This window comes from Vibrio aestuarianus (assembly GCF_028858425.1).
Classification (GTDB): domain Bacteria; phylum Pseudomonadota; class Gammaproteobacteria; order Enterobacterales; family Vibrionaceae; genus Vibrio; species Vibrio aestuarianus.
Window position 1 is genome coordinate 922,741 of the sequence record NZ_JAKNYQ010000002.1, and the last position, 57,671, is coordinate 980,411.

The following is a 57,671-nucleotide window of genomic DNA, read 5'->3' on the forward strand; positions in this document are numbered from 1 at the left end:
CTCTTTACCCAATGAGCCTGCAATTCCAATCACGGGAATACCTTGTAGCGTGGCTCGTTTAGCAATACCAAACGGGGTCTTGCCTTGCAGGGTTTGGTTATCCATCTGACCCTCGCCAGTAATAACGAGATCCGTGCCTTGCAGCACTTGGTCTGCGTTTAAGGTGTCTAAAACCATCTCAATACCTTGCTTGATTTGGATATCAAATAGCAGTGATAAACCAAGAGATGCGCCACCAGCAGCGCCAAAGCCAGGTGTAGTTCGATTGTCTTTTCCAGTGAGATTGCTGCTGATCTTTCCAAAATGATTCAACGCGTCATCAAGCTGTTCAATCAGTTCCGAAGAAGCCCCTTTTTGAGCACCGAAGATATAGCTAGCGCCGTTTGCGCCAACTAATGGATTGTTGACATCACAAGCGATCACAAACTCGACCTGTTGGCATCGAGGATGGATATTGCTTAAGTCGATGCGAGAAAGGTTAGAAAGAGCAGTTCCACCCAAGGCAATCTCATTGCCTTGCTCGTCCAACAACTTGCCACCCAATGCTTGGACCATACCAGCCCCACCGTCATTGGTGGCACTGCCTCCAAGACCAAGCAGGACTTTATTTACACCTTTCTCAAGTGCCTCTTTGATCAACTCACCAGTACCATAGGTAGTTGCAAGGGCAGGATCGCGTTCTTGTGGCGAAACTAGGTCTAATCCCGATGCTGCAGCTATCTCTATCAATGCCGTCTTACCGTCATCAAGCAGTGCCCAATGTGCATCGACGGTTTCACCCTGTGGGTTCATCACTTGGGTAGTTTGCATAATGCCATCTAACCCTTGCATCAATACATCGACCGTTCCCTCACCGCCGTCAGCCAGCGGTAGATGCACATACTCCGCTTCTGGGAATACTTGTGCAAAACCGGCTTCAACGCTTTGGCATACCTGCTTGGCACTAAGAGACTCTTTAAATGAATCGGGGGCAATTACAATCTTCATCTCAGTTCACCAACTCCGCCCAGTTGGAATCAGAGCGGAGGTTTCTACGGTTAAAAACTAGGATTAAAACTTCACTTGGAATGATTTAGCCTGACACGCATTAAGTGCACCAAAGCTCTGGCTAGAAACTTCGGTATCACGTACTCGCTCATCCAGACTGGTCTCTTGCCATGAAGTCACTGGTTGAGTGAAGGTAACACCATCTTCAACCTGTCCAGTTTCTGCTGGGTTGTAGACACGTAGGATCAGTGCATCTTCATCTTCTGCTTTCTTAAGTACGCTAAGCACCGCGCCTTTCTGCGTTTTAGTAAGAAGCGAGTAAGTTAACGGCTTGTCTTGCTCACCGACGTTTAGTTTCATAGCGTTGTACGGGATCTTGTTGTAACACTCGATTGGCGTTACATAGTCTCGTGCTTGAGCCATAACGTTGGCCTCGATATGGTTGCCAGCAAAACCAAGTAGGCTGAACTCACACACTAACTTGCCACGCGTTTGCGAATCTGGAGTTGGGATCTTGATGCCTGAAGGACGTCCCGGACGTAGCAACAGCTCCTCTTTACCCAGTACGCCGACACCACGTAGCAAAGTTAGGGCGAAAGTGTCACGCTCTTCATTGCTTTGGCTCGAAACCACTTCAAACTCACGCAGGCCATTAGTCATGAGCGCCAAACCACCAGTTTGATTCTCTACTGCGGCAAAGTTCATCAGTTGATAAACCGGTACTGGAGCTTCTTTCCAGCCTTCTTGCTCCCACACTTGCATCGCAGGGTCGTTGGTTGGACGTGTGATTAGGCCAAACTGGTTATCTGCCACCACATTTTCAGATACAAATGGCGTTGGAATTAGCACGCGCACACGGTGATCATCTGCTTGGTTATCTAGCTCCATACGAACTTCGATACGGCGTGAACCGGCTTTAAGTACCACTTGACAATCGACATCGACAAATCCGTTTCGTCCTGTGCGCTCTTCGCGCTCTTGCAGATTAGCTGGTACATCCATTCGTAGTTTGATGCTAGCAACAGATTGGAAGCCTTCATGTTTAATATCGGTTTCTACCTTGAACTCATCTGAGTAAAGCAGCCACTCCTTGCGAGATGGAGAGTAGTCGTACTCATCGCCATCATCTGAACCATCTTCAATTCGCAGCACTTGGTCATAAGTCATCTCAGTCTCTTTATCCAAGATGGTTAAGGTACCGTTGTCATTCACTTTAATGGTGTAGAATTCGTTCTCTAGCAGGTAGTCTTTCTGATCGACAATTTTTTGAGTGCCTTTCTCGTTGCCTTGGATATGCAAAGTGGTAAAGCCCATCGCAGGTACAGATTGTTTAATCTGAATATCGTACTCAATAAACGGGTCATAGTTACCATAATGAACGATTTGGCGGTCAATTTTGCCTGGGTCGATCACTCGCTGATCTTGGATGAAGTACTCAACTGGGTTGCCGTTATCATCAAAGATATTGAACTGCTCTGCACGGATAGTGATGGTGGTGTTTATCACCTCTTCACGTTCGTATGGCGATAGGTTGAAGAAGGCTAATTTGTCGCAGCCTTCACGAGCTGGCATATGGTCAACGATTTTACGCTTGTAGAAGGTGATCAGATTGCTCGCCATATCGTCGGCCAGGATGTAGCGGTTAAGAATCTCAGCGTGCACCTTGTCTGAACAGCAGCAACCGATAGAGTCGTGGGCATGGTTCTTCATGCTCTCTTTCCACATCTTCTCAATCAGACCGTGGTGGTATTCAAAGCCTAGTGACCAAGCGATAGAAGCTAGCGGTTCTAGGATATTGACAATCTTGTTCTCTACCTGAGCATGGATCAGCTTTATATCCATCCGAGTTGACGAAATCGTACGGTGTACACGCATGTATTTGCCGTCGTTAAATTCGCCTTTTACGGTATCTAGTTGATCGCGCTCTTGCTTGATGCGGTCGAATACCTCTTCAAAGCGACTCATCACAAACTCACGTTCCGGGTAAACCTCACGCAGCTTGTCCATCACCTCGAAGATGTCTTGTTGGATTGGCATCTGATCGTGACCATTTGGTAGCAGAATGTCTTTGGTCACTGACGGCTTTTCTAACACTGGGAAGTATTTGTCTAGGCGAGCACGCAGCCCTTCTTCATCTTGAGGTAGGTACTTACCAATCGCATAACCAAGAGGCAGTACTTGTGCCGAAACTTCTGATCCATCATTGGATTGCCATAAGAACTCAGTTTTGTTCGTACCGTGACGCTCAGAGCAACCGCGCCAGAACATGGCAGTGTCAATATCAAAGCCGTTATAGATCATTGGCAATTGTGAGCTCATTGAGAACGAGTCTGGCAGGTAGCCAATTTTCATTGGCTCGCCTAACTCTAGACAATCACGTAGGCCGTACAACATATTACGAACGATTGACTCACCACCAACCTGCATAGTGTCGGTTTGAGAGTACCAAGGACCAACAATAAGTTTGCCCGCCTGAACTAGGTCGCGTACTCGCTCTTTGTTCTCAGGCTTGATAGCAAAGTAGTCTTCAAGGACCGCTGTCTGGCCATCGAGTACATAGTATTTGTATTCTGGATCGCTCTCCAGACGTTGCATGATCTCTTCCATGTTGTTCACCAAAAGAATACGAGACTCTTCAGTGGTGAAGTACCATTCACGATCCCAGTGCATGTGTGGGGTAATATGAACGCGTGATTTAGTCATTGTTTTGTACCTGTAAAGACTGTGCTATACGACTTAAATGAGTAATGGCTTTTGAGTAAACGCTGAGTTATCCAAATAACTTTGAAGCAATAGAGCCAAACAACCCTTTCTTCTCTTCAACTACTGGTGCAGGTTCTTCTGCTATCTCTTCAACTTGCTCTTCCTCATCGCTAAGAAGTGCAAAAATTTCTTCTACAGTAGTCGCGCTAAGTACCGCTTCACGAACTTCATCATCAATCAAAGTGCTTGTCAGCTCGGTCAGCAGTTGCATGTGTGTAGAACCCGCTTCAGCATTAGGAATAGCAATTAAGAAGATCAGATTTACATCCTCTTCTTCATCAATGCCCTGCCATTTCAAATCTTGTTTTAGGGTTGCGACAGCAAATGCTGCTTCTTTCACTGCGTCGGTTTTGCCATGTGGAACGGCAAGGCCTTCACCTAGCGCCGTTGCACCATGTTCTTCACGGGCAAACACCGCTTTTAAGTATTCTTCTTTGTCGTGCAACTTGCCCTGTTGGTCGAGTTGTTCAGCGAGTGCCTTAATTGCAGCATCACGACTCTCGAACGTCGTTTGTAGATTAATCAGTGATGAGTTGGTAAGCGTTGTAAGGTTCATAGTTTTAGCCCCGTATTCACGTTCTTTTGGGTTATCTGTTTACGTGCCAACAATAATACCAATCGAATACAAATAAACCGTGATCCAGATCTCGATAACATCACAACATGTATTAATCTGGAGTTAAAAAATAATATTTGTATTCTTTCTATTTGTTAAATTGCGTGAAATTCGTATTATCCAAGTCAAAGGTCACATACGAAGACCTGTTAGAACGGTTCTACAGGTTAATAAGCAAGAGACTATCTAGGATATGACGACAAGATTACCCATGTACCGACAAATCGCTGATGCCATTAGAGATAAGATTAGCACCGGCATCTACAAGGTTGGTGAGGCACTACCCACAGAGGCACAACTGCGTGAAGAGTTCTCTGTCAGCCGAGTAACTATACGCCAAGCCCTTAAGCTTCTAATTGAACAAGAAGAGCTAGAGAGCATTCAAGGTAGTGGCACCTATGTAAAAGAGAGCAAAATAAACTACAACATCTACCAGCAGAGCAGCTTTGCTGAAAAGTGGGCTCATTTGCAGGGAGTAACACACAGCGATGTCTTATCCTTTGAGGTGCAAGCAGCCTCACTAACGATGGCCGAGCACTTGGAAGTCAACGAAGGCGAGCACGTTTTCTACATCAAGAGGGTGCGATTCCTAGACGAGACCGCCATTACGGTTGAAGAGACTTGGATGCCAACGACTATGTTCCCAGACCTCAGCTACCAAGTGATGCAAGGTTCGAAATATGACTACATCGAAAAGCAAAAGAAGATGGTTATAGATAGAAGTGAGCAAGAAATCATGCCCGCACTTCCACCAAGTGACGTGGCGGCATTACTTGGTATCGACCCTACAGAACCCGTTATAGAAAAGCGCACTCGCGGATACCTAGAAAATGGCACCATCTTCGAGTACAGCCGAAACTATTTCACGACCAACAACTATAAATTTACCCTCACCGCAAAGCGCCAAAGGAAGAATACAAGCTATTCTATTTAAGTAAGGGGTTTATTATTAAATGTCGTCGTGTATTTAATTCATATTATATTTCAACACCATAGCGTCATAATACAATTTTGTATTGCTTTTATATCAACAAAAAGAAAAACAAATTAAAGATAAATAATACAACTTGTGAGAATTATCACAGATAGTTAAAACAAATTAGGTGAGAATATAATCATTGAGTGACCTATTTATCGCTCAAATGACGAGAGACGACGCAAAGGAAGATCAGATGAAAATCTTAGCGATTACAGCATGTACGGCCGGTGTAGCGCACACCTACATGGCGGCTAAAAATTTAGAAAAGAAAGCAGCCGCGCGCGGTTGGGAAATAAAAGTCGAGAAGCAAGGTGCGAATGGCCTTGATGGAAAACTAACCGCACAAGATGTCGCGGAAGCCGATGGCATTATCTACGCTGTTGACGTAGGCGTAATTGAAGCTGAGCGCTTCGAGGGCTTAACGTCTGTGCAAGGTAAGGTTAAAGATGGCATCAAAGCCGCTGATGAAATGCTTGATGCACTCGAAGAGAAGGTCAAAGCGGGTGGCTCAAAAGCGAAAGCAACCACGACAGCCAACAAGTTTGCCGAGAAGGAAGAGAGCAACGACAATATGATCGTTAGCTTCTTGAAACTTTGGTACAAGGGCGCTCTTTCAGGCGTATCTCACATCATTCCTCTTGTTATTATCGGTGGTCTTTGTGTAGGTCTTCTAAACCTATTCTTCGGCTACGATTACACCCACCTTTATGATGAAGCGATACTGGTTGAATACACGGGCAAAACATACGCAGACCTAGGCATTATTAACGCTGCTGAAGGATTAGCTAACAGCGAAATTGGTGCGATTAAGAAAGAAGTTTATGCCGCTATTGCCCAACCTGAGGCCAAAGCGCAGTTTGAGTCTTCGTTCCAAGGTATTATTCACTTCTTATACTACAGCACGTTAAAAGCCTTTAACCCACTGTTAATCTGTGTGCTTGCAGCATTTACAGCTTACGGTATGGTTGGTAAACCTGGTCTAGCTCCTGGTTTCGTCGGTGGTTTCGTCGCTGTTGGTGGCGGATTCGGTAATATCTCTATCGTGACTGGCGGCTTCCTAGGTGGCTTAGTAGCAGGTGCAGCAGCAGCCTTATTTGTTATGCTTGTCCGCCAGATCAAAGTACCGAAAGTACTAGAATCAGTGAAGATGATCATCATCACACCTCTACTAGCCGGCATTGCAACACTGATCTTTATGTATGCAGGCCCTGGTAAGTTCTTTGCGATGCTTAACAGTGGTTTGGTCGATTGGCTAACATCAATGGGGACGAATAACCTACTTATCCTAGGTTTCATCCTCGGTGCTATGGCTTGTTTCGATATGGGCGGCCCTGTAAACAAAGCGGCTTACCTATTCTGTATCGGGGTCGGTACTAGTGGCGACTTCGCTGGTGACGCATCAATCTTCTACGCTGCCTTTACTGCTGCGAAATGTATCCCAGGTATGTCACTAGGTATTATGTCTGTGGTATTCAAACGTTTCTTCGACGAAGAAGATCGCTTGGCAGGTCCTTCAACCGCTATTTTAGGTTTCTGTGGTATCACTGAAGGCGCTATCCCTTATGCTGTAAAAGATCCAATGCGTATCATCCCCGCTCATATGATTGGTGGTGGTGTAGCGGCTGCATTAATTCTTTCTTCTAAGATTACTATTGGTACCGTAGCTGGCGGTGCAGTGTTCATGCTGCCTGTTATTGGTAATCCCTCTGCCTGGCTTACTTACTTCGTCATTGGTGTCGCCGTTTCAATGGTATTGACCATCGGACTAAAAGTAATGGGAAAGAAGAAGCTAGCTGAAGCGAAAGTTTAGTTCCCCTTAACTCAAGATGCTCCAAAACTCCAAGTCGCCCCCCCTCGCTTGGAGTTTTTTTGTATTACCTGCTAGCTCTTTAGCAACCTTATCTTGTATTCAGTGCTTTAATTCGTATCATTAAGCCTCTAGGGGAAAGCACAAGTTGTTGTCACCCATCTCTTTTGTATTACTTTCGAGGTTTACATGGCAAGACTGCCCCTCTACCGAAAAATAGCTGGCGCCATTCGAGAAAAAATCAGCAGTAAGATTTACAAGGTGGGTGAGGCGCTCCCAACAGAAGCTCAACTATGCGAAGAGTTTTCTGCCAGCCGAGTAACTGTTCGCCAGGCACTTAAACTCCTGATCGAAAATGAAGAACTAGAGAGCATTCAAGGTAGCGGCACTTACGTTAAAGAGAACAAGGTTAACTACGATATCTACCAACAAAGTAGCTTTGCGGAAAAGTGGGCTCATTTAGGTGGGATAACCCATAGCGATGTGATTGCCTTCGAAATTCAATCAGCCTCATTAACACTAGCAGAGCACTTAGACATCAACGAAGGTGCTCGAATTTTCTACGTAAAGCGAGTTCGTTTTGTCGATGACAACCCAATCACCGTTGAAGAGACATGGATGCCAGTCGAAATGTTTCCTGATATAACCTATCAAGTGATGCGAGGATCGAAATATGATTATATCGAGAACCAGAAAAAACTGGTGATAGATAGAAGTGAACAGGAAATCGTTCCAATCCTACCATCTGACGATGTTGCTGAGTTACTAGGCATTAGCCCTGCCGACCCGATCATTGAAAAACGTACTCGCAGTTACTTACACGATGACACAGTATTTGAATACAGTCGCAACTACTTTAAATCCAGTGACTATAAGTTCACTCTAGTCGCAAAAAGACGAAAATCTACCCGTTAACCTGTGGGCGTTTTGAGTAAAATTGTAGAACGCTCGAACTGACTATTCAGATTACTATTTATAGGACAAATTCTCATTAACAATATATGTATGAGTAAAAACACTAACGCGGAATGTGACAGAACCTTGCCAGTTGCACTACTAAATTAGGGTATAACGGATTACTAAAGGTACAGAAAAGCCTTTATACTTTATGTGTCATCGACTGCTCCACACAAAGGGAGCTATTTAGTCATCATTAAGCTTTTGCTCATTTTCTTAACGACGTTCATAAACACAGCAGCTTCTTCTGCGCTCACGCATTGAGTCATCACCTGGAATACTTCGCCTTCAATCTTGTGAACTTTTTCTATCAACGTCTTTCCAGATGACGTGAGTTGCAATACCCGACTGCGGCCATCTGTTGGGTGGAGGGCTCGAACTATCCATTCTTGATCAATCAGTTCTTTCACAACACGGGCAATTTGTGCTTTGTCCACTTGTAGCTGCATGCTCACGTCGTTAGCTGTACAGTTATTGGTCAACTCTATCGTGTGTAAAACCCTTACGTGAACAGAACTAATCTCCAACTTTCCGGTCTTTACCGCATGTTTCATACTGTATTTAAAGGTGCGCATTAATTGCCATACGGCATCACGCATTTCAATATTTTTGTCCATTGTAAACTCATGTAAATATAGTTGATCAGGTCATCTAAATTGCTATGATTTCCACCGCAAATAGTGAGAGAAGGCGACCAAGAGTTATTCACTGTTTGTGCTACCTAGCAGGTAGGAAGTATTACAGCAATAGAGCTACTTGAGTAGGAAAATTTGATGCCAGACAATAATTGGAAGAAAAATTTAAGCAAAGCCCGTTACGTTATGGATGCTTTGCTGTTGGTTGGGTTTGTTTTAGTCTGTATTCCTCAGACGACTGGACTCGCAATTCATGAATGGGGGAGCCTGCTATTTATCATTCCCTTGGTTATTCATATATTGTTGCATTGGGATTGGATAAAAACCTTACCACAGAACTTTGCCCGACGACTCAATGCCAAATCACGGTTCAATGCCATTTGGGATTTTATCTTCTATCTCGCAATGCTCATGGTCACAATAAGTGGCTTTTTGGTCTCCGTTGTGATGTTTCCACAGCTCAATATTCCCCTTGAAATCACACCGTTCTGGTCAGAAATCCACCATACCCTAAGTAATCTCTTGCTCCCTATGCTAGGTATTCACTTGGCGCTGCACTGGGATTGGATCACAGCGATGACCAAAAAAATGTTCAAGCGTCAGTCGGCGTCAAAAGCTCATATGTAAAGGAAAAAGTATAATGAATTACTTAACTTACCGTTGGAAATCTCGCAGCGCGGTAATTTTCGCAGTCTCATTGGGAGTATGCGCGCTGTTGTGGAGCTTGTCATTGACCGATTGGGCTTCAGCCATCAACGCCAACCCACAACCTTCTCATGAGGAGTCTGAACCAGTCTCGGGTATCAAGCTATTGTTCATGCCTATGTTCAAAGTCACCATGCTAACCTTAATACCCGCCCTTCTCTGCTTATTGATATTAAAAACAAGCACTTTTATTGCGAGCAAGTTGAATAAAAACGCGGCTCCAACGCGTCTCTCTTCATCAACAGAATTAGTTTGTAGTAAGCGAGTTGAAGAGACGAGAGATGTAGCCACTTTTTATTTCCCCAACAGTACAATGCAGTACGTAGCTGGACAATTTGTGATGGTCACTATCAACATTGATGGCACTAACCACCGCCGCGCATATTCATTGTCCTCAACACCCTCACGCACAGGCGAAATTTCGATTACCGTAAAACGGGTTAATGGTGGTTTAGTGTCTAACTATTTGCTTGATAACTTACGCTCGGGCATGCCGTTAGAACTATCAAAACCCATGGGGCAATTTAACTTGCAAGCATGTAAATCAACCCACAAGGTTGTTATGATAAGTGCAGGATGTGGTATTACTCCGATCATGTCTATGACTCGCTATTTGCTCGATAACAATCCTGATGTTCACATTGAATTCATCCATTTTGCCAAAAGTACACAAGACTTAATTTTTCGTGATGAGATCAAGCAATTTTCTCTCACTCACTCAAATTTTACAGCGGTCACGGTTCTTTCTGAAGAAAAAGCAAATGGTTATGAATATGGACTATTGTCCGATGAGATGTTAAGTCAGCACTTGCCAGATTTAACTGGCCGTACTGTATTTACATGTGGCCCAACACCTTTCATGGCTTTACTCAAAGAGTGCTTACAAGATCGAAATTTCAATATGCAGTATTTTCATCAAGAGAGCTTTGGGGAGTCACCTGTGGCTCAAGATTCACATCAACAGCGTCAACAGTATCGTGTCTCGCTATTACACTCGAACCAAACTGTTGAAATTGACCATACCAACACCTTACTCGACGCTATTGAAGCCGCTAACGTTACTATAATCACAGAGTGCCGCTCCGGCGTATGCGGGGCATGTAAATGCAAAGTGACCAAAGGAAGCGTAAAACCAAACAGTACCCTAACATTGTCCGAAGATGAGCTAGCACAGGGCTACGTTTTAGCGTGCAGCGCTCAACCAACGAGCGATGTGGTGCTTGAGTTGCCTTAAATGTAAATCCCATTGGTGTTTTTAAAATTTAGAAAATCAAACACCACAGTAATTCACTCAGAGCAAGTTTCAATAACTTAACCAGCTTAACCAATACTTTATTCGCGTGAATCAGCCAAGAATAAAGCCGTAACCAATAATCGGAAGACGAATATGCAGAAAAAGAAATCGACCCCAAAAAAGAAGTCTCCACCTAAACTATTTAAAGTCATTGCCTCAACACAGATCACCGCCAATATGCAGCGCATCACACTACAAGGGAAAGCAGTGGCACACTTCCCTGAAAAATGTGCAGGACAATACGTCAAACTGTTGTTTACTGCCGATGGTGGAACAGAGATTGATGTTGCCGCCATGAATGACGGGCAACGTCCTGTGATGCGAACCTTCACCATACGTGATATATCACACCAAGAGCAAACCATTGACATCGATTTTGTACGCCACGTTACCAGTGATCTTCAATGCGGTTTTGCCGGAAGATGGGCAATGAATACTAAGGTTGGAGATACAATTTACATCGCTGGCCCCGGCGCTACCCCTGACATTAAGACTGACGTTGATTGGTTCTTTATGGCTGCTGATATGACAGCCTTACCTGCTCTATCAGCACAGATCCTTTCATTACCAGAAGAGGCGAAAGGCTACGCCGTCATTAAGGTTATTGCAGAATCTGACATTCAACCGATAAAAGCACCAAATAATCTACAAGTTATTTGGCTGACTGAGCAAGAATCTTTAGCGGAGAAAGTACGAGGGTTAACTTGGCTGGAGGGTGAAGTATCAGTATGGGTGGCATGTGAGTTCGATTATATGCGCTCATTGCGTACCTACTTTAGAAATGATAAAGCAGTTGAGCGCGACAACATTTACATCAGTAGCTACTGGAAACAGGGCATCTCTGAAGATGGTCATAAAACCATTAAGCAAAAAGACGCTCGAGAGAGCGAACTGTAAATACTTTGTGTGACCAGGTAGCTAGAGCTCTGGTCATCAAATAGTTAGTAAAATTGCGTAAATTGAAGTCAGGTACAATCTTGTTCTGGCTCATTAAGGGGCATATGAGTTAACTTGATTCAGAGTGACTTACAAAATCACCAATGCTTGTAGTGTGGTATGCTGTGTAATCCTCTTACCCATCTTTACACTGACATAACGATGAATATTTTTTCCACGAGATTTCGTTAAGTTACGAGCGGGAGTATGGAATGCATACTCTAAAGCAGAAGTCGTAATTGCTGAGGGCGTTGGTAAGCTTGTCATGAAATTGCCTCTTCACGAAAATGTCGTAAACTTACTAAAGTTTAGACCATGAAGAGGCAATATCAATTTATGGGTGTGATAATTATCAATTTATGGATGTAATTATCATTTTATGGTTGTATCAACATTTCCAAAGTATCAGAAGTTTACTCTTTACCGAACAAGTTGTTCTCTTGCTCTCTTACGCGAATAAATGTTGTTCTCTTCGTTAGCTCTTTAAGCTTTGCTGCGCCTACATATGTACATGTTGAACGTACGCCACCTAACACATCTGAAATCGTATCGTGCACACTGCCACGATATGGCAATAGTACGGTTTTTCCTTCAGCCGCACGGTATTTTGCAACACCACCCGAGTGCTTCGCCATCGCTGACTGTGAAGACATGCCGTAGAACTTCATGTAGCTTACGCCATCTTTTTCAATAACTTCACCGCCAGATTGCTCATGCCCTGCTAGCATACCGCCAAGCATAACGAAATCAGCACCGCCACCGAACGCTTTCGATACATCACCGGCGCAAGTACAACCACCGTCGCCAATAATGCAGCCACCTAAACCATGAGCTGCATCAGCACATTCAATGATCGCAGACAACTGTGGGTAGCCAACACCGGTCTTCACGCGAGTAGTACACACAGAACCAGGGCCAATTCCTACTTTAACAATATCTGCACCGGCAAGGATCAGTTCTTCAACCATATCCCCAGTTACAACATTACCTGCTGAGATCACTTTATCTGGGAATTGAGCACGAACACGTTGTACATAATCTACCAAGTGTTCTGAGTAACCGTTGGCAATATCGATACAGATGAAAATAAGGTCATCACTTAATGCCATGATGTCTTTAGTTTTTTGGAAATCATTATCCGAGGTTCCTGTTGATACCATCACATGCTTAAGCGTGGCTTGATCAGCACCTTTGACAAACTCAGCCCAGTCCTCAACAGAATAGTGTTTATGAACCGCTGTCATTACATCGTGTTCAGCCAACGCTTTTGCCATAGCAAAGCTACCAACAGAGTCCATGTTCGCAGCAATCACGGGCACGCCAGACCATTGACGCCCACTATGCTTGAATGTAAAATCGCGGGTTAAATTTACTTGAGAACGGCTTTTTAGTGTTGAACGCTTAGGGCGAAACAGTACATCTTTGAAACCTAACTTAAGTTCTTGTTCGATACGCATTGTGCATTTCCTTGATTCATAAACTGTGTGTCACTTTCGCAAAGTGCGTAGTAATCATGTTGGCAGACGAGATTACTGGCTTTCGGACACAAAAAAACCGGAGCGTTGGCAGACGCTCCGGTTTTCAGCATTATAGGTTGGGATTTCTTCTCGGCAAGTCTGATATTTTATTTTTTTTTTATGGTACTATATCGAAACTTTCATATCCGGTAGATTTGAATACTCCCTAGCAAAAACCATAAAATATATCCCCTTATTTTTCATAAAGTTAAATAAAAAACTCACTCCACCATCGAATCCCACCAGCTAAGCAATCGATTACCAAACAGTATTCAACTAAAAATATGTGACCAATATCACCCCAAAATGGGATTTTAATAGACACTTTTAACGTTATTTTTTTCAAAAAATAGTATAAAAATTTAAAGCCCAGTCTAGAAAACGTACTAACACCCACCCATCCATTAATAACCCCCCATAAAACGCATTACTCATTCAACAAGGTTATAGTTAGTCAATGATTAACTTTCAATGACGCTAGTGCTTCTGCTGTTGCATCTTGTATCGAGAGAAAAAGAGAGTTGATTTTCCCTGTTGGTGTGCGCATAGGATTTAGTGTAATGCTCTGATACATAAATTCTGCTTGCTGGGTTACAGGGCGAACATTGCGACATTTAAATAAATAGGGGCGTTGCTGCCACGTGATAAAACTGCGACAACCAAGGTCATATACCGGTTTTGTTTTTAGCTTGAACCACTCACAGGGGATCTCTGGAAATAATTCAAATATCGATTTACCAATAGCATCATGAGACTGTACACCGCTGTGGTGTGTCATAAAGCCATTCCAGACTTGTACTTGATAATCTCGATCTATGACCACTAAGCCCATATCGACATTCTGTACCATGTCCACCATCCAGTGGAATTGCTCAAATTCAGCAGGAAGATTCATCGCTAAAAGTCCTCCATAAGATAAGCGAGTTTGTTGTCTAGCAGTGGAAGCGACTCATCGACAAACATAAATAGTAAATCACAACGAATTGATGTCTGATCAATATTATAACTGACTTCAAATGTCATGGTCTTCTTAAACGTTCCCGCGGTAGATTGGATGATTGAATCAATGGAGATATGCTGCCCAAGCAGTACTGGAGAGCTTTGAAAGAATCGCACCTCTGATTGTTCGCCCAGTCCATTTAAGAAGGAACCAACCAATATATTTGACACATCCATTAGCAATTCTAGCTCTTCAAGTTCTTCACTATCAGCAGGCACTTTCATTAATTTTTTGAGATCAGACACACTAGAATCACTAAGCAAAACTAATGCCTCCCCAGCAATACCTTCGCCACTAAACCCCTGACAAACTCCTGATACCTGGTCATTCTCTGCTAAGTCACGTAATGCCATGTGCAGTTCGCTGACTTCAAAAATATTGACGTTTGGTAACGGTAAATGGACAAAAACGTCAAAATGTCGAGCTAATGCATCTGCGGCTCGCCCAATCGAAACGTTAGCCACTTCCATATAGATATCTCGGCGCTTCAGTATCGGTAGATCGATAGAGACAGGGGTTACCATACGTGGTTGTGTTGCTGGCTTTACGAGCTCTCTCAATACATCATTTAGGGCGTATTTATCGATTGGCTTTTGGATAAAAGCGCGAGCGCCTAATGCCATAACTCGCTCTTTGGCTTTAGGCTGAATATCACCAGAAACAACTACGACAGGCGTTGTCATGCCTCTGCGCTGCATTTCCTCAAGCGTGCCGTAGCCATCAAGTTCCGGCATTGTTAAATCTAGGAACATTAATTTGAAGTCATGTTCTTCAAGATTCTTGATTCCATCTAAGCCATGTATTGCGAAGGTGATATCAGCGTTAAGAGACGCTGGAAGTGAACGCGCCATCTGCTTACGTGCTAATGCAGAGTCATCACAGATGAGTACGGGGAAAGACATGTAATCACCTTAATGTCTATTAATTCAATAAATAGAGTGTATACCTAAACCTTAGGTATATGCGAGTTGCGCAAAAAATTAATTCAACATGGGGAGTATGTCGGTTAGAGCTTCAGGATAGAAACCGCCACATTAAAGTGACGGCCACAAAGTCAAAACGATGATGCGCAATACAACAGCAAAGACGATAAATGAAATGCCCAACCGGTACCATTTATATTCTGCGATAGTCATCGGTATGCGCCGATAGAACATCGTCACCACCCCCTTCCAATCATGGCTGCGCTTGCCATATTGAGTGATGCTGGTTAAAACAAAAATAATACCAAGCAGCAATATCCCTTTTTCCGCCCAGAACAATCCAACTTCCATTTAGCTTCCCTCACTCATTGGTAACTCACAATGATAATGAGTTTATACGTAAAACAACCAAAGCTCTGTTGGACAAAAGTCGAATAATGGCGATAAAAAAGGGCTTTACTGAAAAAGCCCTTGTTCTACATTGATACTCAAATCTTAAACAGTGACGATTATACCTGAGTAGAAAGCTTAGGTGTTGGCGTCTTTTTATCTCGATAGCTGAACCAAATATAAGTTACAACGATAGAGAAAAACATGTATGACAAAGCAAACACGATAGGAGACGTTATCAAATCAGCCGACACTCCCCACATTACACCCACAACAGTGACGGAAAGTTTGGCGAATAGGCCGCAAATTAATAGAAATAGCGCGAATTCTGGCACTCTAGTGCTTCTGAAGGCAAACCAGTAACAGGTGCCTACCGCTAAGGAAGATACATACAAACCGAGTAAAAAGGAGTGGAAGTGTTCCGCAGAAGCAACACCTGCAGATACAGACGCTATCAAAATTAATATCAGTTTCATGCTATAAACCTCTTTTTAATAAAAAAGCATCCATTCATTTTTGAAATCTCATTTTGCGTATATTTTCCTCTATTCACCAATAATATCAAGTTCAAACATTGAACAATTTTGCTTGTGACGGGCGATAAAATACAATTGTTAATCAATAGTTAACGATCAAATGCACGCGAAATTAGGTGTAACAATGCATTACATAGATAAAAGCATCAAAATGGAATAAATGGTAACAAACTATTAACCGTTGAGATTTTTTCGCTAAAATTAGAATTTTGTGAGACAAACACATAAATAACAAAGTACATAATCAATCATTGATGTGTTCAACTGATTTGCGTTTTTCAGCGGGAGCGTGGAGCCGTAAGCAGAGCCTTATTCAAAAATAACTTCAAGCAACTTTTGAGTAAAGCTCTCTACCCGAGTACTTTTCTTTACGGCTGTAGCTTCCTTTGCCTTTCTTCGCTTTTTCAACTCGCATTCTAAATAGCTGGCTTGTGACCACGGCTTTGAGCGCATTATCTTTAATTTGTCCACGGCCGAGCTCTGCGTCCGAAATTTGATTATCTTCAAAACATAACTGATTGGTTTTGCAACTCATTCGTTTGTTTTTTTTGTTTTTCATATTGCCTCCATTAAAGACAAAGAGTGAACGATAGTGGTGGCGATTTTGCTCTAAAAACCACCACTGTCAATCACAAATTTTGTTGCTGACGATTTGAATAATTGAGCCCATTTCAAGTACGGTTGCAGTAAAATGCCAAATAGAGCATAAAACATGACTATTTTTGGAAAGTTTTTCGAGATTTGTCTAGTTATGATTGACAAGATAAAAGTTTAAACTAGACTTTGCCGTAGCTAGAAAGCAGTTCGTTGTATACAAATACGTTTCGTTGGATTACTTGTAACTCCCCCGTCGTGTCGTACGCAATAGCAATCTACTTTTCCACGCTATCCGCGCCGTAATCGGCTGTAAAAATTTTTCATTAGGATATTAAAATGTCTAACACAGTTACTGGTACAGTAAAATGGTTCAACGAAACTAAAGGCTTCGGCTTCATTCAACAAGAAAACGGCCCAGACGTTTTCGCTCACTTCAGCGCAATCAAAGGTGACGGTTTCCGTACTCTTGCTGAAGGTCAAAAAGTTGAGTTTGAAGTATCTCAAGGTCAAAAAGGCCCTCAAGCTGACAACATCCGCCTAGTATAATTTCTTACTAAGTATTCTAATAGCCAGCATCTTGCTGGCTATTTTCGTTTTTGTCTCTCAGAAATCATTACCATGGCCCTCAAACCAACTATCTATAAATTTCGTATCTCGCTCACTGATATCAACCGTGATCACTATGATTCTCTCAATCTGACTATTGCTCAGCATCCTTCAGAAAATAACGAGCGCATGATCGCACGCATTTTAGCTTTTTGCCTCAATGCCACGCCAGAGTTGATGTTTACTAAAGGTTTATCATCCATCGAAGAACCCGACATCTGGCTAAAGTCTTTAGATGACCAAATCCAGTTATGGCTAGAAGTCGGTGAACCTGATGCCGATCGCGTCAAAAAAGCAACTCGCCTAGCCAAGCAAGTAAAAATCTATAGCTTCAACACTAAATCGAATGTTTGGTGGGAACAAAACAAAGGCAAATTTGGTTATCTCAACGTCGATGTTATTCGCTTTGAAGCAGAATCAATTGAAAAACTGGCATCAACTCTCACACGAGGAATGGAACTCTCTGTGATGATCAGCGGATCTTCCATTTTCGTCGATGGAGAAAACGGCTCACATGAAATTGTGTGGCAAGAATTACAAATTAAGAGCGCTTGATGGCGTCTATTGACGCTCATTATCTGTGATATCAAGGCTCTTTCGAGCCTTGAACATTATGGTGATTTACAAGTTAGCGTGAGGGCCAAAAACTTCATAGTGAATACGAGATTTATCAACACCTAGGCTTTCTAACTGCTCAACAATAAACTGCATAAATCCAATTGGTCCACAGACATAGAAATCCCCGTTGTGCAGCGGTAATGGCACATGCACTTTATCCAACTGCATGTGCCCATTTCCTTCAACCGATGAATCGCTATTTAGATACCAAATCTTTTGTTTCCAATCATTGGCCTCGATCAACTTTGCCGTCTCACTAATAAACGAGTGTTGCTCAGGGCTGTTGCAAGCATGTAAATAGGTTACGTCACGCTTTTTGACCTGAGCAAAGTGTTGCAACATCGCTTGCATTGGCGTCGCGCCAATTCCCGCAGAAATCAACACCACAGGTGCTTCACGTTCTACGTAGAAAAAGTCTCCCGCTGGCGCATACAATTTCACACAATCTCCCACACACAATTCATCGTGCAAATAATTCGATACAATACCAGCATGTTGCGTATCAAAGCCTTCTCGCTTGACTGAAATTCGGTAGTTCTTACCATTTGATTTTTGTGACAACGAATACTGGCGGATTTCCTTATATTGAGATGACTCCGGTTTCACTTCTATACCTATGTACTGCCCCGCTTGGTAATCCAATACGCTTTCTTTATCGGTAGGGGCAAAGATAAAACTCGTCACCAATTCCGATTCTTTTACTTTCTCTTGAACGATAAACTCGCGTGCATTTTCCCAACCACCTAACGCTTGTTTACGTTGTAAGTACAACTCGCCTTCCCGAGAAATAAATACTTGAGCTAAAAACAGGTAGGCAGCAGTCCAAGCTTCTTCAACTTCACTCGTAAAAGCTTCACTGGCAAGTTCTCGTAATGTTTCGATAAGGTGAAGACCAACAATTTGGTAATGATCGGGTTGAATGTTAAAGCTGGTGTGCTTGTGGGCAATTCGCTCAACTGCGCTGGTCAGCACTGCTAGGTTATCAATATTTTTTGCATAAGCGGCAATAGCTTCAAATAAAGCCACACCCTGGCGCCCGGTCTGTTGATGTGTCATGTTAAAAATATCTTTCAGCTCAGGATTATGTGAAAACATTCGCTCATAGAAATGTTTGGTTAAGGCCGGTCCTGTAGATTCAAGTAACGGTATGGTACTTTTTACAATGTTGATATGGTGGTCGTTGAGCATGACTGAAATTCTCCTCAGATTTTATTTTTTGTTATTTATAAGATGATGTTTTTCACTTTCATCTAATTGCACAACACGTGCCAAATCATATGTCATTGATTTTAATAAAAATAGCATCAAAAACCTTAAGTAAACAGGTCAATAAAACCCTTTCAAACAGGTCATATTGACACTACAATATCAGAAAAACATCACGAATATTATTTCTATGCAAGATATCTCTATCTCCACTCTAGTCGAAATGACGATTGGGTTAGCCAGTGGTTCAAATGATCACGATCGATTCAATCGCCTACTCGATGCGATCCGCAAAACCATCCAGTGTGACTGTGTGGTACTTCTTTCTCGCCAGGGGGAGTTACTGATTCCTCTTGCTATGCAAGGTCTGACTAGAGATACATTAGGTCGCCGATTTTTAATCGAAGAGCATCCTCGTTTCACACAAATCTGCCAAGCCAAATCGCCGATAAGGTTTGATGCGCACTCTCCGCTACCAGATCCTTTTGATGGCCTGTTAATGGAGCATGATGGCGATCTACCGATGCATTCTTGCATGGGCTTACCACTACTCTTTGGCGACGAATTGCTAGGAATTCTGACGCTCGATAGCCTGACACCAAATGTGTTTGACCACATACCAACAAGAAGCCTTGAAGTGTTATCGGCTATTGCCGCCTCGACACTAAAAATGGCACTGACTTTTTCACAATTAGAAGCCCAAGCTAAACAATCTCAACAACGCTTCGAAGAACTCAATGAAGAAGTATGGGACAGAGACGGCGGTGAAATCATCGGTTCTAGTACGGCGATGCAAATAATGAAAGCCGACCTCGAAGTGGTTGCTCCTTCCAATTTCAATATTTTGATTCACGGCGAAACAGGGGTTGGTAAAGAATTAGTGGCGCGTACCATTCATCATCTTTCATCTCGAAAACGTCAGCCTTTGATCTACGTAAACTGCGCCGCTATTCCTGAAAACTTAGTAGAAAGTGAACTATTTGGCCATGTAAAAGGCGCATTTACAGGTGCAGATCGACATCGTTTAGGCAAATTTGCCTTAGCTGATGGTGGTACCCTGTTTTTAGATGAGATCGGCGAACTTCCACTTACCGCGCAAAGCAAGATCCTAAGAGCGTTACAAAATAATGAGATTCAACCAGTCGGAAAAGATCACGTACAAACCATTGATGTACGAATATTGGCTGCGACAAACCGAGATCTAAAAGTAGAAGTCGAAGCTGGACGCTTTCGTGTTGACCTTTATCATAGGCTCAGTGTTTACCCAATCCATGTGCCATCTCTGCGCGAACGCGATGGTGATGTCACATTACTCGCCGGTTATTTCTTAGAGCAGGCTCGACGAAAACTTGGCATTGTACAACTTAAAATTGACCCGCTGGCTTTGGAGTCGCTGCTGCATTACTTCTGGCCGGGTAATGTCCGAGAGCTTGAGCATGTTATTAATCGTGCAGCACTAAAAGCTCGTGCTAAGAAAACTGCATCTAACCTAGTTACTGTAACCTGCCACGATATTGGTGAACTGGATAATGGCATCTCGTTCAACACTTCAAATGAACAAATATCGCAGACAGAAGAGGCCAACATTAACTGGCGCGTAGGCTTACGTGAAGCCACAGATGAATTCCAAAGAAAGGTAATCAGTGAAGCGTTAACCCGAGCCGATTTTAACTGGGCAGAAGCCGGAAGACAGCTACAAATCGACCGAGCTAATTTAACTCGACTCGCAAAAAGACTTGGTATCTCAGTGACCAAAACACATTCAATTAAACATTAAATAAAGCGAGTCATATGACTCGCTTCAATCGATACAATTATGGTGTGGTTAATTCACCAATGTATTAGCCGCGCCATTCAATTCACGAGGAAAAGCTTTTTCGTACTCTTGCATGAAGTCTTCACGGATCAACTGCTCAAGATGGTTAGCTCTTTCGGTTGGGCAGAAAATCATAAAGTGAACGACTTGTTCACCTGCAGCAGTGCTGCTGATCTGAATATGGGGCTCTGCATTGGGCAAATCCACACCCGCGTGTTTTTCGATCATATTATTGTAGCGCCGTGCAACATCAATAAAATGAGCAAAATGCGCTTCGATCCTCTCATGCATGATTGGCAGTAGCGGAAACAAGTTAGCGAAGTTTGGCACCACAATCGAGAAATTATGAAACACATAACGCTTCATAAAATTAAGATTTTTGACTGGGAAAGTAAAAAACATGCTATTAGGAAGAGTCGCTGTTTTGCCCGTATAGTGATATTGACCATGGTTAAGGTCAATTTCTTGAATCACCGTTGCCATTAAGTTGTGCTCGATCACCTCACCACTTAATTTTCCCACTTCAATCCAATCCCCAATACGAAATGAGCGAGAACTCGCACGCTGAATTGAGCCTGTAAAACAGAGAATAATCTCTTTCGATGCCACAACAATCGCAACTGCAATAGCGGTCACTGACAATGCAAATTCGTTGATCTCGGACTGCCATAACACAAACAAGATGACGATCGTCAAACCAAATATTCCATTCTTGGTTCGTGACATCCATTTACGTTGTTTCTCTGTAATGAAAGCGACATCACCTCGAATCTGTGATAGCACCAAACGACGAATCAAAATGATCAGCACCATTATTAACGTGGTGAATATCAATTTATGCGTGAGAAGAAAGTCCCAAACCGCGACTGCTTTCTCCATACTAATCCCCTTCATTACTGTATCGAACGACGACCATCTGTTGGCGTTATTTCGCTTATTATTGATTTACATTGTAACTGAATGAAAGGCTAAAAAGGATATGGGCACAATTAATATGCGCCCTGTCAAAGCTTTGTAATGGAATACCCCTCTTTAATGCTCGTTCGGAAACGCTAAAGAGGGTATGTTTTAATTTGGTTGACTGGTTAGTGCTGTTTTTTCCGCCAGTTTAACGATCACATTAACCGCCTTTTCCATCCCTTCTACGCTGATAAATTCATGGATACCGTGGAAATTATAGCCACCAGTAAAGATGTTCGGACATGGTAGTCCCATAAATGAGAGTCTTGCACCATCAGTACCGCCACGGATTGGTTTAATCAATGGTTCAATATCGCATTCAATCATCGCTTGTTTTGCAAGTTCAATCACTTGTGGATGAGGCTCGACCATCTCTTTCATGTTGAAATAGCTGTCCGTTAACACCAGTTCAACACGACCTTTTTCAAGACGAGCATTCAGTTCTGCTACTTTTTGTTGCATGAATGTTTTACGAGCATTCAAACCTTCACGGTCGAAGTCTCGAATAATATAACCCAACTCTGAACGAGCAACGCTCATCTCCGCTGATTTCAGATGGTAAAAACCTTGGTAACCTTCGGTTGTTTCTGGTGTTTCATCCATTGGCATCATCAACTGAAATTGCGCAGCAATGTTCATCGAATTGACCATTTTGTCTTTTGCAGTTCCCGGATGCACATTAATACCGTGACAAATCACATCAGCACTGGTTGCATTAAAGTTTTCGTATTCAAGCTCACCAACTGGTCCACCATCAATGGTGTAAGCCCATTGCGCCCCAAATTTTTCCACATTAAATAAATCAGCACCGCGACCAATTTCTTCGTCTGGTGTAAAACCAATACAAATATCACCATGAGCAATACTCGGATCCGCAATCAACACCTCTAACGCGGTCATAATTTCGGCAATACCGGCTTTATTGTCTGCGCCAAGCAGTGTGGTGCCATCGGTCGTAATTAAGTTATGACCATGCAATTGGTGCAAGTCTGGGTACTGAATAGGCGACAACACTTCATCACCTTTTCCAAGCGCAATATCGCCACCTTGATAATTTTCAACAAGTTGTGGTTTAACATTTTTTCCAGAAGCATCAGGAGCAGTGTCCATATGCGCAATAAAACCAATGGCAGGAACGGGATAATCCACGTTTGATTCTAACTTAGCCATCACATAACCGTGATCGTCTACGCTCACTTCAGTTAGACCTAAATCTATCAACTCATCACACAACTTATGAGCGAAAGGCTTCTGACCTGACGAGCTTGGACATTGTGAATTGGCAGGATTTGATTGTGTATCAAAAGAAACATAACGCAGAAAACGGTCGACAAGATTTTCCATAGCAAATACTCAAGAAGTGAAAACATCCGCGTATTTCAATAATGATATACGCAGTTAATTGCAGCCTATACTACGCGCTCATTTGAAACAGTATTTGCTATAAATCAGTTTTTTTACGATTACTGCGTTGTACAACACAGCCCAAATAACAGTTGATAAAAAATGCCCACCGAAGCAGGCATTCACATAACGAGAATGTATTTTTACAATAAAATGAACATACTGGCTAAACACGCACTCATTAAGTTTGCCAATGTGCCCGCAGCAACCGCTTTAATCCCTAAGTTTGCCACTTCTGCACGACGTTCCGGTGCAATCACACCGATGGAACCCAATTGAATCGCGATCGATCCTATGTTAGCAAACCCACACAATGCGAAAGTAACAATGACTTGCGTATGTTCGGACAACAAGGCCTTATGCTCAACAAAATCGATAAACGCGACAAATTCGTTCATCACCACTTTTTGACCAATATAAGAACCCGCCATTAATACTTCGTTACTTGGCACACCAATAACCCATGCTAACGGCGAAAATAGATAGCCAAATAACACTTGTAAGGTAATGCCGCTAAAGCCAAAGAGTTCACCGAAGCTTTCTAACCCTGTATTGACCATTGCAATGACACTCACAAAAGCGACCAGCATGGTTCCAACCGCTACTGCCACTTTCATTCCGTTCATTGCACCGCTTGCAAGAGCATCGATAACATTACTGTCTTGCGCTTTATCCATCTCTATATTCGATTGGTCAAGTGGAACATCACGCTCAGGAACAATGATTTTCGCCATCATCAAACTGCCAGGAGCAGCCATGAAACTTGCGGCGATTAGGTACTTAAGTTCAACCCCTAAACCCGCATACCCCCCCAACACGCTACCAGCAACCGATGCCATACCGCCAGCCATCACAGCAAACAATTCCGAACGGGTCATACGCGATAAAAATGGGCGAACGAGTAACGGGGATTCGCCTTGTGAAAGGAATATATTGCCTGTAGCAACTAAAGATTCCGCTTTGCTCGTACCTAAAAATTTTTGGATACCACCACCAATGAACTCGATGACTTTTTGCATGATACCAAGATAGTAAAGGGCTGAGATAAGAGCGCTGAAGAAAATGATAATGGGCAGAACACGAACCGCAAAAATAAACCCAGAATTGGCTAAATCACCAAACAAAAAACTGATCCCTGCGTCTGCAAATCCCAACAAGCTAGCAACACCATTACTCATACTTGCTAATGCAGTTTGTCCCCACGGGAAATAAAGAACCAAAGCAGCAAAGCCCACTTGCAGCAATAAAGCACGTAAAACGGTTTTCCAATTAATGGAAGATCGGCTCTCAGATAACAGATACGCGCAAGCCATCAGCACAATCACGCCGACAAGACCAAAAAGAATATTCATTGTATTTACCTAGTGTGAAATTGGGAGATAAGGGCAGGACCAAATAACTTGGCAAAGGATGAATCATGACTCTCGTTCACTACAAAGAAGTAGGGAAAAGAGTGGCTGGTAAAAACATTGTTCATTTTAAATAACCTTATACAAGCAGAGAAACTTAGCTGGTCCAGTCCTTGGGGTCATTCACATATCCATGTGACGGCTTGTATGGGTTGAGCACCGGCTCATAACCGGGCGGAAAGTATAAACAACAAAATGAGAGTTTCATCACATATTTTTACGCAAACGTTCAAGCGTTTATTTATTCGTCGATCAAGCTCAAAAAACTTAATCTAAGGTAGGTTTAAGGATAAAACCGCACCAAACAAATTGGAATGAGCTTCACACATTGACGCGAAATTCACTGAGTGTTCGGCAATTAATTCGTACTTATCCGATTTTGTGACTAACTTTATTTAGGTCTCCTAACATGCTCTAAATAAAAATCACTAGCAACGTCGCGCCTCTTGTGGTCATTTGACCCAAGAGGCATTTTTATAAACCGAGCTGGTTAAGCGCATTCATACCAAACGGCCTAGCGTTGCAGGCAGCGAACATAGTTAATGTAGTTTCAAACTGAAAGGAGTTAGTTTACGACTTCCAAATCAGTTTCAGGCACACAGCAGCACGCTAACGCGATGCCCATATGACGTTCATGATCTTGTAATGCTGGTACTTCTGGCTGATGCACTTTGCCCGACTCAACCGTTACCTTACACGCTCCACAAAAACCAGCTCGACAGCTATTTGCAATTGGAATACCGGCCGCTTCTGCCTGTTCAAGCAGAGTCGCTTGGTTGTTGCCTTCAAACAGATTGCCATTAACACTTAGCCGCAACGTTTTAAATTCAGCCGTCACTTTTTGCGCCACGCCAAATGCTTCTTGGTGATAAGACTCTTCCGCTACTCCTTTCTTCAATAACAAGTTTTTCGCTTTTTGCATAAAACCATCCGGCCCACATACAAACACCTGACGCTCAGCCACATCTTTGATCTGCTTGATATGAGATAAAGAGAGTCGTCCTTTTAACCCAAACCAATCTTGCGGGGCTTGGGTCAATGAAAGGAGTACTTTTAGTCCATCATGTTGTTGGTTCAATAACTCGAGCTCTTCGCGGCATGGAATATCTTCAACACTACGACATTGATGATAAAAGACCACATCTTGAATTTTTTGATGATCCGCAAGGTAACGCAACATGGAAAGCATTGGCGTAACACCACTTCCTGCGGAAAGCAGTAATAATGGCTGCTGTTGATGGCCAGATAAATGAAATGATCCATCTGGATACTGGGTGCTTAGCGTACTACCCACTTGTAAATGATCAATCAACCAATTAGAAACTCGTCCACCATCAATACGCTTCACAGAGATAGCTAAGCGCCCGGGACGCGATGGACTAGAAGACAACGTATAGCGTCGTGCCACATTTTCACCATCAATCACCACTTCGATCGGTAGATGCTGACCGGGTTGATAATGAGGAACATCACCCTGCTTAGGCTCAAGCCAGAATGTTATGAAGTCACGGGCGATCTCTTCACGCTCAACACATGTCATAAGATGATGAGTCATACCGTGATCGAGATAAATTTCTTTTTCTTTATATTCAAGTACTTCAACAGTATCACCAACCCGAATCATCCCCTCATTTTTCGCCACTAAATTTTGGCCAAAAAACACGCCACCGCGTTCATTGGCACGAAATTGAGATAAGGTTCTGAGCGGCTCTTTGGTTGGTCGGAATTCGCCCTTATAGACATCAACTGTCGTCAAAATACATCGTTCACAAGGCTTTACGGATTCAAATTCAACATCTCCGATACGAATTCGTTTCCATCCATCTTCCGCAAACGGCTCATTGGCCGTCACCACGAGGTTAGTCCGAAATTGATCCATACTATGCTGTTCGGGGCTACGACGGTTTAGCTCATCCAATGATGCTTGGCTAATCACCAAAACTGGATAACCGTCAGCAAAACTGACGTTATGGCCAATTTTTTCTCGTACTCGATTAGACTGTTCACCAGTAAACAACAACTCTACTCGCTGGCCTAAAGCCTCACTAAACCAATCATCGGCATCGTCGGTAGTGGTATAAGCAGTAAAGTTATCGCTCCACACCTGCGCTGAAGCAGGCTGCATTTTAAAGTCTACGTAACGCAGCTTTAACGGAGATTGGTTAGCCGCAGTAAAAATCAAACCATCTGCCACCAGCGTTGAACTGATTTTTACCATACTCGGATATTTGCGAGCGGTGACCATTGAGCCGTCAGCCAATGCCACCATGAAACGTCGATCGAAAGCGAGACCTTGCTTTTCAACCCAAGCGGTTGATTGCGAAATTCCAGCCACCGATTTAACAGGGTAGATATTGATTTGAGAAAGTTGCGCTGACGACATGGCTGATCCTTATACGTTTTTTATTTCTATTTTATGCGGTGATGATAATGCAAAACCGTCAACGTGACTAACTCTACAAAGAGATGTGATTCCTCTGGCTGGAAATAAAAAGATGAAATCCCTCCCCTTTTCCTCTATCATCCTGTCGCCTAAACGTAAGCGATTGCGCGCACAGTAATGAAGAATATGTTTAGGCTCCAATCAACCAATTTTTCCGGTGGGAGCATTCAATGAAAACACTTACGATCACTCGTCCTGATGACTGGCATGTACACTTACGTGATGGTGATGTACTGACAGATACTGTTCGAGATATCAGCCGTTACAATGGCCGCGCACTGATAATGCCAAATACCGTCCCACCAATTACTACCACTGAATTAGCGTTATCCTACCAAGAACGCATTATGGCGCAAAAACCACGCGATTCTTTCAAACCACTGATGGCGCTTTATCTCACCGATAACACCACTCCCGATGAAATCCGTAAAGCGAAAGCATCCGGTGCCATTGTCGCCGCTAAACTCTACCCTGCAGGTGCTACGACAAACTCAGACTCTGGTGTCACTTGTGCGAAAAACATTTATCCGGTGTTAGAAGCGATGCAAGATGTTGGCATGCTATTACTGATCCATGGAGAAGTGACAGCTCACGATGTGGATATTTTTGACCGAGAAAAAGCCTTCCTCGATACAGTTCTTGCTCCTATCGTTAATGATTTCCCTAAGCTCAAAATTGTGTTGGAACATATCACGACTGCCGAAGCGGTAGAGTTTGTGAAAAATGCGAACGACAATGTGGCAGCAACGATCACCGCGCACCATCTAATGTATAACCGCAATCACATGCTTGCCGGTGGTATTCGTCCTCATTTCTACTGCTTACCGATCTTAAAACGTAATACTCACCAGCTTGCATTAATTCAAGCGGCAACATCTGGCAGTAAGAAATTTTTCCTTGGTACCGATTCAGCGCCACATGCAAAAGGCAAAAAAGAAGCGGCTTGTGGTTGCGCAGGTTCCTATACTGCCCACGCTGCACTTGAGCTCTATGCGGAAGTTTTTGAGCAAGTGAATCAGCTTGGTCATCTTGAGGCGTTTGCCAGCCATAATGGCCCTGATTTTTACGGCCTACCACGCAATAGCGATACCGTAACGCTCATCAACGAACCATGGTCTGTGGCTGACAGCATGCCTTTTGGCTCAGACACTGTAGTGCCGATTCGAGGCGGTGAAACCGTCGCATGGACGGTTAAATAACATTACAAAGACGAAAAAGGGAAGCAACAGCTTCCCTTTTCTCTACCACTTTGCCTCGACGATCAGGCTGTGAGTTTAGGTTGATACTCAAGTAACACCATCACTTCACTGTGGTCGGTATGTGGAAACATATCAAACCATTGCAATTTTTTTGGCACATAATCAGGCATGCCCTGCATATCCGCTAATAACGTCTCCGGGTTACAGCTTGAGTAGATAATATGTTTTGGTGATAAAGCAACCAACTGCTCAACTAATTGTATTCCTAAGCCACGCCGTGGAGGGTTAACCAACACCAATTCTGGCGCGTGTGATTGAGTTAATGAATACTGCGCTGAGTCCAGTGCTGCAAAATCTAAATTGGTGACCCCCATTGCCTGCGCCGAACGCTTGGCACTGGCTATCGCTTCTGGTTCTATCTCAATTCCAGTAACAGCCGTCTCGGAACTCGCGCAGTGCAGGGCAAACCCACCCACACCACAAAAGAGATCCCACATGTAGGCGGGTTTAATGTCCCTAACCCACTCCCTTGCCGTTGCGTACAATTGCTCAGCAACCTGCGGATTAGTTTGAAAAAAGCTCTTGGGACGAATTACCATTGGGACCTGGTTAAATTGCTCAACAAGGTGCTCACTAGCTGTCAAAAAGATCTCTTCTTCACCTTCAAGTCGCGCCATATGGATCGGTTGAAGATTGACCGAAACCACTTTCACTGATGGAAAATCAGCAATAAGGTGCGCTAAGTTATTCTCAATTCGTGCCATCGCAGTTCGACTTCGAAGCACAAAACGCAGCATAAATTCACCGCTGTGTGCGCTACGAGTTAACAAGACGAATTTCAGCTCTCCTTTTTTCTTTGTTTTATTGTAAGGAGGAATACCCGATGTACGAATCCAGTCTTGCAAATACGCTAGCAACGCTTGCATATCTTGAGGATAAAGCGGGCAATTAACCAGTGAAACAGGGATTAGCTCACCTTTGGATAACGTTTCTACACCGAGAATCGGCGCATGCGCGGCGCCAAGCACAACCATTTTCGCTTTATTACGAAAAGCTGTGTCTTGGCTCGTGACAGGTTCAAGCCATTGCTCTGGCATGTTTGCAGAAAATAATGATTTCAGTGCGAAATCTTTGTTAGCAATTTGAGTGGCGTAAGGCAGCGGACAATAAGTGCAAGAGCGGCACTGGTGCTGATTATAGAATTCACACTGCATGGTAGTGATTGCCAAAAAAAGAAAAACGCTAGTTTATTCATCTAATAGCAAATCACCATTTAGGTTCATTATCTTCACCACAAAAATATTTTAGCGTGAAGGTCTTAATTGGTTGGCAATACTCCACACTACAACCACCGCTAAACCAGCCAACAAACCGACAATGCCATTCAACACCACAGGGACAAGGGCGGTTAATAAAGAAAGATTGGGTAGTGCAGAAACTATCGGTTCCAGCGCATGGTGCACCCACGGCACATTGTGCACCACAATGCCACCACCGACTAAAAACATCGCGGCAGTTCCAACAATGGTCAGTCCTTTCATTAATTTGGGGGCAAAACTAATTAACCCTTTGCCAAGACGAAATTTTAACCCGCTACCGTTTGAAATACGTTCTAAATAAAAACCCAAGTCATCAAGCTTAACGATGGCCGCAACCAGCTCATACACGCCGATTGTCATGATGACGGCAATTAAGCTCACCACTAAGATCTGAGTGATCATATCGTGCCCTTGTACTGTACCCAGCGCTATCACGATGATCTCAGCCGACAAGATGAAGTCCGTACGAATTGCACCAGCGATTTTGCGTTTCTCATACTCTTCCATGGAGGTACTCCCCAATTCCGCTTCATCAGAACTTGGCTGATGACTGTTATGGGAATGAAAAAACTTCTCCAAAATCTTTTCAGCGCCTTCAAAACAGAGAAACAGTCCACCCAATAACAGCAGGGGCATAATTAACCACGGGATTAACGAGCTCATCAACAGTGCTGCGGGAACCAATATCAGCTTGTTGCGAAATGAACCTTTGGCAACCGCCCATACAACGGGTATTTCACGTTCAGCCGCTACGCCAGACACTTGTTGAGCATTCAATGCTAAATCGTCACCTAATACGCCCGCCGTTTTCTTCGCGGCCATTTTTGACATCAGCGCCACGTCGTCCAGTACGGTGGCAATATCATCCAACAAGGTTAATAAACTTGCGCCTGCCATGTTTTGTTCTCACTTAATGCTATGAAGTAACGAAATGTAACACCAATAGATAGGCGTGATAAACAATAACAATGCAAAAAATTGCACATGCAGCACCAGTCCAGTAGTCGTTGATAATGCAAGTATCAATAAGTTTGCATCCGCTGAGTTCGGCTATTAAGCTCAAGGCTACATTACAGTGACCGTAAGGAATGTCATGCAAATTAACACCCACTACCCGATTGGCACCCCAGGACAAAAATGGGGCGATGCAGAGCGTCAAGCGTGGCGAGCACAAACCACAATTAAACGTGAATACCAACACGAAGTCGTCCCTAAAATTCTCGCCCTTCAAAACGACTTTGATGTTGAGCAATACGGCGCTCTTTCTTATGACACAGCCCGTTACCCACTGTTTTGTGTCAAAAGCCGAGACTGGAGCAACGATAAACCCACTGTCTTGATTACGGGTGGTGTTCACGGTTATGAGACTAGCGGTGTTCATGGTGCATTGAAATTTTTAGCCACTCAAGCCAAGCGCTACTTAACTCATTTTAATATTGCTTGCGCGCCTTGCGTAAGCCCTTGGGGATACGAAACCATCAACCGCTGGAACCCCAATGCACTGGATCCAAATCGCTCATTTTATGCTAATAGCCCCTCAGAAGAATCCACCAACCTAATGGCATTGGTTGAAAACATCGGAGAGGTCTTGGTTCATATCGATTTACACGAAACCACCAATACTGATGAAAGTGAATTTCGCCCAGCACTCGCAGCACGTGATGGTATTGAATATGTTGAAGACTCTATTCCAGATGGCTTCTACACCGTTGGTGATAGTGAAAACCCAGTAGCAGAGTTTCAAGCAGCAGTGATTGAATCAGTAAAAAAAGTCACTCATATTGCGCCAGCCGATGAGCATGGCGACATTATTGGGTCACCAGTGGTACAAGAAGGTGTTATCAATTATCCAATGAAAGCATTAGGTCTATGTGGCGGTATGACCAATTGCCAATATGGGACTACAACTGAAGTATACCCAGATAGCCCAACAGTCACTGATGAAGAGTGTAACAATGCACAAGTAGCTGCCATTATCGGTGCGCTAGATTATGTGCTTACTCAACCACTACAGTAGTCGATTTTTATACTGCTCCGGTGTCTGGCCGGAGTATTTTTTAAACATTGCAATAAAAGGGCTGGCTTGGTTGTAGCCTAAGGTTAGCGCCACTTCTTTCACTGAATGGCCGGTACGCAATAAATCCATTGAATATAAATAGCGCACTCTTAAACGCCATTCAGTAAAACTCATGCCTAACTCCGTCTGGCAATGCCTTGCTAAGGTTCTTTCCGTGGTGTGTACTTTTTCGGCCCATTGAGAGAGAGTGGTATCATCGGTGGGGTTTTCTTCAACCGCAGCTAAAATTGGTGCCAAATATTTATTGTCTGTCGATGGCAAAAAGTGATGCTGCGTTTCTTGAGTTGCGAGTTGATCCAGCAATACCTGTACTAACCTCTTATCTGCTGGTGTTTGAGCAACGTTGATATCACGTGCACGAAAATCTTCAATTATGGCAGAAACGATAGGCGTGACTTTAATAAGGCTAGTCTGCTTGGGGAAATGACGAGTCATAGCATGTTCGATATTCAACGAGCAATATTCAATCGGCTTGCGATTATAACTACAGTGTTTCACTCCAGCTGGGACCCAAATCGCTAAATGCGGTGGTGCAAGAAAGCGAGTATCTTCCGCTTCCATCTCAAGTATTCCACCTGAAATCAGTTGTACCTGACCCCAAGGGTGGCTGTGAGTACGGGTTTCAGTGTTCGATAAGAACGCCTCGAAATTCATAAACACGTCCGATGGTGCTCTATCAATTGATAAAGAAGGGTGAAGATTCCGCGCCGCTTTTTTCAAACTTGTCTTCCTATCGCTCGCAATGTCGTTTTAGAGATATATATAATTATATAGACCTGCCACACTATATTCCTAGCCACATTTTGCGACGAGACTCACATGGTATATCTTCTTCCGCTCTTCACGGTCCTTATTTGGGGTGGTAATTCCATCATCAATAAGCTTGCGGCCGAAACCATTGAGCCAAGCGCAATGAGCTTCTATCGTTGGTTTGTTGCTATGTTAATACTAACACCGTTTTGCCTGCCGACAGTGATACGCCAGTGGAACATCATCAAGCCATACCTAAGCAAACTGGCCTTCCTTGCGATGCTAGGTATGGTGCTCAACCAGTCGCTAGGTTATTACGCAGGACTGACCACAACCGCTTCCAACATGTCACTCATTACATCACTGGTTCCTCTACTGAGCGTCTTTATCAGTGTTCCCTTGCTCAATAAGCGAATTTCTGGATTAAGCATTGTTGGTGGAGTGCTTTCTCTTTCTGGACTCACGTTTATGCTTGGCCAGGGTGACATGAGCTTTTTTATACACCAAGATATCACCCAAGGTGACGCTTTAATGGTCGCAGCGGCCATCGTTTATGCTTTGTATTGTGTTCTTCTTAAGCGTTGGAAAATGCCACTTAGCAACTGGACGCTCATTTATATGCAAGGCTTATTTGCTGTTTTCATGCTGATCCCATTATGGCTAAGCAGTGATCAATTACTCCCCACCAATGGCTCTCTTCCATTAATCGCCTATGCCGCTGTCGGTGCCTCGCTACTCGCACCATGGATGTGGGTGAAAGCGATAGATATTATCGGTGCAGATTCCAGTGCCATGTTTATGAATTTACTGCCAGTCGTTGCTGTTTCTCTAGCGGCCACACTATTGGGAGAAACCGTGCAAAGCTATCATTTTATCGGCGGATTGATGGTTGTCTCTGGTGTTATCCTTTCGCAAGTAAAGCTCAAGAACAAACGCTCGACAGCTATCGAACGCGTGACTCAACCTTAAAAGCAACGGTAAGTTATGAGGTAAACTTTGGCTAAGAATGTTCGTTTAATGTGAATTGTCGCTTAAAACGCGCAAATAACGTCACTCTAGTGATTGAATTTGCTCAAGTAAAACGTACACTGTTCAAGATTGGAGCATACAATCAAGTCAGACGAGCATATAAGGATATTTAGGGTGAAAGCAGTTAAACGCCATCAAGAAATCATCGAATTGGTTCAAACTCACGGTTTTGTCAGCACTGATGACTTAGTCGAACGTTTTAATGTTAGCCCGCAAACCATCCGGCGAGATCTTAATGAGTTGGCTGATGCCAACAAATTACGTCGTAATCATGGTGGAGCAACCATTGCTTCCAGTTCAGAAAACTCTTCTTATCACACTCGACAAATAACATACCAGCAAGAAAAACAGAAAATTGCCATCGAACTTGTCAAACACATACCTGATGGTGCAACGCTGTTTATCGATATCGGAACCACACCAGAAGAAATAGCCCGCGCCTTGATGCTCAATCACGAAAACTTACGCATCGTGACCAATAATATTAATGTAGCAACCATCCTAATGGCAAAACCTGATTTCAACGTAATTTTAGCTGGTGGAGAGGTACGCAATAAGGATGGTGGTGTTACGGGTGAAGCAACGCTAGATTTCATCTCACAATTTCGTCTTGATTTCGGCATCTTAGGGATCAGCGGTATTGACTACGATGGTTCACTACTTGATTTCGATTATCATGAAGTTCGAGTAAAACGAGCAATCATCGAAAATAGCCGATGCGTCTATTTAGGTGTGGACCACAGTAAGTTTGGGCGTAACGCGATGGTCAAACTTGGTACCATTGCTGATGTGGATTTGATCATTACCGATGCCAAACCCCCTGAAGAAATTGATACTTTTGCTCGTGAGAATGAAGTCATTATTCAGGTGATATAGCTCAATATTTCACCTATTGATTTTTTCTTTTACTCTGTGGGATGACTGTTTTTAGATTTTAATATAAATAGTTTTATCATTTGACCGTACTACTACCAATTTTTTTGGTATAAATATCATTATTGTACCTCGTTCGATAAGAATAACTGTCAATGCATAAGATCCTTCGGCTTATTCAAGAAAACCAGCACATTACCAGCCAGCTGGAACTGGAAAATGTGCTGCTTACTCTTAATAACCTGATTGACCATGAATTCTTTTTATTTGGTCTATCTTTGCATCCCACATTGAGAAACAGTGAAACACTCTTAACCGACAATTACCCAAATTGTTGGCGTCAGCAATATGATGAATCTGGTTTTATGCACGTAGATCCCATAGTGAAATACAGCATGACCAACTTCTTACCCATTAGTTGGGATGATGCAAAGTATGCTAATAAAGATGGCCGCACAATTTTTGAAGAAGCACGCTGTAATGGTCTAAAAGCAGGGTTCAGTATCCCCATCCACGGACTACGTGGGGAATTTGGTATGATCAGCTTTGCAACCTCTGACATTAAATCTTATCAACTTAACCAACAAAGCATTCAAACCTCTCAGTTGATCGTTCCGCTATTGGCACACAATATTTATAACATTGCCCGTTGCCATAAAGACGCCGAACCACGAGCAAAATTAACAGCCCGTGAAATTCAATGCTTAACTTGGGCAGCTGAAGGAAAAAGTGCATGGGAAATTGCAATCATCATTGATACTTCAGAACGAACAGCCAAATTCCATATCAGCAATGCGTGTAGAAAGCTTGGAGCGACGAATCGCTACCAAGCAATTACTAAAGCCATTTTAGGCGGTTACATTAATCCTCATTTATAAAACGCACTAAGCATTTACACTTGCTCGGTATACCTCATTCATTGGGATATGCAGCGCGACTGATCGGGTGCTTCCGAGCATATGAACCTTTCTATCACCTAAGCGTTCGCAAGGAATCCCCATTCGTTTGATCAGCTTTTCAACGCTGGCAGACGTAACCGTTACATACGACTCTATATGATGCTTCTGCGCGTGATGGTATAGCGATTGAAACATCTGTAAAGTAACATTACTCACCCCACCTAACTGCGCTGAATAATCCTTATCGACGGCAAAACGACTCAACTCATAAATAGAGCGATCAACGGGAGCGACTTGGCTTCCCATCAGCTCTGGAAAAGTATTTTTGAGCATATAGTTGGTTGTGGTCGGTAAAATACGCCAACATCCAACTAGGTGACCATTATCTTCTTTTGCGTACAGATAATGAGCATCAGGAATATCATATTCATCACTTTCTAAACCTTGATTCGTTTTTAACTCCCACTGCAAACGTTGCGAAAACACTTTGTAACGCAGCTTAAGTAAGGAGACGTAATCGCCTTGAGGAACCGTTTGAAAATTGTGTGAATATATTGAAATAGTCATGGAATTTCTCCGTAGGTTGTTGATGGAGAAATTAAGCTACCAATATTAAAATATATAAAACCTGTTCGATCGAACAGTTACACCAAGATAATGTTTAAACTATTATTAACTCTACTGAACAACTAACGCTCAGTTGGCTTAATAAAGGTACAACATAAATTAAATAATTCGTACCGCTCGGCTTTAAAAATCCTCCTAGGCAACTAGGAGGATTTTTTTATATCTCATCAATTTAACTGCTAAAAATATCATTGCAGTTTGGTTGGTGCTTTGTTATCTGTTGGTTAATGGCAACGTTTAACCAAACCAGTAGCCACCAATGAGTATTGATCCAACCATAAGTTAATATTTTTGCGATACCGTACATTTGAGCGTAAATTCACGCGGGAAATTTCTTACGCAAAATGGTCCTAAACTCCCCTCACTCCACCGACAAATTCAATCGATAGTAAACATATAACAAAGGCTCTTGGTAATTAAGGCACGACAGAATCGCTGGGTGACCACACACATTTTATGCCAAACGCTAACAATTCAACGAAACCGAAGTCATCGAAAAAACAAAGTGAATCTCAATGGAAACAAGAGCGTCAATCCTTACTTGAACAACTCACACTCGTCTTCGACCGTCAGAGAACCATGGGTAATGAGTGATTGGTTGTATTGCTTCCAGTTGGTTGTTTTGTAGCGAGGCTTGGACATAAGGCTACGAAAAGTAGTGGATGTAGCTGATCAGATCGTAGGTTATAGATTTAGTTTCATCGATTTGAGCAACAAAGCCCGTGTAATGCATGACCGATTAGGTTTAATATACTATCAATAGTAAGTTAAAATTTGTGTTCGAGCGTGATTCAAAGTGACCATGTGATGTATGAATGCTCAATCAGCTATATTTTGATTAGCCTAACCATGCTCAATGGCTATTTTCTCATTTATGGCAAGATTGAGTTGAAGCCGTGGTCATCTTGCAAATCTCATACTGTTTAAAGTCTGTTATCTTGACGTTAAAGTGTTTGTGATGATCATGCTCTATAGTTCCTATGTTTAAGAGGTGAGTGATGAAAAAAATTTTTGCAGTTATGTTGGGGGTTGCCCTTTTCGGCTGTCGTGATGATACGACGGAGTTCAGCTTCACCCCAGATCCCGAAGAAGAATCGCCTACCCCCACCATTTTTGAGACTCAAATTGGCGGGGTGACTTTACAAGGTCTCAAAGAACCAATAAGCCCCGTTGTTCCTTCGTCTGTCGCAGCTTCATCCGTTGTTTCTTCATTTTCTGAGACAGTACAAGGCACTAACTTAGTCACGATAGAATCGTTCAAAGGGATACCTTATGCCTATTCGGGCGATAGTAGTACAGAGGCTTTTTTCTTCGGTAAACCAAACCGCTTTGAGCACAGCGTGATGTTGCCGCTTGCAAAGGCTGCGGTAGAAGACAACTCCTTTACAGATTTTGGCAACATATGCCCACAGCCTGATTCATCAGAATATTCAGAAACTTGCCTTTACCTAAATATATGGCGACCTAATAATACCTCTGCTAATGATAAACTACCTGTGTACGTTTATATTCATAGCGGTACTTTTGAAACGGGATCGGGTAACTTGCCGAATATCATTCCCGATGTAGCTGTTGCACAAAGCAGCATGGGTAATAACCCATTTATCGCGGTCACTTTCAATTATCGTCTCGGTTTATTGGGAAAGCTTTGGGTTGAAGATAAAGGCAATACCAAGGGGGGCAACTTCGCTATTGGTGATCAAAAGCGTGCACTCGAATGGGTCAATCAACACATAGGTGATTTTGGTGGCGATAGCGCCAACGTGACGGTGTTTGGGCAAGGTGCTGGAGCTACATCAATTAATGCTCTTCAACAAACAACGACTGGAGATCGCGAAGCGAACGATAATGTTGCAGGCAACTTCTTTAACAGAGCGATTATGCAAAGTTTACCGCTTGGCCTCTCATTTGAGTCCTACGCAGCGGCCAAAAACCAGTATGATACGTTGAAAACTGCAAAGGCCACCCTGTATCCAGATCTGACCATCAACCAGTTGACTGTTGAGCAAGTTTTAGAGCTTCAAAAACAAGTAAAAGCAGAAATTACGGGACGCTTGTTTGGTTTACCTGACCAAACGATTGAAAATATGGTGAGTGACATCTTGGGTTGGATTGACGATGGTGATGACATTCAGTCCATTGTTGCGAAACTTAGTTTTTATTACGCGTTAGATATTGCCTCTATAGAACCGAGAGCTAAGTTACTCCCATTCGCTCCCTATATTGAATCTCACAAGGAAATTTTTAAGCCAAGTTACCCAGGTTACCACGTTACATCCCCTGCGCATGAAGCACCGTTAAAAGTGCCTTCTATTATTGGTTTCAATAACAATGAAACTGACGGTTATATTGCAGAACTAAAATTACTATTTTTAATTAATGTTGAGTTACTACCTGGGGTTAAGCTGATTGATATTGTGCTATTCCTCATCGGAGATAGTAACGATATTCGAGACTTGCCAAATATTCCTGACCTTCCAGCATATACATTAATTTCATCCATTTTATTCGCTGACCGTTTGACCGATACACCTTTACGTCTGGACGATTTTGCTCCTTCGACAACCCCAACCACTCTTGAGGGTATTAAAGAAGATCTTGGTAAATTTAATCAACTGAATAACCAATTGCTGTATAAATGTGCAGTTCGTGATTACGCCAAAACCGTGACCCATGATGTTGCGCCGACCTTATATCACTTTGATTACGAAGCGAGTTTTAATAACCAACTCCTTGATGGTTCAATTTTTGACACGATAGGCAACTTAGCTTGCTTTGGTGGAAAAGCATGTAATCAAGCTGAAATACCATTTGTATTCAACCGGTTATACAACCAAGATGGTAAAAAAATCGCACCTAATGAAGGCGATCTACTTCTTATGGGGGAAGTGTCACGTTTCTGGTTTAGTGATGATTTATTTAATCCTGAATATCGATATCAAGAAAATTTGGATAATGTCTTGATGATATCTAATAATTCCGCAGATGACGGCGGTGAAATAAACACCAATCTTACAGAATGGGACGCTACGATGAATAAAGGTATTGATACCGAAACACTAGACGGTATTTGTGATGCGCTTTACTAAAGCAAATATTATTGATTACAGTGGAGGTAGTAACAATGCTGAATAAGTTAAACGGTACATACTGGGCTGAAATAAAGAACAACCGGCTCATAAGGTTTTATTTTACTCGTCATCTTGGTTGGTGCATCAGTATATTATCGTGTGCTTTAACGCTCGTTAATATTGCTTATGCTGAAGAAGTTTCTATATTTGAACGGTATGGCATACCAGAACATTTACCTAAGTTCGGTATTAGTACTTTATCTCAGGGAGATCATATTGTTGAGCACGTTAGTAAAGTCACTTCAATTAATGATGAGTCTTCCTCTTCCTCTTTTTATCTAGTACAAACAACAGATTTAAAGGGAAACATTGACTTGAGAATAAAATATTTCCCATATCAAATTTCTCAACTCGATGGTGAACCTTCACTTGCAGAGGATGGTGGAGCGGTTGACTCTATTGAATATTTGACCAAAACAGAATATCGACTTCGCACCTACGCTGAAAGCTACGATCGATCGTCGGTTACCGTTGAAGAATTAGATGAACGTCGCGCAATTGTGCGCTTTAACTACTCTAAGTATCAACTACCTCAAGATGTTGCCTATTTTCGTTTCATGAGAGTTGAGATACATGTTGAAGATCGCAAGCCTGTAAAAATGGTGATCACTAATTCACAGCCATTTACCTACGGTACTTATAGCATTCAGGATTATAGACAAGAAACGGTATTAAGTGAGCTTGATAATGGTTCACTCTATGTTAAGAATAAAACCATTGTTGCAAACGGAGAAACGAGAAAGAAAGAAAAGCTGACTCTTTCTGTGGTCATGACTCCCGTTGCTTTTTATGACGATGTCGATGGTGCCGAAGTTCTAGATAGTCAAAAACTTGAAGAAGCTTCTGACCCGCGCATTCGTGAAGAAAAGGTCGAAGTTGACAGTTTTTTCCCATTAATGGGAGACTTAGTCCGTAGGCAAGGGATTGATATTCCTCTTCCCTATGGTTTCTCTGTCGCTTATCGTAATCAAGATATGGATATAGACTTTCGATCTTTTACCTTAGGTCTGGGGGCATTAGGACTGCAAAATCTAGATAAGGATTTTGATCCGAGTCAGACTTTCGGTTATGTCAATGCTGAAAGTTTAACGGTTAGGGGAGATGTGTATATCTTACCTTTCTGGAATGTTTACGGATTGGCTGGAAAAATTAAAGTCAGAGCAAACATTGATGCCAAATATACATCAGAAAGTGTAAATGAGATTAAAGATAAATTAAATGGCATTGGTCCTGGCCTAGGTGACGCCTTATGTGATGCGTTAACAGGGCAAGGGCTTCCTTTGTGTCGTCCCGGTAGGCTAAATCTTCCTTTGAGTCTTGATTACGACTTGCTGGGTGTTGGTACAACTTTGGCTGTCGGGTATAAAGAGTTTTTCGCTACTTTAAATATGACAGTCTCCCAAACACGATTAGAGGGGTCTTCGAGTTGGGGTGATACTTTATTTGTTGCCCAACCAATGGTCGGATATCAATTTGTTGATTATAGAGCTCAAATTCTTGTCGGTGCAGAATACCAAGGCATAGATTCTACGTTATCGGGTAGCCTAGGGTATGTTGATGCGTTACAAGGTGAATTTAGTTACGATGTTGATGTTTCTTTAAATCAATGGGCTTATTTAATTGGTGTTAATAAACAGCTCGGTAAGCACTTCAATATTACCGCACTTTATAATAAAGGTGAGACGAGAGATGCCTATACACTTAGTTTTGGTTATCGATGGTAAATGATCGTGATGCCAATGAGTAAAAACTAATATAGGGTATTTTGTTCTTTATATTTTATTGGTTCCTTAAAACCACCGTCTAAGGCGGTGGTTTTGTTTCTTGAAGCGATAGCCTAAATAAGAGTCCATGAATAAAAGTAACTTCTATGCATGGCAAATAAGCACAACTGCTTGCTTATCGTGACAGGCTCTCGTGCCATAAGCGCCATCATCAAACACCTCAAGGATGCTTCGGCATGTTTGTTCAAGTAAGTTTGGGGCACCTCTCCATCTCTAGCAGTCGATAACTTAGCTCTGCTGCAATGCTGAACATGCGTGAAGAGATGGAGTATCTCAAATAATATCTTGTACTTTGCTCATCAAGTTTCCTAGATTGTCATTTTTCTTTCATCTTTATCTGATTAAATTGCCGCTTTGCAATTAGCGAATAAAGATGGAAGACACATTGAGCTTGCAAGGTATTACATTGAGTGAATCCACGATCGTGGACCAAAAATCTGTAGAATATCAGTGGGTCCGCACGCTTTATGTCGAGGGTTACCAAGCTCAAGAGATCAATCACTATATTCGAACCTGTTTTGGTGGTGATGACACCTTTGCCGATCTGTTCCGTAAGGTCGCCCTGCAACAAGAAAGTCTCTATGTTTTATTACAATACTTAGGTTGCGCCCCTTCTAGTCGCGAGTTCTAATTTTTTTGTGCCGCTAACCTTATTTTGCAGCAACATATCTGACATGCGTCGCATCTGAGCACTGTACTACTTTTGAGAAAACAATTACCCCATATACTTTATTCGCGCTACGAATTCTGGATAACAGTACTGCATGTGTATTTTCTAAATTGACACATATAAAAAAACCCAAGCAATGCTCGGGTTTTGGTTACAAAAACTGTTAGTCGTTTGATAGTAAGGAATAGAGCTAACAGCCAGCTATGCGTAACGCCAGATTTGCATATTACTTAACTGACCGGCGGCCAAACCAAAGACGTTAAGCATATACAAAATGGGCGACCTCACGATCGCCCTATCGTTATTATCCTTTCACACCACCAGCAGTAAGTCCTCCGACAAGCCAGCGCTGTGCAAGTAAAAATACGACAGTGATAGGTAAGGCAGACAATACTGCCGCTGCTGCAAAATCACCCCATAGATAGTTCTGTGGGTATAGATACTGCTGCATACCAACCGCTAATGTGTACGAGTTTACATCAGAAAGTAGTAATGACGCCACAGGTACTTCACCAACCACACCAATAAATGACAGGATGAATACTACTGCAAGGATTGGCACTGAAAGTGGCAACAGCACTAATCTAAAGGCTTGCCACGGCGTTGCACCGTCTAGCGCAGCGGCTTCTTCCAACGAGTTATCAATGGTTTCAAAGTAGCCTTTTATCGTCCACACGTGCAGTGCAATACCACCAAGATAAGAGAAAATCAGACCACCGTGAGTATTCAACCCTAAGAACGGGATGTACTGACCTAACTTATCAAACAGAGCATACATTGCGACCAAAGCCAATACTGCTGGGAACATTTGGAAAATCATCATCGCTTTCAAGATGGTATCTTTACCCTTAAAGCGCATACGAGCAAATGCATAAGCCGATGTTGTTGAAAGTGCCACAATCAGTATCGATGTGATCCCCGCCACTTTCACTGAGTTCCATAACCAAGTTAATACTGGGAATGGAGGCGGTGTTACTGAACCATCAGCGTTGGTCACTGAGAAACCTAATGCCAATTTCCAGTGCTCTAACGATGGGTTATCTGGAATCAAGCTGCCTGTCGCAAAGTTACCTTCCCGGAATGAAATAGCAATTACCATCAAAAGTGGAAAGATAATCAATGATAAGAAAGCCCAAAGAGCTATATGGGTTGCCCATACGCGGTATTTCAATGATTTACCTTGTACCATAGCCATAATGATTGCTCCTTAATTTTGAGAAAGTTTAGTGAAACGTAGGTTGAGTAGCGCCAAACCGCCCACCAACAAGAAGATCAAGGTTGCAATCGCACTTGCCAAACCAAAGTCTTGACCACCGCTGCCTTCAAACGCAATACGGTAGGTATAGCTTACAAGTAAGTCAGTATAACCAGCAGGTTCAGATGTACCGATCATGTTTGGACCACCTTGTGTTAAGAGCTGAATCATAACGAAGTTATTGAAGTTAAAAGCAAAACTTGCAATAAGCAGTGGTGTCATCGGCTTAATCATTAACGGCAGCGTAATCTTAGTAAAATTGTGCATAAAGTTCGCACCATCAATCGCAGATGCTTCGAATAAATCCTCTGGAATGGCTTTCAACAACCCCATGCATAAGATCATCATGTATGGGAAGCCTAACCAAGTATTAACCACAAGTACCATACATTTAGCTAGGAATGGGTCAGAGAACCAACTCGGGCTGATGCCGAAGATGCTATTTAACACCATGTTGATCTCACCAAAGCTTTGGTTGAAGAGACCTTTAAAGATCAAGATAGAAATGAAAGCCGGGACCGCATAAGGCAGAATTAAAAGTACTCGATAGACAGCTCGACCTTTAAGCTCTTCCCATTGCACAACACTCGCCAATACTAAACCGATAACCAGAGTGAAAATAACGGTCAATGTTGAGAATACAACGGTCCAAATAAAGATATTAATGAAAGGCTCTTTGATGCCATCATCTTTCCAGACTCGTTCAAAGTTATGTGTGCCAATTTGCACGACAAAACCAGGAGAAACCGTAGAGTCTATAAATTGACCTTTTTCATCAATGGGTTGATAAAAACCAACATCCATATTTGGTCGTAGTGTATCGCCAGTTTGGTTGTTAACTAGTGTCTCACCATCGGCTTGCATCGTGTACAAAGGCGCAACCGCAGCGAGTTTGCGAAGACCACTCATGCGCACGCTTTCACCTGTCGGTAAATGCAAATCCACACCACTTAACGCAGAGCGATTATTAATAATTGTTTTGATTGGCTCTTTCTTGCCATCAACAGAATCCACGATTTGCAGATCCATATCGGTAAGTGACATGCCTTCAAGCGAAAACTCTTGTGTAGCCAAAGTTTGCTCACCATCCACGGTTGAGATTCGATAACCATTGTCTGTTTTGTACAGCGTAAATGGATAGCTTTGTCCACTTTGGTAGGTTCTATCTAAAAGGACCGACTGAGCGCGATCTAAAGAAAGTTGGTTTTTGGCACTGTAGTTAGTAAAAGCAAGGCCAACGGTGTACGCCAGAGGGAAAAGAATGAACAGAATCATCCCCGCAATACCTGGATAAATATAACGGTGTGCGTACGTTTTTTTACTACCGAAAATATAAAGTGCCAGAGCGGTAAGAATGAGAGTAAGCATAGCAAAAGCGAGCTCACCGCGTGAATACATAAGAATAGTGGCATAACCATTCACAACGCCAACCGAACCAAGTAGTGCCCATTTAATAAAGACATTTTTACTGGTAGGTAATGTTGTTTCTGGTGCTGACAAAGCATCTGTACCTTGAACTGACTGCATAGAAAGAACCTGCTAACGATATAAAACTTAAAATGAAGGAGGGGTTACCCCCTCCTTAAAAGGGTTTGACCAAAACCAAATTATTTAGTCATTTGTTTCTCAGCATCAGCAAGTGCTGCATCAACTGTTTGACGACCATCTACGATGTTAATGATTGCGTTTTTAGCACTTCCCCAGAAAGCGTTCATCTGTGGAATGTTTGGCATGATCTCACCGTTCATTGCGTTATCCATTGTTGCAGCGATACGAGTATCGGCATCAAGTTCACGTTGGAAAGAGTTAAGAGCAACCGCGCCTAGTGGCTTATCATTGTTAACCATACGTAGGCCATCATTGGTTAGTAGGTAGTTTTCAATGAATTCAACAGCAAGGTCTTTGTTTGGAGAGGCTGTGCTGATACCAGCAGTCAATACACCTACGAACGGCTTAGAAGACTGACCGTTAAATTTAGGTAATGTAGTTACGCCGTAATTGATGCCTGACTTCTCGATGTTACCCCACGCCCATGGACCGTTGATAGTCATCGCCGTTTTGCCTTGGTTAAACGCAGACTCTGATACTGAGTAATCCATATCTGGTGAAATTACACCTTTCTCGACTAAACTTTTCACAAAGTTCATTGAGTCTTTAACGCCTTGGTTAGCAATACCAGCGTCTTTTACGTCATAGCCATCAACAGTGTATTTGAATGCATAGCCACCATCAGCAGCCATTAGAGGCCACGTGAAGTATGGTTCTTTTAGGTTCCACATGATCGCAGACTTGCCGTCTTTTTTCAGTTTCGCGTTCAACGCTTCAACTTCTTCCCAGCTCTTCGGTGGGTTTGGCACTAAATCTTTGTTGTAGATAAGTGATAGAGATTCAACCGCCACTGGGTAACCAATAATTTTACCGTTGTATTTCACCGCATCCCACGCGAAATCAACAATGCCATCTTTAACTTCTTGTGAAGGTTTGATTTCAGCAAGTAGACCTGATTCTGCATAACCACCAAAACGGTCATGAGCCCAGAACACAATATCAGGACCATCACCAGTCGCTGCTGTCTGTGGGAATTTATCTTGAAGTCCATCAGGGTGAGCGACGGTCACTTTAATACCAGTATCGGCTTCAAATTTCTTACCCACTTCAGCAAGACCGTTATATCCTTTGTCACCATTAATCCAAATGGTCAACTGTCCTTCTTCAATAGCAGCATGGGCACCAAACGAACCAAGAGCAACTAACGTACTTAGTGCTACAGTGCTTAGGGCGTTTTTCATGTTCATATCCTTTTTATATTTGTGTTGTAGGGCTCACCGAGAGGTTTCGCCGTATTTCGTCATATATAATCAGAGAAAACCTATTTAGACTCATCCTCCTACGCCCTACGCCCTTGGTATTATGGACTATTTTCGTGATCACCATCGCCCAAGGTTGGAGAGGTAAATCACAAAAAAGCACCTTTATGTGATAAAGCTCTACTTTGGCACGACGAAATATTTGAGCTAGATCTAACTACGCCTTTTTGCCCCTCCTCCACCTCATCCTTTTCTACTCCCCCTACAAAAACTTGAATTGGGAGGATGTATCCCCGTTCAACTTCACGGAAACTACAGTCATCCAAGAGTGGATAGTAAGAACCCTTTCCAGTAACGCTTAGGTTAACTTAGTTTGACTGGCTTACATTGCCGGATTGGTTTGCTGTCACAAATGAGCGTTCGTGGTATTGATTCATTACGGGGGAGGCGCTCACTGTGCGGGGGAAGCAAATCAATAGTTGGCATTGATGGGTGATGTTTGCTTCAAACTCCCTTATTTTGAGGCCATCACCCTTTTTTCTTACATTATTAACCACCTTACCGAATTCCTACTGTTATTGCCTGCGAGAACATTCATATAATGATAGGCAGTGATTTATAAAAATATTGATCGAGGACAAGCTACATGGCAGGTGTCACGTTAAAAAATGTATGTAAAGCATACGGTGATGTACTGATTTCTAAAAATGTTGATTTAGAAATTAAAGAAGGTGAATTTGTTGTCTTTGTTGGTCCATCGGGCTGTGGTAAGTCAACCTTATTACGTTGTATTGCAGGTTTAGAAGACATTACCTCTGGTGAATTGTTCATTGGCGATCAACGAATGAATGATGTTGAGCCTTCGAAACGAGGCGTCGGCATGGTATTCCAATCTTACGCACTTTATCCGCACCTTAATCTTTTCGATAACATGTCATTTGGTCTTAAGCTTGCCAAAGCTGATAAAAAAGAAATCGAACAACGTGTTGAACATGCTGCTGAAATTCTACAACTTAGTCACTTACTTGAACGCCAACCAAAAGCGCTATCTGGCGGTCAGCGTCAACGTGTAGCGATTGGTCGAACGCTTGTATCACAGCCGAATGTATTTCTATTGGATGAACCGCTTTCTAACCTAGACGCCGCACTTCGTGTACAAATGCGTTCAGAAATTACCAAGCTACAACGTAAACTGGGTTGTACCATGATTTACGTAACACACGACCAAGTAGAAGCCATGACAATGGCCGACAAAATCGTGGTACTTGATGCTGGGTTTGTTTCTCAGGTTGGTAAGCCACTAGAGCTTTATCACTACCCAGCAAATCGTTTTGTTGCAGGCTTTATTGGCTCACCAAAGATGAATTTCATGAGCGTATTTATTGAAGAAGCGGAAGCAGAGCGTGTCAAAGTTCAATTATCCAATGGCACTTCTTTCTGGATCCCTGTCGATGGCACAACTGTCAATCGTGGTGAACGCATGTCTTTAGGGGTTCGCCCAGAGCATTTACTAAAAGCTGAAGATGGTGATGCGCAAATCGAAGGCAAAGTGATGATTGTCGAAAAACTCGGTAACGAAACACAAGTGTATATGAACTTGAAAGGTTCAGATTCTGATGTAATTTATCGTCAACCCGATACGTTAAGTGTTGAAACAGGTGATACATTAACTATCGGCGTTCCTGCTCATCGCTGCCACCTTTTCCATAGCGACGGTCGAGCTTGTCGTCGCCTTCATAAAGAAAAAGGCGTCTCTTTCGAATAAATGTGCTAAACGAAAATAGCCCCTGAATGGGGCTATTTTCGTTTTTATAAGATAAAACTTTTACTTAGAGTGAGAACGTTTTGTAGCAGAAAATGTTGTTAACACATTGGTCAGGCCTGTCTTAAAAAATTAGCTAAACTCTTCGATGCCGATATTTTCTTTAGCCCACAACAACGCTTGTAACCTATTTTTGGCATTGATCTTCTTAAAAACATTATGCAAGTGCGTCTTCACTGTATTTTCACTAACAAATAGTTCATCAGCAATTTGAATATTCGAAGCCCCACTACCCAACAGTTTAACGATTTGCTGCTCGCGTTTTGTCAACTTCGCATAGGCTTGGGAAGTAACTGAAGAATTACCAGCTCGATAATGTTGAATATATTCTTGGGCTAACTTCCGATTAAACCACATTTCATCATCAAGAACTTTTTCCATGCCTTTAATCAGAGATTCAAGCTCATCGTGTGAATAAAAAACCCCGACTAGGTTTTGCCACTTAAATAATATTTTTGGCTCAATATCTGCCGGGCAATTAATCAACACCTCTTTAGCATCTGGACATGACAAACGTTTAAAAGCAGAATAATCAGCAAAATTATTAGCATCCACGCGCGAATAATCAATGATGATAATTTGGATGTCTTGTGATGCTTGATTGCTCTCTTGCATCCAAGTATCGCAAAATGGCGAGATATCCATACTGATCGGTAATTTTGACTCTAGAGAATCTTTAAGCAGTCGAGACTGCATACAAATATCAGATAGCAATCGAACGTTAATTTTTCTGTCATCACTCATTTTAAACTCCTAGACCATACTGCTGACTTAGTAAAACTAACGTTAAGCCAATATAAGTCAATATATCAAAGTAACCGTACTTTTCTCTCTCAACAAAAAAAACCAATAACCAGAATAAATTCAATGTGTTATTTAAATTTCTTATTTGTGAGAAGAAGTGGTAGTTTTATTAGTAGTAAGCTGCCCGACAGGGTGATTAAGGGAAAATGAAGATAGAAGAAATACGTTGCAGCTTAGGCCACTGCAACATCTGATGGGGAAAGGCGTACGATGCTCGAAAGGTCCCTTACAATCTCTAGGTACGGCCTATGTCCTGTATAACACTTTAACAACGTGCCAACCAAACTTCGTTTTCACAAGGTGTGGTGTAAGTACTTCGCCGCTAAAACATATTTTATCAAACTGAGGAACCATTTGCCCTTGGCGAAACTCGCCTAAATCGCCCCCTTTTTTACCCGACGGACAGGTGGAATACTTACGCGCCAAAGTTTGAAACTTCGCGCCTTTTTTAAGTTGTGTAATGATATCTTCAGCTTGTTCTTTGTGCTTCACCAAAATATGAAGCGCTGCTGCTGTTCTTGCCATCATGTTTTCTCAGTAAATGTAAACTGCTGAATAGTGTAACTGATGCTTTTCAAGAGTTCACCCACAGCTTTGGATGAAAGAGATCAATAAACCTGCGGTTAACGGGTTAATTTGTATTTAACAGATTGCTGTCGGTAAGAGATCGTTTAGTATTAAGCATAAGATCAAGATTTAGAGTAAAGCGTTATGGCTAAAACACCTAGTAAGGCAAATCAATCTCAAGGTATGTTGATGTTCACATTGAACACTCAAAAACAACTGTTTGCGATTGGGACCCTAAAAGTAAGAGAAATCGTCCCTTACATGCCAATGACACAAATCCCATACTCTCATCACCATGTGATCGGTACAGTGACCATTCGTGAATTAACCGTCCCTGTGATCGATATGGCTGCGGCGATTGGCTTTAGAGCGATAGATCCAAGCGAGTACAAAAGTTGCTACCTCATCGTGACTGACTGCCTGCGAACCATTGTTGCCTTTATGGTGCGTAGTATTGAAAAAATTATCGAATGTGATTGGCGTTCTATTGAATCCTCACCACCGACTGCCGGTAAGAATGTCTTTGTTACTGGTATTACGCGTTATAAAGAACAAATCGTCCAACTCCTTGATGTAGAGCTACTGCTGTCGAAAATTTATCCACAGTATGAATCCGCTAAAATTCCAATGCTAACGGACATTGAACGTGAGCGTTTAAAAGCACTGCGAATTTTATTGGTTGATGATTCATCTATCGCTCGTAAACAGCTTGCTGATGCATTAGACAGTATCAATATCCCTTACCAAATTTGTAAGAATGGATTAGATGCTATTGAGTTAATGAGAAAAGACGCGCACAACCATCAGCCTATCGATCTTTTAGTTAGTGATATAGAAATGCCTGGTTTGGACGGTTACGAGCTGGCATTTGAAGTTCAGAATGATTCCATGCTAAGCCATGCTTACTGCATTTTACATACTTCGCTTTCTAGTGAAATATGCCTAGATAGGGCTCACCAAGTGGGCGCGCACGAAGCATTAGAGAAATTTAACGCAACAGAATTAATTGAAGCCATGCTGCGTGGCGCAAAAAAATTAGAGCAAACCAGCCAAGGCGCTTAGCTTGGTTTAGCTTGTTGAAAAAGGGACTGTAGTGCCATTCTCTCGGTTTTTTTCAGTTGGCTGACAACTAACCGGTAAGAACGTTCACACAATTCTTCTAACATGTTGCCATCGACATCTCCATTCAACGTAATGGAGATCCAATGCCTTTTATTCATATGATAACCAGGACGTATCGAAGAAAATTCACTGGTCAGTACCTCTGCATCTTGAGGAGTACATTTTAAAGTCACAAATGGCTGGTTAGAAGATTGCGAAGTATAAGCAAACATTTTACCGCGAATTTTATACACCAAAGCATCAGGACCAAACGGGTAACCGCTTTGTGCTTGCGGTAATGTCTCTAAAAACGATTCAATATCTGTAAGTTCCATGAGCTCTCCTTTGCATTTACTCGAAATGGCCCAGCCATACTTTAAGGCTTTGGTTTATCATTTGCTGTTCATCTAATGATAAGTTTTTGACCAACTTTTGTTGAGCTTTAACGTGTTCTTCTATTATTTCGTCAATGAGTTGCAGACCTGATGCTGTCAGCGCGACACTCACACTACGACGGTCTGCTGTACTATGACAACGTGTAATGAGCCCTTTATTTTCTAACTTATCCAATCGATTAGTCATTGCACCGGAAGTCAGCATCATCGAAGCAATCAGTTCCGACGGTGTTAGCTCAAATGGCTTGCCTGCACGGCGCAGCGTTGCAAGCACATCAAACTCCCCAAGTTTTAATCCGTAACGCTTGTGAACGTCTGCAATAGCCATTTCTAAATGTTTATAAAGCCTTGATAATCTACCAATCATCGCCATTGGTAGGGTGTTTAAATCTGGTCTTTCTTTATCCCATTGAGCAACTACTCGATCAATCGCATCCACGTACAGCCTACTCCATCACTCATCATCAAGGCATTTATCTTAACATAAAGATTCTTTACAAGAATAAAAATAACCATTATCTTTACACGAAATAACTTCATATAAAGATAATAGTGATGAACATATTACTGGCTATGATCCCTGCCTTTTTCTGGGGAACGACTTACGCAGTAACAAAATTCACGTTGCCAGACTGGCCACCGTTATTACTTGGTGTATTTCGTGCTTTGCCTGCGGGCCTGCTATTACTCCTAATCAAACCTAGCTTGCCAAAGAAAAATGAATGGCGACCATTGATCTTGATTGGGCTCATTAATATCGCTGCTTTCTTTAGTTTGATCTTTGTGATGGCTCTATCACTTCCCTCTGCGATTTCTGGTGTTGGGATGATCTCTGTTCCTGTATTTGCCATGGTTTTCCATTGGATTGTCAAAAAGAAAAAACCAAGTTTTATTCAAGCATTCAGTGGCATTGCATTGCTCCTACTCGCCTGGTTACTATTTAACCCAGGGACACTCTCTTTAAGCCCTATCGGTTTAGGGGCAATGTTGGCCGCTATTTTTTGTATCATTATTGGTAGCCACTTTACTCAAACCTTAGGCAACAAAATGGATTGGTGGAGCGTATTGACTTGGCAACTTATCATTGGTGGCCTGGCCTTAGCTGTGGTCGCCTCCATGCAAGCATGGCACTCACCGCAAATTTACCAAGATGCATTTATTCATTTCGATACCACTCACTTAATGGGGCTGGTTTGGGTATGCGTGCTCAATACAGCATTAGGTTATAGCCTCTACGTATGGTTGTTACAGCGAATGAGCGTTGTTGATTTCACCTTTGGCGGCATTGCCAACCCAATTTCTGGCATTATTTGTGGCGGGATATTGCTTGGAGAAGCCTACACACCCATGCAATACACATACATGGCGGGGATGATAGTGATGTCATTGATGCCACAAATAGTGAACATGATTAAAGCTCGCCGCGTAGCACATATTATCCGCTAAAGGATCGAGAGAGGTAAGCCAACGGTACGGCTTACCTCTCTTTGATCACACTCGATAAGTTTCAGTTTCGGCTTTCAGTGTTTCCGCTAACCGAGCTAGCTCTAATGTCGCTTGACTACTTTGTTCAGCGCCTGATGCCGTTTGGTTTGCGATATCACTGATAATGGTAATGTTTTGGTTAATGTCTTCTGTGACTAAGCTTTGTTGCTCGGCAGCCGTTGCAATTTGTGCATTCATGGCATTAATTTGATCAACCGCAGACGTAATTTGAGTTAAAGATTCTCCCGCGAGCTGGGCTTTATCAACCGCCAAGCGCGCATTATCCGCTCCACTTTCCAAGCGAGTGGTTGACTCTCGGCTGCCCTGTTGTAGCCTTTGAATGGTTTGTTGAATCTCCTCTGTCGATTTCTGAGTTCGGCTAGCCAATGTTCTCACTTCATCCGCCACAACAGCAAAGCCCCGCCCTTGCTCTCCTGCACGAGCCGCTTCAATGGCTGCATTCAGTGCAAGTAAGTTCGTCTGTTCAGAAATCCCTTGAATTACATCAACCACACTACCGATTTCCTCAGTTTCACGTGCTAGCCTTTGCATCCCAACCACAGATTCTTGCATTTCTTGCGAAAGGTTAGAGATCATTGTAATCGTCTCTTGCACGATACTTTGCCCTTGCTCTGCCGCTCGATCAGCCTGCTCAGAAGCACTGGCCGCATTGCTCGCACTTTGCGCAACCTCGTTTACTGTGGCAGTGAATTCATGGATAGCGGTAGCAACAAGCTGAGTTTGAGTTTGTTGATCAATAACATTTTGCTTGGTTTGAACAGCAACAGCAGAGCTTTCTTCAGCCGCTAAAGCTAATTGAGTTGTCGAGTCTTTATTGGTCTGAACGACATGTTGAAAACTGGCTACAATGCGATTCACATATTGCGCGATATGAGCAAACTCATCTTGACCTGTTAACTGAATTCGCTGTGTTAAATCTCCTTTCGAGATTAAATCAGAGGATTTTCCTAGCTGCTGAGATGCGAGAGAAATACGTCTCACGATCAGTACTGATAAGCCAATTATCGTCAACACCGCAATCGACACAAGGATGGTCGCCATCCACATGTATTGCTCAATGTTGTGGTTTGCCTGCTGAAAGTTGCTTGCTCCTTCTTCGATTTGTATAGATAAAAAACCTTCCGCTTCTTGGGTAACTTGTTTAAATAGTGGATTAATTTTTTTAAGTAATGTTAGATTCGCTTCCGTATACTGATTTTCTTTCAGATACTGCAACGCCGTATTGAATCCATTTTGGGTAATATCATCCAGCTTATCAGCGAGACGATTGACCTGCGCTTTTTCCATATCACTAAGGGGAGAGGATAAAATTTCATTATCAATGATATGGTGTAATGCTTGGACAGAGCGTTGAATACTTTCGATATGTTGATCAATAACATGGTCATGCATATCGACAAACTGAGAGCCGGGTTCATGCTGAAAGGCTAGTAATAGTTGACTTCGTGCCGATCCTAATTCATCCAATACCTTTCCAGCACGAATCGTATGCTGCATACCCTCGCTATATAAATCCTCTATGGAATCAGCGGCCATCTGCATACCCTTGATACCTTCATAGGTGAGAAGGACAAAAAAGCAGGTGGTGATCACAGCAATTGTTTTCAAACGCACACTGACTGAAGAAAATATCTTCCGCCAGCCTGAAGGTGGTGTTTCTTTACTTACTTCTACCATCGACATTAAGCCAACTCCTTATGGTTTTAATTATTAATAATATAGCTGAGCCCAAGCCATCTAACTGGCTATTAATTTGATCAAAATCAAATCACTTTCAACAAATATTGTTAAAAAACATTCAAACTTATTCACAATAGGCATTTTTTTTAGCGCATATCATTGTGATATCCGCTAATCTTAGCAATATGAATTCTGTGACTAGCAACTAAATTTACGATAATGACCAACGACGACTTTAAAAGATCTACGGCTAATTTAAAAAAAGCAGTTCCGTTAATGATGAAAAATCATGTTGCGGCAACGCCTTCTAATTATGCCCTTTGGTATACCTATGTAGATAATGTCATTCCTCAGCTCAACCAAGAGCTGGATACTGTGCTTGAGAACTTTGGTCTGTGCCCTCCAGCGACAAGCTCGCAACTTTATAACCATTACGTAGCTAGTCGTTCTGAAACTAACTTAAATCAATTGCGCAATAACATTGAGGTATTGGTCAATGAAGTCGCAAGTTCCATGACTGATACACTCACCGATACTAGTAAATTTGCAAAAGTGATAGACAAAAGCTTTAGTGAGTTAGAGCGAGTTGAAGATGATGAATTATCGATAGAAGAAGTGATGACGTTAGTGCGTCAGTTAGTGACAGAATCTCGTGATATCCGTCACTCAACACGATTTTTAAATGGTCAATTAAACAATGCTAGCCAGGAAATTCAACGCCTGAAAGAACAACTAGCTGAAGTACAAAAAGGGGCTTTATTTGATGGGTTGTCTGGCTTATATAATCGCCGCTCATTCAACGATGACCTAAATGTTCTCATCAGCGCGCAGCAACCAATCAGTTTGATTTTACTCGACATTGACCACTTTAAGTCATTCAATGACAACTACGGGCATTTATTTGGCGATACTGTTATTAAAGGGATTGCTAAAAGACTACAATCCACCAGCCGAGATGGCATAACAGCCTACCGCTTTGGTGGTGAAGAATTTGTATTGATTGTTCCAAATAAAACATTGCGTATCGCAAGACAATTTGCAGAGTCACTGCGTCGCTCTCTCGAAAAATTGAGTGTCAAAGATCGACGTTCAGGAAAACTGGTCGGAAATATTACCGCATCATTTGGTGTTGCAGAGTGGCAACTTGGTGACACATCAGAGACTTTAATAGAAAGAGCCGATAGCTTGCTTTATGAAGCCAAACAACTCGGGCGTAATCGTGTGATGCCTCTTTAATATATTACATCTTATAAAAGACATGGGGCCTTTAGCCCCATATTTCATTTCACGGTTCAACTCATTAGGCGATATTAAAACTGTAATTTAAGCAGTAATCCTCGCCATTTTTAGCCCTGTACTCTTTATCCTCACTGCACGCTTTGGGTTTACCCTGTTCATCACCTTTCACTAAACTTATCCAATGACGCATTGCTGCACTTGGCACATCCTCAGCAAACTGAGTGAATGTTGTGCATGTTTCTAACTGAATATCATCAATGGCTATCAACTCGACACATCCCGTACCTTTAGTGCAACCAAACATCACCTCAACGTGACTTCCGCTGCCATCACGAAATAGTATTGAGCAAGGTGACTCTTTTTCACCGTTGAATGCCACGAAATGCTTGGGGTGCTTTAATCCACTATGTCGACCATCTTTGAAGTAAGCCAGTACATGACGGTAGTCTATCACGTAGCTAGTCACATCTTGGTGAGAACCCATTTCAAGCGGGAAAAGCCTATCCAGTAGCTGCTTTGCTTGTATCTGTTTTTCGTTTTGTTGATTAGCACTGATCGTCTCGACGGCGAAGACAGCTTCAGCGATAAAGGGTTTGTTTTGTTTTTGGATTTCTGTTTTATCGAATGTCAGCATATTCATCGTCTTTCCCTCTTGGATAACTCATTATTTTGTGTCCTAGAGCAATTATTCCAAACTTGCGTTTAACTTTACGGCAAATTTGTGACCTTGCTTACTTGGTAGATTAACCAATTTTTTACTACAATTTCACAACAAAAATTTTACAGTGTGAATTTTACAAAATGGCCTTGTCAAAAAGTTTAGTTCGTCAATCTCACTTCTTAGGTACCAAAGTACGAAACCTGAGAAAACGTAACCACTTAACAATGGAAGACCTTTCTGCACGCTGTATTCGTATCAACCCTGAATATGCACCGTCGGTTTCTTATCTATCTATGATTGAACGGGGGAAACGTGTTCCGAGTATTGATATGCTGGAAGTTATTGCTCAGGTTTTCCAAAAAGATCCGGCTTGGTTTCTCGATGACGAACCAGAACAAACGGATATTACCCCCGACAAAGGTAACCGAGGTGGTATCAGCGGTATGGCTCTTGAGCCTAGTTTTTTATTTTCGAATGATATTTTGCAAATCGCTATTCCAGAGATGCTATCGCAAACTGGGATTACAGGACGACAGTTTGCCCACTTGCTGATCCGTGCTCACCAAGAAAGCCTTCAAAATCATTTTCCAGATCTAGAACGAGCCGCTGAAGAAGTAGGACTGAAACGATTGAATTTAGCGGTTGAAGACCTGATTGATATTGCTAAAAGCCTTGGTTTATCGATCCGTTGGGTCACCAGAACACCTCAAGATGTGGTCGATGAGTTAGGCGTGAGCGCTAAACAACTGATCACCTCTTTTTTTGAGCCACCAAGTACGATTTACCTAAATGAGATACTCAGAGAATACCCTACGCGCCTAAAATACGACTTAGCTGTCTATATTGGTCACAATATTCTACACAGCAAAGAAGGGCTAAAAAGCGTTTTAACGGTTGGTCACACAAATAGCTGGGAAGAAGCCCCCGATGCTAAAGCAACCTGTGAGCTCAATTCACAAGATATTCTTCAAGCATGGCGAGATTTCGAATCAAGCTTTTTCGCAGGGGCATTATTGTGCCCTAAAGTACCTTATCGACAATTGCTTGACCGCTGTGGTTATGAAATTGGTGTACACCTGAAGGCGGGAGTATCTCCATCCGTTGCAATGCGCCGTATGACCGTTGTATCCCCTTACCCACATTGGCACTATTTTGATGCCTATGGAGAAGGAAAACTAAAAGCGGTATACCGTGGGAATGGTATTCCACTGCCATGGGGAAATATGCGAAAGGTTAATGACCCTTGTCAGCACTGGGCAGTATTTCGACGCCTCTCAGAACCTCAAAAGGGTAGCTCAGCACAAATCTCGATTTTAAATGTGGGGGATGAGCCTAGAATCTACTGCTGCGAGTCGGTCAATATGGTTGACCCTGCTGGAAATAATCGAGTGTTATGTGCAGGGATTGATTTAAACCCTGCGATTAATGCGCAAGGTGGAGACGCACTTTCCATTGCAGAAGAGCTTAAAGCATCTTGTGTACGTGGAGGAGGGAGTACCGCAATACCAAGGCATATCAAAAAAGATCTCACCACCATCGCGAAAATCCTAAACATCAATTGGATTGAACGTGGGATAGAAAATCAAGCTCGTTTGATCTGCTCTCGTGGCGCTGTTTGTCCAAGAAAGCCAAGTTGTTACGATAAGTGTGGCGAATAAAAATGCTAAGCAAATGGCATAAAAAAAGCCAATCACAATAAGCGTGATTGGCTATTAATAAATGTGAACAAAATAAGGTTCACTAACAACGTCAGTTGGCTAGGTGACCCTCGGCTTAGAAGGGTCATATCTAATAAAGCAGGATACGTGCCAACTTTTTCACAGCCTAAATCGCCTATATTTGCTCATTTTACAGCCAGTTTCATTACAACCCGTCGCATAATTAATTCGCATTTTGCAAATAAATTCCATTTTGCAAAAAACAATTTCAAACTATTTCTCAAATACCACACTCATCGATCTGATGACTAAATTAACTAGCGACGCTTCTCTTCATACATTTTGTCATCGGCCACTTTAAGCATAGCGTCAATATCTTTAAATTTTGAATCAAAAGCAGAGTAACCGATGCTCACCTGAACATTAATTAGATGCTGCTCATAAATCACTGGCATATTACACAAGGCTTTTTTAATTTTAGCGTTGATCGCCTCTATATCAGTGATACTCGATAATCGAGGCAATAAAACCAGAAACTCATCTCCCCCGATGCGAGCAACCACGTCAGAGGCACGTAATACACCTTTAGTTCGCTCTGCACAAGCTACAAGCACTTTATCTCCCGCAGCATGTCCATAGGTGTCATTAATAGACTTAAACATATCGATATCAATGTTGAGTATCACAAAATTCGCTGATGCCCCTAGTTTCACA

General features: G+C 42.5%; 51 protein-coding genes and 2 pseudogenes (2 of these 53 only partly in view). 22 read left to right on the plus strand and 31 right to left on the minus strand.

Translation table 11 applies throughout. The features are described 5' to 3' along the window. From MCT08_RS17725 to MCT08_RS17735, 3 genes and pseudogenes are all read right to left on the minus strand, one after another. Positions 1-987, minus strand: partial view of a glycerate kinase gene (locus MCT08_RS17725; RefSeq protein ID WP_176313328.1) — the 5' portion only. Its footprint begins 162 nt before the window's first position; only the first 987 of its 1,149 coding nucleotides appear in the window; its start codon is at positions 985-987; the stop codon falls past the left edge of the window. 63 nt (positions 988-1,050) lie between these two features. Next, a complete protein-coding gene (gene mngB / locus MCT08_RS17730) occupies positions 1,051-3,690 on the minus strand; it encodes a mannosylglycerate hydrolase (RefSeq protein ID WP_274679013.1) in 2,640 nt (879 codons plus the stop codon). 145 nt (positions 3,691-3,835) lie between these two features. Further along, positions 3,836-4,306, minus strand: a pseudogene (locus tag MCT08_RS17735) (fructose PTS transporter subunit IIA); the annotation flags it as partial. A gap of 253 nt (positions 4,307-4,559) precedes the next feature. Between MCT08_RS17735 and MCT08_RS17740 the strand changes: the two are divergent. From MCT08_RS17740 to MCT08_RS17750, 3 genes are all read left to right on the plus strand, one after another. Further along, a complete protein-coding gene (locus MCT08_RS17740; protein ID WP_274679014.1) occupies positions 4,560-5,300 on the plus strand; it encodes a GntR family transcriptional regulator in 741 nt (246 codons plus the stop codon). 238 nt (positions 5,301-5,538) lie between these two features. Further along, complete coding sequence (locus tag MCT08_RS17745; RefSeq protein ID WP_274679015.1) at positions 5,539-7,155, plus strand: PTS fructose transporter subunit IIC; 1,617 nt, start codon at positions 5,539-5,541, stop codon at positions 7,153-7,155. A 186-nt stretch (positions 7,156-7,341) separates the two neighbouring features. Next, a complete protein-coding gene (locus MCT08_RS17750; protein WP_274679016.1) occupies positions 7,342-8,067 on the plus strand; it encodes a GntR family transcriptional regulator in 726 nt (241 codons plus the stop codon). Between the two features lie 224 nt (positions 8,068-8,291). Here the strand turns inward: MCT08_RS17750 and MCT08_RS17755 are convergent, their stop codons facing one another. Continuing rightward, a complete protein-coding gene (locus MCT08_RS17755) occupies positions 8,292-8,726 on the minus strand; it encodes a MarR family winged helix-turn-helix transcriptional regulator (protein ID WP_274679017.1) in 435 nt (144 codons plus the stop codon). Positions 8,727-8,882: 156 nt separating this feature from the next. On the opposite strand from MCT08_RS17755, the gene MCT08_RS17760 reads away from it, so the two are divergent. The 3 genes from MCT08_RS17760 to MCT08_RS17770 all read left to right on the plus strand — a co-directional run bounded on the left by MCT08_RS17760 (position 8,883) and on the right by MCT08_RS17770 (position 11,640). Beyond that, positions 8,883-9,371, plus strand: coding sequence for a DUF4405 domain-containing protein (locus MCT08_RS17760; protein ID WP_261918872.1), 489 nt, complete (start codon positions 8,883-8,885; stop codon positions 9,369-9,371). Between the two features lie 13 nt (positions 9,372-9,384). Continuing rightward, positions 9,385-10,683 carry an FAD-binding oxidoreductase gene (locus MCT08_RS17765; RefSeq protein ID WP_274679018.1) on the plus strand — a complete coding sequence of 433 codons (1,299 nt, stop codon included), beginning with the start codon at positions 9,385-9,387 and terminating at the stop codon, positions 10,681-10,683. A 153-nt stretch (positions 10,684-10,836) separates the two neighbouring features. Further along, entirely contained in the window at positions 10,837-11,640 is an 804-nt protein-coding gene (locus MCT08_RS17770; RefSeq protein ID WP_274679019.1) for a siderophore-interacting protein, read from the plus strand. 129 nt (positions 11,641-11,769) lie between these two features. Here the strand turns inward: MCT08_RS17770 and MCT08_RS17775 are convergent, their stop codons facing one another. The 7 genes from MCT08_RS17775 to MCT08_RS17805 all read right to left on the minus strand — a co-directional run bounded on the left by MCT08_RS17775 (position 11,770) and on the right by MCT08_RS17805 (position 16,580). Then, entirely contained in the window at positions 11,770-11,946 is a 177-nt protein-coding gene (locus tag MCT08_RS17775; protein ID WP_255199722.1) for a hypothetical protein, read from the minus strand. A gap of 146 nt (positions 11,947-12,092) precedes the next feature. Continuing rightward, the gene (locus MCT08_RS17780; RefSeq protein ID WP_168524317.1) at positions 12,093-13,136 is read right to left on the minus strand and encodes a GMP reductase; all 1,044 of its coding nucleotides are present in this window, start codon (positions 13,134-13,136) and stop codon (positions 12,093-12,095) included. Between the two features lie 514 nt (positions 13,137-13,650). Continuing rightward, positions 13,651-14,091, minus strand: coding sequence for a PAS domain-containing protein (locus tag MCT08_RS17785; protein ID WP_053311120.1), 441 nt, complete (start codon positions 14,089-14,091; stop codon positions 13,651-13,653). A 2-nt stretch (positions 14,092-14,093) separates the two neighbouring features. Beyond that, entirely contained in the window at positions 14,094-15,098 is a 1,005-nt protein-coding gene (locus tag MCT08_RS17790; protein WP_274679020.1) for a response regulator, read from the minus strand. 132 nt (positions 15,099-15,230) lie between these two features. Next, entirely contained in the window at positions 15,231-15,470 is a 240-nt protein-coding gene (locus MCT08_RS17795) for a hypothetical protein (RefSeq protein ID WP_053311122.1), read from the minus strand. A 158-nt stretch (positions 15,471-15,628) separates the two neighbouring features. Beyond that, positions 15,629-15,985 (minus strand): NADH:ubiquinone oxidoreductase, encoded by a 357-nt coding sequence (locus MCT08_RS17800; RefSeq protein ID WP_080996377.1) that lies wholly within the window; start codon positions 15,983-15,985, stop codon positions 15,629-15,631. 385 nt (positions 15,986-16,370) lie between these two features. After that, the gene (locus MCT08_RS17805; protein WP_053311181.1) at positions 16,371-16,580 is read right to left on the minus strand and encodes an alternative ribosome-rescue factor A; all 210 of its coding nucleotides are present in this window, start codon (positions 16,578-16,580) and stop codon (positions 16,371-16,373) included. Positions 16,581-16,978: 398 nt separating this feature from the next. Between MCT08_RS17805 and MCT08_RS17810 the strand changes: the two genes are divergently transcribed. Both MCT08_RS17810 and MCT08_RS17815 read left to right on the plus strand, forming a co-directional pair. After that, a complete protein-coding gene (locus tag MCT08_RS17810; protein ID WP_053311123.1) occupies positions 16,979-17,188 on the plus strand; it encodes a cold-shock protein in 210 nt (69 codons plus the stop codon). A gap of 72 nt (positions 17,189-17,260) precedes the next feature. After that, entirely contained in the window at positions 17,261-17,803 is a 543-nt protein-coding gene (locus MCT08_RS17815) for a YaeQ family protein (RefSeq protein ID WP_053311124.1), read from the plus strand. A 66-nt stretch (positions 17,804-17,869) separates the two neighbouring features. Here the strand turns inward: MCT08_RS17815 and hmpA are convergent, their stop codons facing one another. Continuing rightward, the gene (gene hmpA, locus MCT08_RS17820; RefSeq protein ID WP_274679021.1) at positions 17,870-19,054 is read right to left on the minus strand and encodes an NO-inducible flavohemoprotein; all 1,185 of its coding nucleotides are present in this window, start codon (positions 19,052-19,054) and stop codon (positions 17,870-17,872) included. A 208-nt stretch (positions 19,055-19,262) separates the two neighbouring features. On the opposite strand from hmpA, the gene norR reads away from it, so the two are divergent. Then, positions 19,263-20,849, plus strand: coding sequence for a nitric oxide reductase transcriptional regulator NorR (norR, locus tag MCT08_RS17825; RefSeq protein ID WP_274679022.1), 1,587 nt, complete (start codon positions 19,263-19,265; stop codon positions 20,847-20,849). Positions 20,850-20,897: 48 nt separating this feature from the next. Here the strand turns inward: norR and MCT08_RS17830 are convergent, their stop codons facing one another. The 4 genes from MCT08_RS17830 to MCT08_RS17845 form a co-directional block, all read right to left on the minus strand. Next, positions 20,898-21,767 carry a mechanosensitive ion channel family protein gene (locus tag MCT08_RS17830; RefSeq protein WP_171980948.1) on the minus strand — a complete coding sequence of 290 codons (870 nt, stop codon included), beginning with the start codon at positions 21,765-21,767 and terminating at the stop codon, positions 20,898-20,900. 189 nt (positions 21,768-21,956) lie between these two features. Further along, positions 21,957-23,192 (minus strand): peptidase T, encoded by a 1,236-nt coding sequence (gene pepT / locus MCT08_RS17835; protein WP_274679023.1) that lies wholly within the window; start codon positions 23,190-23,192, stop codon positions 21,957-21,959. A gap of 203 nt (positions 23,193-23,395) precedes the next feature. Continuing rightward, positions 23,396-24,604, minus strand: a complete 1,209-nt coding sequence (locus MCT08_RS17840) for a NupC/NupG family nucleoside CNT transporter (RefSeq protein WP_172532924.1) — start codon at positions 24,602-24,604, stop codon at positions 23,396-23,398. Between the two features lie 622 nt (positions 24,605-25,226). Further along, positions 25,227-27,044: a hybrid-cluster NAD(P)-dependent oxidoreductase gene (locus MCT08_RS17845; RefSeq protein ID WP_274679024.1), complete on the minus strand. Its 1,818-nt coding sequence runs from the start codon at positions 27,042-27,044 to the stop codon at positions 25,227-25,229. 230 nt (positions 27,045-27,274) lie between these two features. Between MCT08_RS17845 and pyrC the strand changes: the two genes are divergently transcribed. Then, a complete protein-coding gene (pyrC, locus tag MCT08_RS17850; protein WP_274679025.1) occupies positions 27,275-28,303 on the plus strand; it encodes a dihydroorotase in 1,029 nt (342 codons plus the stop codon). 62 nt (positions 28,304-28,365) lie between these two features. On the opposite strand, the gene rlmC is transcribed toward pyrC, so the two are convergent. Together rlmC and MCT08_RS17860 are read right to left on the minus strand one after the other, a co-directional pair. After that, the gene (gene rlmC / locus MCT08_RS17855) at positions 28,366-29,517 is read right to left on the minus strand and encodes a 23S rRNA (uracil(747)-C(5))-methyltransferase RlmC (RefSeq protein WP_274679026.1); all 1,152 of its coding nucleotides are present in this window, start codon (positions 29,515-29,517) and stop codon (positions 28,366-28,368) included. Positions 29,518-29,607: 90 nt separating this feature from the next. Further along, positions 29,608-30,519, minus strand: a complete 912-nt coding sequence (locus MCT08_RS17860; RefSeq protein ID WP_274679027.1) for a DUF808 domain-containing protein — start codon at positions 30,517-30,519, stop codon at positions 29,608-29,610. 196 nt (positions 30,520-30,715) lie between these two features. Between MCT08_RS17860 and MCT08_RS17865 the strand changes: the two genes are divergently transcribed. Next, a complete protein-coding gene (locus tag MCT08_RS17865) occupies positions 30,716-31,639 on the plus strand; it encodes a M14 family metallopeptidase (RefSeq protein ID WP_274679028.1) in 924 nt (307 codons plus the stop codon). On the opposite strand, the gene MCT08_RS17870 is transcribed toward MCT08_RS17865, so the two are convergent. After that, a complete protein-coding gene (locus tag MCT08_RS17870; RefSeq protein ID WP_053311134.1) occupies positions 31,631-32,419 on the minus strand; it encodes an AraC family transcriptional regulator in 789 nt (262 codons plus the stop codon). The genes MCT08_RS17865 and MCT08_RS17870 overlap by 9 nt on opposite strands. 99 nt (positions 32,420-32,518) lie before the next feature. On the opposite strand from MCT08_RS17870, the gene MCT08_RS17875 reads away from it, so the two are divergent. The 3 genes from MCT08_RS17875 (at position 32,519) to MCT08_RS17885 (ending at position 35,229) form a co-directional block, all read left to right on the plus strand. Beyond that, positions 32,519-33,418: a DMT family transporter gene (locus MCT08_RS17875; RefSeq protein ID WP_171980937.1), complete on the plus strand. Its 900-nt coding sequence runs from the start codon at positions 32,519-32,521 to the stop codon at positions 33,416-33,418. A 174-nt stretch (positions 33,419-33,592) separates the two neighbouring features. Further along, positions 33,593-34,354 carry a DeoR/GlpR family transcriptional regulator gene (locus tag MCT08_RS17880; protein ID WP_053311136.1) on the plus strand — a complete coding sequence of 254 codons (762 nt, stop codon included), beginning with the start codon at positions 33,593-33,595 and terminating at the stop codon, positions 34,352-34,354. A 152-nt stretch (positions 34,355-34,506) separates the two neighbouring features. Then, positions 34,507-35,229 (plus strand): LuxR family transcriptional regulator, encoded by a 723-nt coding sequence (locus MCT08_RS17885; RefSeq protein WP_274679029.1) that lies wholly within the window; start codon positions 34,507-34,509, stop codon positions 35,227-35,229. 6 nt (positions 35,230-35,235) lie between these two features. On the opposite strand, the gene MCT08_RS17890 is transcribed toward MCT08_RS17885, so the two are convergent. Next, positions 35,236-35,817, minus strand: coding sequence for an acyl-homoserine-lactone synthase (locus MCT08_RS17890; protein WP_053311138.1), 582 nt, complete (start codon positions 35,815-35,817; stop codon positions 35,236-35,238). 1,058 nt (positions 35,818-36,875) lie between these two features. Between MCT08_RS17890 and MCT08_RS17895 the strand changes: the two genes are divergently transcribed. Then, positions 36,876-38,966, plus strand: coding sequence for a carboxylesterase family protein (locus tag MCT08_RS17895; protein WP_274679030.1), 2,091 nt, complete (start codon positions 36,876-36,878; stop codon positions 38,964-38,966). 35 nt (positions 38,967-39,001) lie between these two features. Beyond that, on the plus strand, positions 39,002-40,732 hold the full coding sequence (locus MCT08_RS17900) for a hypothetical protein (protein WP_274679031.1): 1,731 nt from the start codon (positions 39,002-39,004) through the stop codon (positions 40,730-40,732). Between the two features lie 156 nt (positions 40,733-40,888). Here the strand turns inward: MCT08_RS17900 and MCT08_RS17905 are convergent. Continuing rightward, positions 40,889-40,990, minus strand: a pseudogene (locus MCT08_RS17905) (IS5/IS1182 family transposase); the annotation flags it as partial. A 175-nt stretch (positions 40,991-41,165) separates the two neighbouring features. Here MCT08_RS17905 and MCT08_RS17910 point away from each other — a divergent pair. Next, on the plus strand, positions 41,166-41,423 hold the full coding sequence (locus tag MCT08_RS17910) for a hypothetical protein (RefSeq protein WP_420883288.1): 258 nt from the start codon (positions 41,166-41,168) through the stop codon (positions 41,421-41,423). Positions 41,424-41,766: 343 nt separating this feature from the next. Here MCT08_RS17910 and malG read toward each other — a convergent pair whose 3' ends face one another. The 3 genes from malG to malE form a co-directional block, all read right to left on the minus strand. Continuing rightward, positions 41,767-42,657, minus strand: a complete 891-nt coding sequence (malG, locus tag MCT08_RS17915) for a maltose ABC transporter permease MalG (protein ID WP_053311140.1) — start codon at positions 42,655-42,657, stop codon at positions 41,767-41,769. A 12-nt stretch (positions 42,658-42,669) separates the two neighbouring features. Then, positions 42,670-44,244, minus strand: a complete 1,575-nt coding sequence (gene malF, locus MCT08_RS17920) for a maltose ABC transporter permease MalF (RefSeq protein WP_274676828.1) — start codon at positions 44,242-44,244, stop codon at positions 42,670-42,672. A gap of 80 nt (positions 44,245-44,324) precedes the next feature. Then, entirely contained in the window at positions 44,325-45,506 is a 1,182-nt protein-coding gene (malE, locus tag MCT08_RS17925; RefSeq protein ID WP_053311142.1) for a maltose/maltodextrin ABC transporter substrate-binding protein MalE, read from the minus strand. A gap of 664 nt (positions 45,507-46,170) precedes the next feature. Between malE and malK the strand changes: the two genes are divergently transcribed. Then, the gene (gene malK, locus MCT08_RS17930) at positions 46,171-47,289 is read left to right on the plus strand and encodes a maltose/maltodextrin ABC transporter ATP-binding protein MalK (RefSeq protein WP_168524426.1); all 1,119 of its coding nucleotides are present in this window, start codon (positions 46,171-46,173) and stop codon (positions 47,287-47,289) included. A gap of 129 nt (positions 47,290-47,418) precedes the next feature. Here the strand turns inward: malK and MCT08_RS17935 are convergent, their stop codons facing one another. Continuing rightward, a complete protein-coding gene (locus tag MCT08_RS17935) occupies positions 47,419-48,090 on the minus strand; it encodes a LuxR C-terminal-related transcriptional regulator (RefSeq protein WP_168524425.1) in 672 nt (223 codons plus the stop codon). A gap of 306 nt (positions 48,091-48,396) precedes the next feature. Continuing rightward, positions 48,397-48,675 (minus strand): peptidylprolyl isomerase PpiC, encoded by a 279-nt coding sequence (gene ppiC, locus MCT08_RS17940; protein WP_053311184.1) that lies wholly within the window; start codon positions 48,673-48,675, stop codon positions 48,397-48,399. 186 nt (positions 48,676-48,861) lie between these two features. Here ppiC and MCT08_RS17945 point away from each other — a divergent pair, with 186 nt between their 5' ends. Next, positions 48,862-49,779, plus strand: a complete 918-nt coding sequence (locus MCT08_RS17945) for a chemotaxis protein (RefSeq protein WP_053311145.1) — start codon at positions 48,862-48,864, stop codon at positions 49,777-49,779. On the opposite strand, the gene MCT08_RS17950 is transcribed toward MCT08_RS17945, so the two are convergent. Both MCT08_RS17950 and MCT08_RS17955 read right to left on the minus strand, forming a co-directional pair. Then, the gene (locus MCT08_RS17950; RefSeq protein WP_274679032.1) at positions 49,776-50,153 is read right to left on the minus strand and encodes an MmcQ/YjbR family DNA-binding protein; all 378 of its coding nucleotides are present in this window, start codon (positions 50,151-50,153) and stop codon (positions 49,776-49,778) included. The two genes, MCT08_RS17945 and MCT08_RS17950, sit on opposite strands and share 4 nt — an antisense overlap. A 16-nt stretch (positions 50,154-50,169) precedes the next feature. Then, positions 50,170-50,652 carry a MarR family winged helix-turn-helix transcriptional regulator gene (locus MCT08_RS17955; RefSeq protein WP_261916155.1) on the minus strand — a complete coding sequence of 161 codons (483 nt, stop codon included), beginning with the start codon at positions 50,650-50,652 and terminating at the stop codon, positions 50,170-50,172. Between the two features lie 116 nt (positions 50,653-50,768). Here MCT08_RS17955 and MCT08_RS17960 point away from each other — a divergent pair, with 116 nt between their 5' ends. Beyond that, complete coding sequence (locus MCT08_RS17960) at positions 50,769-51,659, plus strand: DMT family transporter (protein ID WP_053311148.1); 891 nt, start codon at positions 50,769-50,771, stop codon at positions 51,657-51,659. Between the two features lie 45 nt (positions 51,660-51,704). Here the strand turns inward: MCT08_RS17960 and MCT08_RS17965 are convergent, their stop codons facing one another. Then, complete coding sequence (locus tag MCT08_RS17965; RefSeq protein WP_338062590.1) at positions 51,705-53,402, minus strand: methyl-accepting chemotaxis protein; 1,698 nt, start codon at positions 53,400-53,402, stop codon at positions 51,705-51,707. A gap of 216 nt (positions 53,403-53,618) precedes the next feature. Here MCT08_RS17965 and MCT08_RS17970 point away from each other — a divergent pair, with 216 nt between their 5' ends. After that, positions 53,619-54,635, plus strand: a complete 1,017-nt coding sequence (locus MCT08_RS17970; RefSeq protein ID WP_053311149.1) for a GGDEF domain-containing protein — start codon at positions 53,619-53,621, stop codon at positions 54,633-54,635. 64 nt (positions 54,636-54,699) lie between these two features. Here MCT08_RS17970 and MCT08_RS17975 read toward each other — a convergent pair whose 3' ends face one another. After that, positions 54,700-55,278: an aldolase/citrate lyase/malate synthase family protein gene (locus MCT08_RS17975; protein ID WP_168524419.1), complete on the minus strand. Its 579-nt coding sequence runs from the start codon at positions 55,276-55,278 to the stop codon at positions 54,700-54,702. 161 nt (positions 55,279-55,439) lie between these two features. On the opposite strand from MCT08_RS17975, the gene MCT08_RS17980 reads away from it, so the two are divergent. Further along, a complete protein-coding gene (locus MCT08_RS17980) occupies positions 55,440-56,957 on the plus strand; it encodes a DUF3612 domain-containing protein (protein WP_053311151.1) in 1,518 nt (505 codons plus the stop codon). Between the two features lie 317 nt (positions 56,958-57,274). Here MCT08_RS17980 and MCT08_RS17985 read toward each other — a convergent pair whose 3' ends face one another. Beyond that, positions 57,275-57,671, minus strand: partial view of a diguanylate cyclase gene (locus tag MCT08_RS17985; protein WP_053311152.1) — the 3' portion only. 956 nt of this gene lie beyond the right edge of the window; 397 of the gene's 1,353 nt are visible here — the last part of the coding sequence; the start codon falls outside the window, past its right edge; its stop codon occupies positions 57,275-57,277.

Excerpts from the sequence above, each read along its gene's own strand:
- MCT08_RS17860 (WP_274679027.1), bottom strand. The coding sequence starts at position 30,519 with ATGGCAGGCGCAAGTTTATTAACCTTGTTGGATGATATTGCCACCGTA.
- mngB (WP_274679013.1), bottom strand. The coding sequence starts at position 3,690 with ATGACTAAATCACGCGTTCATATTACCCCACACATGCACTGGGATCGT.
- MCT08_RS17960 (WP_053311148.1), top strand. The coding sequence starts at position 50,769 with ATGAACATATTACTGGCTATGATCCCTGCCTTTTTCTGGGGAACGACT.
- MCT08_RS17890 (WP_053311138.1), bottom strand. The coding sequence starts at position 35,817 with ATGACTATTTCAATATATTCACACAATTTTCAAACGGTTCCTCAAGGC.
- MCT08_RS17745 (WP_274679015.1), top strand. The coding sequence starts at position 5,539 with ATGAAAATCTTAGCGATTACAGCATGTACGGCCGGTGTAGCGCACACC.
- MCT08_RS17800 (WP_080996377.1), bottom strand. The coding sequence starts at position 15,985 with ATGAAACTGATATTAATTTTGATAGCGTCTGTATCTGCAGGTGTTGCT.
- MCT08_RS17840 (WP_172532924.1), bottom strand. The coding sequence starts at position 24,604 with ATGAATATTCTTTTTGGTCTTGTCGGCGTGATTGTGCTGATGGCTTGC.
- MCT08_RS17785 (WP_053311120.1), bottom strand. The coding sequence starts at position 14,091 with ATGAATCTTCCTGCTGAATTTGAGCAATTCCACTGGATGGTGGACATG.
- MCT08_RS17815 (WP_053311124.1), top strand. The coding sequence starts at position 17,261 with ATGGCCCTCAAACCAACTATCTATAAATTTCGTATCTCGCTCACTGAT.
- MCT08_RS17970 (WP_053311149.1), top strand. The coding sequence starts at position 53,619 with ATGACCAACGACGACTTTAAAAGATCTACGGCTAATTTAAAAAAAGCA.
- ppiC (WP_053311184.1), bottom strand. The coding sequence starts at position 48,675 with ATGGCAAGAACAGCAGCAGCGCTTCATATTTTGGTGAAGCACAAAGAA.
- MCT08_RS17945 (WP_053311145.1), top strand. The coding sequence starts at position 48,862 with ATGGCTAAAACACCTAGTAAGGCAAATCAATCTCAAGGTATGTTGATG.
- rlmC (WP_274679026.1), bottom strand. The coding sequence starts at position 29,517 with ATGCAGTGTGAATTCTATAATCAGCACCAGTGCCGCTCTTGCACTTAT.
- malK (WP_168524426.1), top strand. The coding sequence starts at position 46,171 with ATGGCAGGTGTCACGTTAAAAAATGTATGTAAAGCATACGGTGATGTA.
- MCT08_RS17845 (WP_274679024.1), bottom strand. The coding sequence starts at position 27,044 with ATGTCGTCAGCGCAACTTTCTCAAATCAATATCTACCCTGTTAAATCG.
- MCT08_RS17830 (WP_171980948.1), bottom strand. The coding sequence starts at position 21,767 with ATGGAGAAAGCAGTCGCGGTTTGGGACTTTCTTCTCACGCATAAATTG.
- MCT08_RS17750 (WP_274679016.1), top strand. The coding sequence starts at position 7,342 with ATGGCAAGACTGCCCCTCTACCGAAAAATAGCTGGCGCCATTCGAGAA.
- MCT08_RS17895 (WP_274679030.1), top strand. The coding sequence starts at position 36,876 with ATGAAAAAAATTTTTGCAGTTATGTTGGGGGTTGCCCTTTTCGGCTGT.
- MCT08_RS17765 (WP_274679018.1), top strand. The coding sequence starts at position 9,385 with ATGAATTACTTAACTTACCGTTGGAAATCTCGCAGCGCGGTAATTTTC.
- norR (WP_274679022.1), top strand. The coding sequence starts at position 19,263 with ATGCAAGATATCTCTATCTCCACTCTAGTCGAAATGACGATTGGGTTA.
- MCT08_RS17900 (WP_274679031.1), top strand. The coding sequence starts at position 39,002 with ATGCTGAATAAGTTAAACGGTACATACTGGGCTGAAATAAAGAACAAC.
- pyrC (WP_274679025.1), top strand. The coding sequence starts at position 27,275 with ATGAAAACACTTACGATCACTCGTCCTGATGACTGGCATGTACACTTA.
- malE (WP_053311142.1), bottom strand. The coding sequence starts at position 45,506 with ATGAAAAACGCCCTAAGCACTGTAGCACTAAGTACGTTAGTTGCTCTT.
- MCT08_RS17795 (WP_053311122.1), bottom strand. The coding sequence starts at position 15,470 with ATGGAAGTTGGATTGTTCTGGGCGGAAAAAGGGATATTGCTGCTTGGT.
- MCT08_RS17980 (WP_053311151.1), top strand. The coding sequence starts at position 55,440 with ATGGCCTTGTCAAAAAGTTTAGTTCGTCAATCTCACTTCTTAGGTACC.
- MCT08_RS17910 (WP_420883288.1), top strand. The coding sequence starts at position 41,166 with ATGGAAGACACATTGAGCTTGCAAGGTATTACATTGAGTGAATCCACG.
- malF (WP_274676828.1), bottom strand. The coding sequence starts at position 44,244 with ATGCAGTCAGTTCAAGGTACAGATGCTTTGTCAGCACCAGAAACAACA.
- MCT08_RS17865 (WP_274679028.1), top strand. The coding sequence starts at position 30,716 with ATGCAAATTAACACCCACTACCCGATTGGCACCCCAGGACAAAAATGG.
- MCT08_RS17775 (WP_255199722.1), bottom strand. The coding sequence starts at position 11,946 with ATGACAAGCTTACCAACGCCCTCAGCAATTACGACTTCTGCTTTAGAG.
- MCT08_RS17790 (WP_274679020.1), bottom strand. The coding sequence starts at position 15,098 with ATGTCTTTCCCCGTACTCATCTGTGATGACTCTGCATTAGCACGTAAG.
- MCT08_RS17935 (WP_168524425.1), bottom strand. The coding sequence starts at position 48,090 with ATGAGTGATGACAGAAAAATTAACGTTCGATTGCTATCTGATATTTGT.
- MCT08_RS17780 (WP_168524317.1), bottom strand. The coding sequence starts at position 13,136 with ATGCGTATCGAACAAGAACTTAAGTTAGGTTTCAAAGATGTACTGTTT.
- hmpA (WP_274679021.1), bottom strand. The coding sequence starts at position 19,054 with ATGCTCAACGACCACCATATCAACATTGTAAAAAGTACCATACCGTTA.
- MCT08_RS17810 (WP_053311123.1), top strand. The coding sequence starts at position 16,979 with ATGTCTAACACAGTTACTGGTACAGTAAAATGGTTCAACGAAACTAAA.
- malG (WP_053311140.1), bottom strand. The coding sequence starts at position 42,657 with ATGGCTATGGTACAAGGTAAATCATTGAAATACCGCGTATGGGCAACC.
- pepT (WP_274679023.1), bottom strand. The coding sequence starts at position 23,192 with ATGGAAAATCTTGTCGACCGTTTTCTGCGTTATGTTTCTTTTGATACA.
- MCT08_RS17950 (WP_274679032.1), bottom strand. The coding sequence starts at position 50,153 with ATGGAACTTACAGATATTGAATCGTTTTTAGAGACATTACCGCAAGCA.
- MCT08_RS17975 (WP_168524419.1), bottom strand. The coding sequence starts at position 55,278 with ATGAATATGCTGACATTCGATAAAACAGAAATCCAAAAACAAAACAAA.
- MCT08_RS17965 (WP_338062590.1), bottom strand. The coding sequence starts at position 53,402 with ATGTCGATGGTAGAAGTAAGTAAAGAAACACCACCTTCAGGCTGGCGG.
- MCT08_RS17755 (WP_274679017.1), bottom strand. The coding sequence starts at position 8,726 with ATGGACAAAAATATTGAAATGCGTGATGCCGTATGGCAATTAATGCGC.
- MCT08_RS17805 (WP_053311181.1), bottom strand. The coding sequence starts at position 16,580 with ATGAGTTGCAAAACCAATCAGTTATGTTTTGAAGATAATCAAATTTCG.
- MCT08_RS17740 (WP_274679014.1), top strand. The coding sequence starts at position 4,560 with ATGACGACAAGATTACCCATGTACCGACAAATCGCTGATGCCATTAGA.
- MCT08_RS17760 (WP_261918872.1), top strand. The coding sequence starts at position 8,883 with ATGCCAGACAATAATTGGAAGAAAAATTTAAGCAAAGCCCGTTACGTT.
- MCT08_RS17875 (WP_171980937.1), top strand. The coding sequence starts at position 32,519 with ATGGTATATCTTCTTCCGCTCTTCACGGTCCTTATTTGGGGTGGTAAT.
- MCT08_RS17885 (WP_274679029.1), top strand. The coding sequence starts at position 34,507 with ATGCATAAGATCCTTCGGCTTATTCAAGAAAACCAGCACATTACCAGC.
- MCT08_RS17770 (WP_274679019.1), top strand. The coding sequence starts at position 10,837 with ATGCAGAAAAAGAAATCGACCCCAAAAAAGAAGTCTCCACCTAAACTA.